The 54,531-nt window shown below is 54.8% G+C and carries 59 protein-coding genes and 1 riboswitch (2 of these 60 cut by a window edge); of the genes, 27 read left to right on the top strand and 32 right to left on the bottom strand.

Features of this window, described 5'->3' with window-relative positions:
- Nucleotides 1–3,354, top strand: partial view of an SbcC/MukB-like Walker B domain-containing protein gene (locus ACFL9S_RS18995; protein WP_405263413.1) — the 3' portion only. The gene continues 6 nt to the left of window position 1, outside the view; the window shows 3,354 of its 3,360 coding nt (coding positions 7–3,360); the start codon falls outside the window, past its left edge; the stop codon is at nt 3,352–3,354.
- Between the two features lie 39 nt (nt 3,355–3,393).
- Here the strand turns inward: ACFL9S_RS18995 and ACFL9S_RS18990 are convergent, their stop codons facing one another.
- The 5 genes from ACFL9S_RS18990 to ACFL9S_RS18970 form a co-directional block, all read right to left on the bottom strand.
- Nucleotides 3,394–4,041 carry a DUF799 domain-containing protein gene (locus ACFL9S_RS18990; RefSeq protein WP_405263412.1) on the bottom strand — a complete coding sequence of 216 codons (648 nt, stop codon included), beginning with the start codon at nt 4,039–4,041 and terminating at the stop codon, nt 3,394–3,396.
- Nucleotides 4,041–4,385 (bottom strand): DUF4810 domain-containing protein, encoded by a 345-nt coding sequence (locus ACFL9S_RS18985; protein ID WP_405263452.1) that lies wholly within the window; start codon nt 4,383–4,385, stop codon nt 4,041–4,043. Before ACFL9S_RS18985 ends, ACFL9S_RS18990 begins: the two co-directional genes overlap by 1 nt.
- A gap of 25 nt (nt 4,386–4,410) precedes the next feature.
- On the bottom strand, nt 4,411–5,085 hold the full coding sequence (locus ACFL9S_RS18980) for a CsgG/HfaB family protein (protein ID WP_405263411.1): 675 nt from the start codon (nt 5,083–5,085) through the stop codon (nt 4,411–4,413).
- A 300-nt stretch (nt 5,086–5,385) separates the two neighbouring features.
- Nucleotides 5,386–6,453 carry an AraC family transcriptional regulator gene (locus ACFL9S_RS18975; protein ID WP_405263410.1) on the bottom strand — a complete coding sequence of 356 codons (1,068 nt, stop codon included), beginning with the start codon at nt 6,451–6,453 and terminating at the stop codon, nt 5,386–5,388.
- A gap of 164 nt (nt 6,454–6,617) precedes the next feature.
- Nucleotides 6,618–7,622, bottom strand: coding sequence for a phosphotransferase enzyme family protein (locus ACFL9S_RS18970; protein ID WP_405263409.1), 1,005 nt, complete (start codon nt 7,620–7,622; stop codon nt 6,618–6,620).
- 281 nt (nt 7,623–7,903) lie between these two features.
- Here ACFL9S_RS18970 and eat point away from each other — a divergent pair, with 281 nt between their 5' ends.
- On the top strand, nt 7,904–9,268 hold the full coding sequence (gene eat, locus ACFL9S_RS18965; protein ID WP_405263408.1) for an ethanolamine permease: 1,365 nt from the start codon (nt 7,904–7,906) through the stop codon (nt 9,266–9,268).
- Nucleotides 9,269–9,318: 50 nt separating this feature from the next.
- Here the strand turns inward: eat and mak are convergent, their stop codons facing one another.
- Nucleotides 9,319–10,224: a fructokinase gene (mak, locus tag ACFL9S_RS18960; RefSeq protein ID WP_405263407.1), complete on the bottom strand. Its 906-nt coding sequence runs from the start codon at nt 10,222–10,224 to the stop codon at nt 9,319–9,321.
- Nucleotides 10,225–10,369: 145 nt separating this feature from the next.
- On the opposite strand from mak, the gene rdgC reads away from it, so the two are divergent.
- A complete protein-coding gene (gene rdgC, locus ACFL9S_RS18955; protein ID WP_405263406.1) occupies nt 10,370–11,281 on the top strand; it encodes a recombination-associated protein RdgC in 912 nt (303 codons plus the stop codon).
- Between the two features lie 105 nt (nt 11,282–11,386).
- On the opposite strand, the gene ppnP is transcribed toward rdgC, so the two are convergent.
- The 5 genes from ppnP to aroL form a co-directional block, all read right to left on the bottom strand.
- Nucleotides 11,387–11,677, bottom strand: coding sequence for a pyrimidine/purine nucleoside phosphorylase (ppnP, locus tag ACFL9S_RS18950; protein ID WP_133846267.1), 291 nt, complete (start codon nt 11,675–11,677; stop codon nt 11,387–11,389).
- Nucleotides 11,678–11,777: 100 nt separating this feature from the next.
- The gene (locus tag ACFL9S_RS18945; RefSeq protein WP_405263405.1) at nt 11,778–12,455 is read right to left on the bottom strand and encodes an AroM family protein; all 678 of its coding nucleotides are present in this window, start codon (nt 12,453–12,455) and stop codon (nt 11,778–11,780) included.
- 403 nt (nt 12,456–12,858) lie between these two features.
- A complete protein-coding gene (locus ACFL9S_RS18940) occupies nt 12,859–13,620 on the bottom strand; it encodes an IclR family transcriptional regulator (protein WP_405263404.1) in 762 nt (253 codons plus the stop codon).
- A 309-nt stretch (nt 13,621–13,929) separates the two neighbouring features.
- Nucleotides 13,930–14,121 carry a YaiA family protein gene (locus ACFL9S_RS18935; protein ID WP_405263403.1) on the bottom strand — a complete coding sequence of 64 codons (192 nt, stop codon included), beginning with the start codon at nt 14,119–14,121 and terminating at the stop codon, nt 13,930–13,932.
- Between the two features lie 143 nt (nt 14,122–14,264).
- A complete protein-coding gene (aroL, locus tag ACFL9S_RS18930; RefSeq protein ID WP_405263402.1) occupies nt 14,265–14,789 on the bottom strand; it encodes a shikimate kinase AroL in 525 nt (174 codons plus the stop codon).
- Nucleotides 14,790–15,095: 306 nt separating this feature from the next.
- Between aroL and ACFL9S_RS18925 the strand changes: the two genes are divergently transcribed.
- Nucleotides 15,096–15,782, top strand: a complete 687-nt coding sequence (locus ACFL9S_RS18925; protein WP_405263401.1) for a DUF2076 domain-containing protein — start codon at nt 15,096–15,098, stop codon at nt 15,780–15,782.
- A 42-nt stretch (nt 15,783–15,824) separates the two neighbouring features.
- Here the strand turns inward: ACFL9S_RS18925 and ACFL9S_RS18920 are convergent, their stop codons facing one another.
- Nucleotides 15,825–16,274: a YaiI/YqxD family protein gene (locus tag ACFL9S_RS18920; protein ID WP_405263400.1), complete on the bottom strand. Its 450-nt coding sequence runs from the start codon at nt 16,272–16,274 to the stop codon at nt 15,825–15,827.
- Between the two features lie 173 nt (nt 16,275–16,447).
- Here ACFL9S_RS18920 and proC point away from each other — a divergent pair, with 173 nt between their 5' ends.
- The gene (gene proC / locus ACFL9S_RS18915) at nt 16,448–17,257 is read left to right on the top strand and encodes a pyrroline-5-carboxylate reductase (protein WP_405263399.1); all 810 of its coding nucleotides are present in this window, start codon (nt 16,448–16,450) and stop codon (nt 17,255–17,257) included.
- Nucleotides 17,258–17,298: 41 nt separating this feature from the next.
- On the opposite strand, the gene lpxO is transcribed toward proC, so the two are convergent.
- From lpxO to ACFL9S_RS18895, 4 genes are all read right to left on the bottom strand, one after another.
- Complete coding sequence (gene lpxO, locus ACFL9S_RS18910; protein WP_405263398.1) at nt 17,299–18,210, bottom strand: lipid A hydroxylase LpxO; 912 nt, start codon at nt 18,208–18,210, stop codon at nt 17,299–17,301.
- 190 nt (nt 18,211–18,400) lie between these two features.
- A complete protein-coding gene (locus ACFL9S_RS18905; protein ID WP_405263397.1) occupies nt 18,401–18,706 on the bottom strand; it encodes a PsiF family protein in 306 nt (101 codons plus the stop codon).
- Nucleotides 18,707–18,864: 158 nt separating this feature from the next.
- Complete coding sequence (gene iraP / locus ACFL9S_RS18900; protein WP_405263396.1) at nt 18,865–19,128, bottom strand: anti-adapter protein IraP; 264 nt, start codon at nt 19,126–19,128, stop codon at nt 18,865–18,867.
- A gap of 206 nt (nt 19,129–19,334) precedes the next feature.
- Complete coding sequence (locus ACFL9S_RS18895) at nt 19,335–19,490, bottom strand: hypothetical protein (protein ID WP_405263395.1); 156 nt, start codon at nt 19,488–19,490, stop codon at nt 19,335–19,337.
- A 284-nt stretch (nt 19,491–19,774) separates the two neighbouring features.
- Here ACFL9S_RS18895 and ACFL9S_RS18890 point away from each other — a divergent pair, with 284 nt between their 5' ends.
- Entirely contained in the window at nt 19,775–22,858 is a 3,084-nt protein-coding gene (locus ACFL9S_RS18890) for a beta-galactosidase (RefSeq protein ID WP_405263394.1), read from the top strand.
- Here ACFL9S_RS18890 and ACFL9S_RS18885 read toward each other — a convergent pair.
- A complete protein-coding gene (locus ACFL9S_RS18885) occupies nt 22,855–24,075 on the bottom strand; it encodes a multidrug efflux MFS transporter (protein WP_405263451.1) in 1,221 nt (406 codons plus the stop codon). The two genes, ACFL9S_RS18890 and ACFL9S_RS18885, sit on opposite strands and share 4 nt — an antisense overlap.
- 217 nt (nt 24,076–24,292) lie before the next feature.
- On the bottom strand, nt 24,293–24,499 hold the full coding sequence (cspA, locus tag ACFL9S_RS18880) for an RNA chaperone/antiterminator CspA (RefSeq protein ID WP_133846254.1): 207 nt from the start codon (nt 24,497–24,499) through the stop codon (nt 24,293–24,295).
- 439 nt (nt 24,500–24,938) lie between these two features.
- On the opposite strand from cspA, the gene ACFL9S_RS18875 reads away from it, so the two are divergent.
- The 3 genes from ACFL9S_RS18875 (at nt 24,939) to ACFL9S_RS18865 (ending at nt 26,860) form a co-directional block, all read left to right on the top strand.
- Nucleotides 24,939–25,619, top strand: coding sequence for a MarC family NAAT transporter (locus tag ACFL9S_RS18875; RefSeq protein ID WP_405263393.1), 681 nt, complete (start codon nt 24,939–24,941; stop codon nt 25,617–25,619).
- Between the two features lie 195 nt (nt 25,620–25,814).
- Entirely contained in the window at nt 25,815–26,060 is a 246-nt protein-coding gene (locus tag ACFL9S_RS18870) for a biofilm development regulator YmgB/AriR family protein (protein ID WP_405263392.1), read from the top strand.
- Between the two features lie 266 nt (nt 26,061–26,326).
- Nucleotides 26,327–26,860 (top strand): redoxin family protein, encoded by a 534-nt coding sequence (locus ACFL9S_RS18865; RefSeq protein ID WP_405263391.1) that lies wholly within the window; start codon nt 26,327–26,329, stop codon nt 26,858–26,860.
- Between the two features lie 59 nt (nt 26,861–26,919).
- Here the strand turns inward: ACFL9S_RS18865 and ACFL9S_RS18860 are convergent, their stop codons facing one another.
- Together ACFL9S_RS18860 and ACFL9S_RS18855 are read right to left on the bottom strand one after the other, a co-directional pair.
- The gene (locus ACFL9S_RS18860) at nt 26,920–27,216 is read right to left on the bottom strand and encodes an I78 family peptidase inhibitor (RefSeq protein ID WP_405263390.1); all 297 of its coding nucleotides are present in this window, start codon (nt 27,214–27,216) and stop codon (nt 26,920–26,922) included.
- Between the two features lie 298 nt (nt 27,217–27,514).
- Nucleotides 27,515–30,124, bottom strand: a complete 2,610-nt coding sequence (locus ACFL9S_RS18855; RefSeq protein ID WP_405263389.1) for an EAL domain-containing protein — start codon at nt 30,122–30,124, stop codon at nt 27,515–27,517.
- A 238-nt stretch (nt 30,125–30,362) separates the two neighbouring features.
- Between ACFL9S_RS18855 and ACFL9S_RS18850 the strand changes: the two genes are divergently transcribed.
- The 7 genes from ACFL9S_RS18850 (at nt 30,363) to ACFL9S_RS18820 (ending at nt 37,813) form a co-directional block, all read left to right on the top strand.
- Complete coding sequence (locus ACFL9S_RS18850) at nt 30,363–31,022, top strand: CPBP family intramembrane glutamic endopeptidase (protein WP_405263388.1); 660 nt, start codon at nt 30,363–30,365, stop codon at nt 31,020–31,022.
- 134 nt (nt 31,023–31,156) lie between these two features.
- The gene (locus tag ACFL9S_RS18845; RefSeq protein ID WP_405263387.1) at nt 31,157–32,725 is read left to right on the top strand and encodes an ABC transporter substrate-binding protein; all 1,569 of its coding nucleotides are present in this window, start codon (nt 31,157–31,159) and stop codon (nt 32,723–32,725) included.
- On the top strand, nt 32,725–33,780 hold the full coding sequence (locus ACFL9S_RS18840) for an ABC transporter permease (protein WP_405263386.1): 1,056 nt from the start codon (nt 32,725–32,727) through the stop codon (nt 33,778–33,780). The genes ACFL9S_RS18845 and ACFL9S_RS18840 overlap by 1 nt, the downstream gene beginning before the upstream one ends.
- The gene (locus tag ACFL9S_RS18835; protein ID WP_405263385.1) at nt 33,777–34,637 is read left to right on the top strand and encodes an ABC transporter permease; all 861 of its coding nucleotides are present in this window, start codon (nt 33,777–33,779) and stop codon (nt 34,635–34,637) included. The genes ACFL9S_RS18840 and ACFL9S_RS18835 overlap by 4 nt, the downstream gene beginning before the upstream one ends.
- Entirely contained in the window at nt 34,627–35,475 is an 849-nt protein-coding gene (locus ACFL9S_RS18830) for an ABC transporter ATP-binding protein (protein WP_405263384.1), read from the top strand. Before ACFL9S_RS18835 ends, ACFL9S_RS18830 begins: the two co-directional genes overlap by 11 nt.
- Complete coding sequence (locus ACFL9S_RS18825; protein ID WP_405263383.1) at nt 35,468–36,133, top strand: ABC transporter ATP-binding protein; 666 nt, start codon at nt 35,468–35,470, stop codon at nt 36,131–36,133. The genes ACFL9S_RS18830 and ACFL9S_RS18825 overlap by 8 nt, the downstream gene beginning before the upstream one ends.
- Nucleotides 36,134–36,235: 102 nt before the next feature.
- Entirely contained in the window at nt 36,236–37,813 is a 1,578-nt protein-coding gene (locus ACFL9S_RS18820; protein WP_405263382.1) for an ABC transporter substrate-binding protein, read from the top strand.
- Between the two features lie 56 nt (nt 37,814–37,869).
- Here the strand turns inward: ACFL9S_RS18820 and ACFL9S_RS18815 are convergent, their stop codons facing one another.
- Complete coding sequence (locus tag ACFL9S_RS18815) at nt 37,870–38,064, bottom strand: hypothetical protein (protein WP_133846243.1); 195 nt, start codon at nt 38,062–38,064, stop codon at nt 37,870–37,872.
- 207 nt (nt 38,065–38,271) lie between these two features.
- On the opposite strand from ACFL9S_RS18815, the gene ACFL9S_RS18810 reads away from it, so the two are divergent.
- The 3 genes from ACFL9S_RS18810 (at nt 38,272) to ACFL9S_RS18800 (ending at nt 40,057) form a co-directional block, all read left to right on the top strand.
- On the top strand, nt 38,272–38,475 hold the full coding sequence (locus ACFL9S_RS18810; RefSeq protein WP_405263381.1) for a KTSC domain-containing protein: 204 nt from the start codon (nt 38,272–38,274) through the stop codon (nt 38,473–38,475).
- 202 nt (nt 38,476–38,677) lie between these two features.
- Complete coding sequence (locus ACFL9S_RS18805; RefSeq protein ID WP_405263380.1) at nt 38,678–38,926, top strand: hypothetical protein; 249 nt, start codon at nt 38,678–38,680, stop codon at nt 38,924–38,926.
- Between the two features lie 117 nt (nt 38,927–39,043).
- Nucleotides 39,044–40,057 carry an acyltransferase gene (locus tag ACFL9S_RS18800; RefSeq protein ID WP_405263379.1) on the top strand — a complete coding sequence of 338 codons (1,014 nt, stop codon included), beginning with the start codon at nt 39,044–39,046 and terminating at the stop codon, nt 40,055–40,057.
- A 74-nt stretch (nt 40,058–40,131) separates the two neighbouring features.
- Here the strand turns inward: ACFL9S_RS18800 and ACFL9S_RS18795 are convergent, their stop codons facing one another.
- Together ACFL9S_RS18795 and ACFL9S_RS18790 are read right to left on the bottom strand one after the other, a co-directional pair.
- Nucleotides 40,132–40,362: a hypothetical protein gene (locus ACFL9S_RS18795; RefSeq protein ID WP_405263378.1), complete on the bottom strand. Its 231-nt coding sequence runs from the start codon at nt 40,360–40,362 to the stop codon at nt 40,132–40,134.
- Nucleotides 40,363–40,438: 76 nt separating this feature from the next.
- Nucleotides 40,439–41,023 (bottom strand): class I SAM-dependent methyltransferase, encoded by a 585-nt coding sequence (locus ACFL9S_RS18790; protein ID WP_405263377.1) that lies wholly within the window; start codon nt 41,021–41,023, stop codon nt 40,439–40,441.
- Nucleotides 41,024–41,449: 426 nt separating this feature from the next.
- Between ACFL9S_RS18790 and yjbE the strand changes: the two genes are divergently transcribed.
- The gene (gene yjbE / locus ACFL9S_RS18785) at nt 41,450–41,692 is read left to right on the top strand and encodes an exopolysaccharide production protein YjbE (RefSeq protein ID WP_405263376.1); all 243 of its coding nucleotides are present in this window, start codon (nt 41,450–41,452) and stop codon (nt 41,690–41,692) included.
- 78 nt (nt 41,693–41,770) lie between these two features.
- On the opposite strand, the gene ACFL9S_RS18780 is transcribed toward yjbE, so the two are convergent.
- A complete protein-coding gene (locus ACFL9S_RS18780; RefSeq protein WP_405263375.1) occupies nt 41,771–42,661 on the bottom strand; it encodes a dihydrodipicolinate synthase family protein in 891 nt (296 codons plus the stop codon).
- A 143-nt stretch (nt 42,662–42,804) separates the two neighbouring features.
- Here ACFL9S_RS18780 and ACFL9S_RS18775 point away from each other — a divergent pair, with 143 nt between their 5' ends.
- Nucleotides 42,805–42,975, top strand: coding sequence for a hypothetical protein (locus ACFL9S_RS18775; protein WP_200641307.1), 171 nt, complete (start codon nt 42,805–42,807; stop codon nt 42,973–42,975).
- Here ACFL9S_RS18775 and iraP (ACFL9S_RS18770) read toward each other — a convergent pair.
- A complete protein-coding gene (gene iraP / locus ACFL9S_RS18770) occupies nt 42,972–43,265 on the bottom strand; it encodes an anti-adapter protein IraP (protein WP_405263374.1) in 294 nt (97 codons plus the stop codon). The genes ACFL9S_RS18775 and iraP (ACFL9S_RS18770) overlap by 4 nt on opposite strands.
- A gap of 193 nt (nt 43,266–43,458) precedes the next feature.
- Between iraP (ACFL9S_RS18770) and ACFL9S_RS18765 the strand changes: the two genes are divergently transcribed.
- Both ACFL9S_RS18765 and ACFL9S_RS18760 read left to right on the top strand, forming a co-directional pair.
- A complete protein-coding gene (locus tag ACFL9S_RS18765) occupies nt 43,459–43,656 on the top strand; it encodes a hypothetical protein (protein ID WP_405263373.1) in 198 nt (65 codons plus the stop codon).
- A gap of 1 nt (nt 43,657) precedes the next feature.
- On the top strand, nt 43,658–44,407 hold the full coding sequence (locus tag ACFL9S_RS18760) for a hypothetical protein (protein WP_405263372.1): 750 nt from the start codon (nt 43,658–43,660) through the stop codon (nt 44,405–44,407).
- A gap of 1 nt (nt 44,408) precedes the next feature.
- On the opposite strand, the gene crcB is transcribed toward ACFL9S_RS18760, so the two are convergent.
- Complete coding sequence (crcB, locus tag ACFL9S_RS18755; protein WP_339455901.1) at nt 44,409–44,786, bottom strand: fluoride efflux transporter CrcB; 378 nt, start codon at nt 44,784–44,786, stop codon at nt 44,409–44,411.
- An 83-nt stretch (nt 44,787–44,869) separates the two neighbouring features.
- Nucleotides 44,870–44,942: riboswitch (Fluoride riboswitch) on the bottom strand.
- A 137-nt stretch (nt 44,943–45,079) separates the two neighbouring features.
- On the opposite strand from crcB, the gene ACFL9S_RS18750 reads away from it, so the two are divergent.
- The 3 genes from ACFL9S_RS18750 (at nt 45,080) to ACFL9S_RS18740 (ending at nt 47,688) form a co-directional block, all read left to right on the top strand.
- Complete coding sequence (locus ACFL9S_RS18750) at nt 45,080–45,787, top strand: transcriptional regulator (RefSeq protein WP_405263371.1); 708 nt, start codon at nt 45,080–45,082, stop codon at nt 45,785–45,787.
- Complete coding sequence (locus ACFL9S_RS18745) at nt 45,784–46,707, top strand: pyridoxal-phosphate dependent enzyme (protein ID WP_405263370.1); 924 nt, start codon at nt 45,784–45,786, stop codon at nt 46,705–46,707. Before ACFL9S_RS18750 ends, ACFL9S_RS18745 begins: the two co-directional genes overlap by 4 nt.
- A gap of 159 nt (nt 46,708–46,866) precedes the next feature.
- On the top strand, nt 46,867–47,688 hold the full coding sequence (locus ACFL9S_RS18740) for a shikimate 5-dehydrogenase (protein ID WP_405263369.1): 822 nt from the start codon (nt 46,867–46,869) through the stop codon (nt 47,686–47,688).
- Between the two features lie 21 nt (nt 47,689–47,709).
- On the opposite strand, the gene ACFL9S_RS18735 is transcribed toward ACFL9S_RS18740, so the two are convergent.
- The 3 genes from ACFL9S_RS18735 to proB are packed head-to-tail and all read right to left on the bottom strand — an operon-like array spanning nt 47,710 to nt 50,725.
- The gene (locus tag ACFL9S_RS18735; RefSeq protein WP_405263368.1) at nt 47,710–48,336 is read right to left on the bottom strand and encodes a LysE family translocator; all 627 of its coding nucleotides are present in this window, start codon (nt 48,334–48,336) and stop codon (nt 47,710–47,712) included.
- A 22-nt stretch (nt 48,337–48,358) separates the two neighbouring features.
- Entirely contained in the window at nt 48,359–49,612 is a 1,254-nt protein-coding gene (proA, locus tag ACFL9S_RS18730; RefSeq protein WP_405263367.1) for a glutamate-5-semialdehyde dehydrogenase, read from the bottom strand.
- 9 nt (nt 49,613–49,621) lie between these two features.
- Complete coding sequence (proB, locus tag ACFL9S_RS18725; RefSeq protein ID WP_405263366.1) at nt 49,622–50,725, bottom strand: glutamate 5-kinase; 1,104 nt, start codon at nt 50,723–50,725, stop codon at nt 49,622–49,624.
- Between the two features lie 246 nt (nt 50,726–50,971).
- On the opposite strand from proB, the gene ACFL9S_RS18720 reads away from it, so the two are divergent.
- A complete protein-coding gene (locus ACFL9S_RS18720) occupies nt 50,972–52,105 on the top strand; it encodes a porin (RefSeq protein WP_405263365.1) in 1,134 nt (377 codons plus the stop codon).
- Between the two features lie 124 nt (nt 52,106–52,229).
- Here ACFL9S_RS18720 and crl read toward each other — a convergent pair whose 3' ends face one another.
- The 3 genes from crl to gpt form a co-directional block, all read right to left on the bottom strand.
- A complete protein-coding gene (gene crl, locus ACFL9S_RS18715) occupies nt 52,230–52,631 on the bottom strand; it encodes a sigma factor-binding protein Crl (RefSeq protein ID WP_405263364.1) in 402 nt (133 codons plus the stop codon).
- Between the two features lie 57 nt (nt 52,632–52,688).
- Complete coding sequence (frsA, locus tag ACFL9S_RS18710; protein ID WP_405263363.1) at nt 52,689–53,939, bottom strand: esterase FrsA; 1,251 nt, start codon at nt 53,937–53,939, stop codon at nt 52,689–52,691.
- A 146-nt stretch (nt 53,940–54,085) separates the two neighbouring features.
- Nucleotides 54,086–54,531 carry the 3' portion of a xanthine phosphoribosyltransferase gene (gene gpt / locus ACFL9S_RS18705; RefSeq protein WP_405263362.1) on the bottom strand. Its footprint extends 13 nt past the window's final position, so the window shows 446 of its 459 coding nt (coding positions 14–459); its start codon lies beyond the right edge, outside the window; its stop codon occupies nt 54,086–54,088.

Below are 54,531 nucleotides of genomic sequence, written 5' to 3'. Positions count from 1 at the left end.
ATCCTGACCTTGCGCTTTAAAAACCTCAACTCGCTGAAGGGTGAGTGGAAAATCGACTTCACCGCAGAACCTTTTGCCAGCAACGGCCTGTTCGCCATTACTGGCCCGACGGGCGCAGGCAAAACCACCCTGCTGGATGCCATCTGCCTTGCGCTGTATCACGAAACACCGCGCCTGAAAGGCATTACTCAGTCACAAAATGACCTGATGACGCGCGACACTGCCGAATGTCTGGCAGAAGTGGAATTTGAGGTGAAAGGCGTCGCCTGGCGCGCCTTCTGGAGCCAGAACCGCGCACGCGGTGCCGCCGATGGCAACTTGCAGGCACCGCGCGTTGAACTGGCGCGCTGTGACGATAACCAAATCGTCGCCGATAAAGTCAAAGATAAGCTGGAAATGATCGCCAGCCTGACCGGGCTGGACTTCGAACGCTTTACCAAATCGATGATGCTGTCACAGGGGCAGTTTGCTGCCTTCCTCAACGCCGATGCCAATAAACGTGCCGAGCTGCTGGAAGAACTGACCGGTACCGAAATATACGGCCGACTGTCGGCGGCGGTGTTTGATCGCCATAAACAGGCGAAGGTGACGCTGGATACCCTGCGCGCCCAGTCCAGCGGCATGAGTTTGCTGAGCGAAGAGCAGAAAACTGACCTGAACAGCCAGCTGGCACAAAGCGTAGAGCAGGAGCAGGCGCTCACTTCACAACAGCAAATCCAGCAGAAAAAAAGTCAGGAACTGCAACAGATTGAACGCCTGCAACGGGAGCAGCAACAGCTGACCACCAGCGCACAGCAGCTGGATCAACAGCGAGAGCAGGCACAGCAGGCGCTCATCGTCGCCACGCAGCAGCAGGAGCAGGTGGTACAGGCACAGGCGCAACATCAGGCGCTGCGCCTGCAGCAGGAAACCCTGATTGCCGAACAGGTTCTGCCGCTTGATTTACAGCTGAGCACTTTGCGCGAACAGCAACAGCAGCTGGAGCGTGAGCGCAGTGAACACCAACTCGCACTGAGCGCACGCCAGCAGGAAAGCGCAAAAAACCAGCAGGCTCAACAGGATAAGCAGGCACAGCAGCAGCAGTTGAACGCCTGGCGCGAGGCGCATCCGCAGTTTGCCCATTACGGTGAACATCTGCCGCTGTGGCGCGAACGCTTTAGCCAGCAGCAGGAAAGTGAGCAGTCACTAACCGCACAGCGCCTGCGATGTCAGGCCCAGCATCGGCAGGTGCAGGAATATGAGCAGGCCAGCCAGCAGCGACAGCAGCAGCAGGCACCGTTACAGCAGCAGCTGACCGCCGCACAGACCCACCTCGATCAGGCCCAGCAACAGCTGGCCCCGCTGCAACAGCAGCACCCGGAGGAGACGCTGCGCGCCACGCTGGAACAGTTCGCACGCCAGCGCCCGCAGCGGCTATTACTGGCTACCCTGCTCCCGCAGTGGCAGCAGTTGCATACGCGCCGCACGCGCTTACAGCAGGAACGCCAGGCGCTGACGCAACAGATCCAGCAAAACAGTGAGCAGTTACTTACCCTGCGAGCGAGTTGGAAAGAGAAGTATCAACATCAGCAGGACCTGGAAAAGCGCTGTGAACTGGAGCGACGTATTGCCGATCTGGAACAGCACCGCTCACAGCTGGAGCCGGGCCAGCCCTGCCCGCTGTGCGGTTCGGAAACTCATCCGGCCGTGCAGCAGTATCAGGCATTACAGCTGTCGGAAAATCAGCAGCGGCTGGATGCCTTAAAGCGCGATGTTGAACAACTGAAGGATCAGGGAAGCGCCTGTGCTGCACAGCTTAAACAGGCGCAACAGCAGGATGAACGGCAGTTGCAGGAAGAAACGGAGCTGAACCGTCAGTTGCAGCAGCTGGAGCAGCAATGGCAGACCGCCGCCGCCGGACTGGCGCTACCACTCAGCCCGGAACAACATCAGCAGGCCAGCGACTGGCTGGCACAGCAGGATGAGCAGGAAGCGGCACAGCAGCAGCAGTTGCATCAGCTGGAGCAGGCGCTGCGCCACTGCCAGCAGCAAAAAGAGGCGCTGTATCAGCAACAGCAGGCCTGGCAAACCCTGCAACAGCAGATCCAGCTGCAACAGCAGCAGCTAACCGCCGCCGCCCAGACGCTGAGCGAGCAGCAGCAACAGCTCACCCAGGATGAGCAACGCGCGCAGCAGTTACGCAGCAAGCTGGCAGAAGGCGTGGCACCGCTGGGGCTGACGCTGCCGCAGGATGGCGATTATCACAGCTGGTTGCAGCTGCGTGAAACGCAGTGGCAACAGTGGCGCAGCAACAGCGAGGCGCTGACGGCACTGGTCCCTGAGCTGGCGACACTCGCCAGCCGCCAGCAGGCGCTGGAAGAAGAGTTACAGCAACAGCAGGCACGCCTGGCGCAACTTGACCAGCGTCTGCAACAGCGGCAGGAAACGCTGAAACAGTATCAGCAGCAGCGCCAGTCACTGTTTGGCGATCGTGACGTTACCGCTGCACAGCAACAGTTGCGTGCAGAGACGGAACAGCATGCACTGGCCGTTCGCCAGGCGCAGACAGCGTGGCAACAGCAGCAGGACAGAATAAATACCCTGACCGGGCAGCATAAATCACTAAATGAGCAGTTGATTAATCTACAGTCACAATTAGATGAAACGGTGACCCAGTCTGGCTCATTTGATGACCTGCCCGCACAACGGGCGCAGGTGGAAAGCCAGCTTAGTCAGTTGACTCAGCAACTGCGCGAGCTGGCCAGCCAGCAGGGACAGCTACGCCAGCAGCTGCGCGATGACAGCGAACGACGCACTCAGCAGCAGGCATTGCTGGCGGAGATCGCCGCTAACGAACAGCAGCTGGAAGACTGGAGCTACCTCAATCAGCTTATCGGCTCCAAAGAAGGGGATAAATTCCGCCGCTTTGCCCAGGGGCTGACGTTGGATCATCTGGTGTGGCTGGCCAACAATCAGCTTAACCGTCTGCACGGTCGCTATCTGTTGCAGCGCAAATCGCAGGAAGCACTGGAGCTACAGGTGGTTGATACCTGGCAGGCTGATGCACAGCGCGATACCCGCACGTTGTCCGGCGGCGAAAGCTTCCTCGTCAGTCTGGCGCTGGCGCTGGCGCTTTCCGATCTGGTCAGCCATAAAACCCGTATTGAGTCGCTATTTCTGGATGAAGGCTTTGGCACGCTGGATGCGGAGACGCTCGACAGTGCGCTGGATGCGCTGGATGCGCTCAACGCCAGTGGAAAAACCATTGGGGTGATCAGCCACGTTGAGGCGATGAAGGAACGCATACCGGTGCAGATAAAGGTGAAGAAGATTAACGGACTGGGTTACAGCAGGCTGGAGACGCCGGGGCAGTAAGGGCGATCCTCTGCGATCGCCCTCATTTCTGCATCAGCGTTAGAACGCCGTTTTTCCTTTGGCGCGTGGCCCCGGCAGGATACTGCCGTTGCGGCCATCGGCAGAAAGCATCGAGGTTCCGGCGATAATCGCTATATCATGACCTTTGTCGGTCATATTGTTGGCAATCTGCTTCACCGCTGCCGTAATCAACATGCCCACCAGGCCATTGTTACTGTTGTCCTGGGCATCAGACGCATAACCTTTACCTTCCCAGATTTGTTTGCCGGTGCGCAGGTCAACCAGACGAGCGACGGCGCTGACTTCCGTCACACTGTCTACAACCCTGTATTTCGTGCCGTAGCTGATCACATCAACATACAGCGCCGCATCGGCATGGAAAATCTCGTGCAGTTTAGCGGTGCTGACGCCTTGCGCATCATTTGCACTGGCCAGTCCGTTCTGCTCAAAGGTTTTATCCACCACCGCCACCGGGAACACATAATAACCGGACTCAGCCAGCGGCGCGGTCATCACCGACACCAGGCTGTGGGCCGCCTGAATATCCGGGCTGCTGTTCTTCGCAGGCAATACCACAATCGAGGCGGGTTTGCTGGCACGAAAAGCCGTGTAATCATAAGGCGTTTGTTTAACACAACCACTCAGTACCAGCGCCGCCGCTGCGGCAATAAAGATCCGTAATTTCATTATTTCTTATCCTTATTGCGCATCAGAAAGTCCATATAAGCGGCTGATTCCGGGAACTGTGCTTTTTCGGTATTGAACTGCTGGAAAGCCAGGTCGGGGCGGCTGGTTTCCACATATAACAAGCCAATCTGGGCATGCAGGCCAGGAGGAACGGGTTTATTTTTTGCTTTCGCCTGTTCAACGACCGCATTCAGCGATTCAATCTGCTGCTCAGGCGATTTGTCATGTTTGTAATAGCTATAAAGCGAGGACTGATAATCCCCCCAGTAATAGGTCGTTTCTTTTTTAGGGGCGCAGGCCGTCATTAGCAGCGCGGCGGCAGCCACGCTGACAACATTCATCATCTTCACTGTTAATTTCCTTGTTATTTTATTTAACCGGACGCCATGCGCCAGATTCGATTCCATTCACCAGATGATTAACGGCTTCACGTACCGCTAAATCCATCACCTTACCATTGAGCGTAGAGTCATAGCTGGCGGTGCCGCCAAAGCCAATCACTTCGCGATTAGACAGGCTGTATTCACCTGCCCCCTGAACGGAATACACCACTTCGGAAGTGGCCACATCAACCACATTCAGGTTCACTTTGGCATAAGCCACCTGAGACTTACCGCGGCCAAGAATGCCCCACAGCTGCTGGTCACCGACTTCTTTACGACCAAACTCAGTGATATCGCCGGTGATAACATAGTTGGCACCTTTGATAGACTGCTGACTGCCTTTGTACTGTGCTTCGGCTTTCAGTTCATCAAGGTTGGCGCGGTCCAGCACATTAAAACGGCCAGTCTGCTGCAAATGGGTAATCAGAATCGTTTTCGACTGGTTGCCTAACCGATCGACGCCGTCAGAGAATACGCCATTCATATACGCGGAGCGGTTATCAAACTTGCCAACCGCAATGGGACTTTTTACGCCCTGATATTGTGGCTGAGTCGCCGCCGCAACCTGAGGAGCTTCAATAGATCGCGAGGATTCCGTCGCACAACCGGTGAGTACCGACGCACTTAATAAGGATAAAGCAACAAGGCATTTTGATTTCATTTCATATCCCTGAATGAATGAACAACTTAAATAAAAACCCTGATTCGGAGTGAACATCCAGAATATAGTCAGCACGGGTTATTATAAAATAAAGGCAGGACGCCTTTGGCACGGAAGACTACCACAGTAAAATTATAAAAATAAACTGAATAATACAATTATTTTAATTTATCACGGTAATGAATTACTTGAGTCATGCGAATCATATTAACTTAACTAAAATAACCCCTCTCGCCTTAATCCAAATGAAGAAATCCTCCGTCCGTCGGTGAAGCCTTATTGGCGACCTCACCCGACGGGTTATCCTGCCAGCTCATCCTGTCGCCACTGACGTGGACTAATGCCGAACCAGCGACGGAAGGCTCGGGAGAACGCACTGACCTCCGAATAGCCCAGTAACAGCGCCATTTCGGAAATCGGCAGCTGACGCTGCTGCAAATAGTGTTTCGCCATTTCGCAGCGCACGTTATCTACCAGCGTGGTAAAACTCAGCCCTTCCTCACGCAGACGTCGCTGTAACGACCAGCTCGACAGCCCCATTTTTTCCGCCACATCATCCAGTACGGGTTCACCTTGCAGGATCACCAGATGAACCTGTGCCCGTGCCTGATCGACGATATTCTGCTGCGGCGTACTGCTGTTCAGACGCTGGATAGCATCCTGCATCACGCACAGTAATACGGGATCGCTGTCCGGCATTGCCCGCAGCAGATCGCGTTTGGGGATCAGCATAGAGTTAAAGGGTTGATCGAAATAGACGGGAGCATCGAACACTTTACAGTGCTCATGCCATTGTGAAGGTCGTGGATGTTCGAAATGAACCTCACGCGGTGACCAGTTTTTTCCCGCCACATGGCGGATCAAATTGAGAAACATGCCCAGCGTCAGTTCCGCATCCTGGCGACGGCAGAGGATCGCGCCGTGGCGCACCTGATAATCCAGCCGCCAGCAGTCGCCCTTATCCACCAGCCGCGTCAGCGTATCATGCTGGTGCCAGGGAAACGCGCTCGCCACATTGTGCAGTGCCTGCTCCAGCGTGGCGCTGCACAGACCGATATAGCCAATCAGACCTAATGACTGCGGTTTAAACTGCCTGCCGTAGTGTAAACCGAAGTTATCACAACCTGAGTAACGTGCTGCTTCTTCCATCACCCGGCAATAGTTGATTAAGCCCAGACTGAGGGTAGGCTGTGCCAGCAGCTCCGGATCGATACCGCTGACGCCAAAAATGCGGTCAACGTCACCGCCGCTGTGGCAGATAAACTCGCTCAGTCCACTGGCGGCAGCGGCCAGTACCCCACGATTGCAGGCGCTGGCGCTGTGCAGAACGTGGCTGATTTCTGGACGGGCCAATGGGATTGTTAACATGATTAATGCCTCCTGCTGCAGTGTGTGCTCTTTACTCCCCTTTACACAGCAAATTGCGTACCAACCGCAGCATCAGACAGAATCAACGTTTTAACCTGGCGATAAGTGCGAATAAGCACTGTGGAAGCGCAGCGTTGCCCGTCCACGGTGCAGTAACCTGATGATTATGCGCCAACAGGCAGATCGCGCGTCTCCAGGTAACGGCGGCACAAACGCACAGAATGATCAGCCCACTGCGGGCCGAGACTTTGCGCCATCTCCGTTTCCGCGTGCGATCCCGCCCAGGCCAACAGCTGAATGCGGCGCTGGATCAGCAACGTGGGTACCCTGTCCATCTCAGCATCGGTGATATGCGCCACCTGCTCGTAGCCACGGATCCAGTGATCGACCCACTCTGCGGCGCGCGGATGGTGCTCAACGAAACTGATCGCCGCCGCCAGATCGTGCAGATACCAGCCGAAGCCGCAGTCATCAAAATCGATCACCCGCGTTTCGCCTTTGTACAACAGCAGATTCGTCAGTCGCAGATCGGCGTGGATCAGCCCGTAGTTGCGTGGTTCTTTGCCGAATTCTGCCAGCGTTGATCCCACCCGCGCGATCGTCTGCTCCACAATGCCGTGATCCTGGACGCGCAAATTCGGCGCATCGCGCCAGTCGCCCCAGTGGCTCTGCGGGCTGACCATCGAATGATGATCCCAGGTGATACGCTGGAAACCCGCCGGACGCTGCCAGCTGCGGCTGTGCTGATGCAGGCGAGCGGTAATATTCCCCAACTGCTGGAAGGCTCGTGGATCAACATCGGTCCCTGGCATCTCCCCCTCGATCCAGTGGAACAGCACGGCATGGCGCACCGACCCATCCTCCAGCGTCAGGGTTTGTACACTTTGCCCTTCGCGATCGACGACCGCCTGCGGCACATCAATGCCGGTTTCACGCAGGGCATCCAGCCAGTGCAGTTCACTTTCAATATCGGCACGCTGGTGATAATCCGCCCGGTGCAGACGCAGGGCATAACGTTTGCCACCGGCTTCAAGTAAAAAGGTCGCGTTTTCTGATCGGCACAGCAGGCTAAGTTTGCCCTGTAGCGCCGCCGGATAGCGTAACAATGTCATTTCGGCGAGGTGCAACAGTGCTGCGTTGTTCAGGGTGTCATATTGTTTTGCGGTCATAGTCTGGCTCCGGAGTCTGTTTGCAGTGCTTCTTTGCCTGACAGCATCCTATCGCTTGCCCCCTTACCGCTTGACCGCAGACGACCCTGTTTTGACCGCAGCGTACACCTGGCCCTTTTTTTGCGAGTGAGTTGACCTGCGAGCACAAAAATCATCATGCCCGCGTCAAGTTTCCCCTGGCGGGCAACGGCATTATCGAATAACGCTCTCCAACCGCTTTTACGCCACAGACATTTGCGGCGCAGGAGATGAAGGGGAAACTCACTCACGGGGATAACGGCATGACAAATACATTAAAGCCCACGCTGGGCACCATACATTTGTGGGGCATTGCAGTAGGTTTGGTCATTTCAGGGGAGTATTTTGGCTGGAGCTATGGCTGGGGCGTAGCGGGAACACTCGGTTTTTTGCTGACAACGCTCATGGTCGCCACCATGTATACCTGCTTTATCTTCAGCTTTACCGAGCTGACCACCGCGATTCCACATGCCGGTGGCCCGTTTGCCTACAGCCGCCGCGCATTTGGTGAGACCGGTGGCCTGATTGCCGGTATGGCCACGCTGATTGAATTCGTCTTTGCTCCCCCAGCGATTGCGATGGCCATTGGTGCCTATCTCAACGTTCAGTACCCGGAACTCAACCCGAAGTACGCGGCGGTGGGGGCCTATATTGTCTTTATGACGTTGAATATTCTGGGAGTGAAACTGGCTGCAACGTTTGAGCTGGTGGTCACCGTGCTGGCGGTGCTCGAACTGCTGGTGTTTATGGGCGTGGTGGCGCCGGGCTTCAGCATCGCAAACTTTGCGGCTAACGGCTGGGCGGGTGGCGAACACTTCGGTATGCCGGCGCTTTCAGGTATTTTTGCCGCGATCCCGTTTGCTATCTGGTTCTTCCTCGCGATTGAAGGTGCAGCGATGGCGGCTGAAGAAGCGAAAGATCCGAAACGCACGATCCCGCGTGCCTATATTGCGGGGATCCTGACGCTGGTGGTGCTGGCTATCGGGGTGATGCTGATGGCTGGGGGTGCCGGAGACTGGCGCGTGCTGTCTAACATTAACGATCCCCTGCCGCAGGCAATGAAAATGATCGTCGGTGAACACTCAAACTGGATGCATATGCTGGTGTGGATCGGCCTGTTCGGTCTGATTGCCAGTTTCCACGGCATTATCCTCGGCTACTCACGCCAGTTCTTTGCCCTGTCTCGCGCAGGCTATCTGCCTGCGGGCCTGGCGAAACTGTCACGTTTCCAGACTCCTCACCGCGCTATTATCGCTGGTGGCGTGATCGGTATCGCCGCTATCTTTAGCGACAGCTGGATCAACCTGCAAGGTATGTCACTGACCGCGGCGATGATCACCATGGCGGTATTTGGTGCCATCGTGATGTATATCATGAGTATGCTGAGCCTGTTCCGCCTGCGCCGCACGGCCCCGGAGCTGGATCGCACCTTCCTCGCACCGGGCTACCCGATTGTCCCCGCCATTGCGCTGGCACTGGCGGTGGTCTGTCTGATTGCGATGCTGTGGTTTAACGCCCTTATCGGTGCGCTGTTTGCGGCGCTAATGCTGGCGGGTTATCTGTGGTTCCTGATGACCAAAAGTCAGCGTGACAATGCGCCACATGATGTGATGCTGCACGGCGAATAGCCGTTGCATGGGCAACGTCCAGGTCAAGGACGTTGCCCTGACCATCGCCGTTACAACGGCCACAACCATGCCGCACCCCGAACACCGCTGGAATCACCGTGCATTGCCCGACGGATGGGCGTTTCAAACTCCCCGCCAAACACCCAGTTTTTCACCAGCAGCGGCACCGTCTGATACAACCGATCGACGTTACTCATTCCCCCACCCAGCACAATCATATCCGGGTCGAGAATATTCACCACATGGGCCAGCGACTTCGCCAGGCGCAGTTCGTAACGGCTCATCGCCAGCTCGGCCAGCGGATCCTGCAGCGCCACCTGCTGCATAATCTCCGCGCCTTTTAATGACACGCCGCTCAGGCGCTGATAATCGGTGGCGAAGCCGGTCCCGGAGATAAAGGTTTCAATACACCCGGCTTTGCCGCAGTAGCAGGGAACCTCTTCCCGGTAGCGCAGTTCATCTTCATCCATCCACGGCAGCGGGTTATGGCCCCACTCCCCTGCGTTGCCGTTACCGCCGCTGTGTGCCTGACCATTCAGCGCCACTCCGGCACCGCACCCGGTGCCGATAATCACCGCGAACACCGTTTGTTTACCGGCCGCCGCACCGTCTACGGCTTCTGACACCGCCAGGCAGTTAGCATCATTGGCGATACGCACCTCACGGCCCAGTCGCTGCTGTAAATCTTTATCCAGCGGCTGACCGTTGAGCCAGGTGGAGTTGGCATTTTTTACCCGCCGGGTGTAGGGCGATAACGTCCCGGGGATCCCCAGCCCAATCGTACCCTGCTGGCCCGTCACCTCTTCTGCGCGCCGTACCAGCCCGATGATGTTTTCCAGGGTTTTTTCATAGTCGTCACGCGGCGTGGGGACGCGATAACGGAACAGTTCTTCCCCCTGGTCGGATAAGGCAATCACTTCTGTTTTCGTGCCACCTAAATCGATACCGATACGCACTTGTTATTCCTCATGATTTGACGGTGAGATTATTACCTTAGAAGGAGCGGTGCGGAAAGGCAATGAAACCCCGCCGCCGATTCGCTATCATGCGCGCTGACTTTGAACTCGCGCGCCTTTAGCGCGTCCGGAGAGGGAATGCAGCATGCTGTGGTTTAAAAATTTGATGGTTTATCGTCTTAATCGCGACATTCCGCTGGTAGCAGATGAGATGGAAAAACAGCTCGATGCCTTCTCTTTCACCCCCTGCGGTAGCCAGGATATGGCCAAGACCGGCTGGGTTTCTCCCATTGGTCCCCGTAGCGACGATCTGACGCACGTCACCAACGGTCAGATTCTGATTTGTGCGCGTAAAGAAGAGAAAATGCTGCCATCGCCAGTGATTAAGCAAGCACTGGAAGCGAAAATCAGCAAACTTGAAGCTGAGCAATCGCGCAAGCTGAAGAAAACCGAAAAAGACTCTCTGAAAGATGAAGTGCTGCACAGCCTTCTGCCGCGCGCCTTCAGCCGTTTCAGCCAGACCTATGTGTGGATCGACACCGTTAACAACCTGATTATGGTCGACTGCGCCAGCGCGAAAAAAGCGGAAGATACACTCGCCCTGCTGCGTAAAAGCCTGGGTTCACTGCCTGTGGTTCCGCTGACGCTGGAAAGCCCGATTGAGCTGACCATGACTGAATGGGTCCGTTCCGGTGAACTGCCTGCGGGATTTGCACTGATGGATGAAGCTGAACTGAAAGCGATTCTGGAAGATGGCGGCGTGATCCGCTGCAAGAAACAGGATCTGGTGTGCGACGAGATCGCCAACCATATCGAAGCCGGAAAGCTGGTGACGAAACTGGCTCTCGACTGGCAGGAACGTATTCAGATGATCCTGTCTGACGATGGTTCGATCAAACGCCTCAAGTTTTCCGACATCCTGCGCGAGCAGAACGACGATATTGACCGCGAAGATGTGACAGGGCGTTTTGATGCTGACTTTATTCTGATGACGGGTGAACTGGCAGCGTTAATCAGCAATACCGTGGAAGCGTTAGGCGGCGAAGCCGAGCGTTAATGCCGTTGCGGGCGAGGCGTGCCTCGCCCCTACGCAGGCCGGTGATACATGCCTGGCCCTGACACAAATTCTTGTAGGGGTCGGGCATGCCCGACCCTTCTTAAATCAGTCTTTCAGGTAACGGCACAGATACGCAGACGGCTCAGCCACCTGCAAATGGAATTCGCTGTGACCCGGAACGTTAAAGATTTGGCCTGGCTGATAGAGTTTCCACTCCACTTCCCCTGGCAGTAACACTTTCAGTGAACCACTGACCACGGTCATCTCTTCTGCCTGAGCAGTACCAAAAGTGTACTCACCTTCAGCCATCACACCCACGCTGGCACGACCTGTGCTGGCGCTCTCATAACCAATCGATTTCACTTTACCATCGAAATACTCACTAACATTGAGCATATAAATTCCTTAAAATCAGAGACAAAGGTAAGTTTGCAGTGTAGAGCCATAATTAACAGGCTGTCACGCACTATTGCGTACCACATACTGCAATCGTGACTTATACCAACAGTTCTGCCGCCAGCCGGGCAATCAGCACGTTCGACAACAATACAGGGATCCCCAGCAGTGCCTGCAAAAAATCGCGATGACGCGGGTGATAACCCATGCAGTCCAGCACCACCACATCGGCGCCCTGCTCCTGCAATGATAACGCGGCCTCAATAAGCGGATCATCGTTGGTTTGATACGGGCTGGCAACGGCAAAACAGGGGGGATGCTTCAGGTTTTTCCATTTGTTCGCCTGAGCGTGAATTTGCCCGGCAGCCGATACCACGATCCCGACCTGATGCCCGCCAACAATCGCTTTCACCAGCGGAGGAACCAGACGGTCAGGCTCCAGCAGTACGGCGATACTGGCGTATAAAGGGCCGCAATCACCCGAGCACAACAGCAGGATGGTGTCGTAGCCACACTCTTCTAACAGTAGAATGCGCCGCTGCAATCCCGCTGTGATTTTCTCCGCTGATACGGAGACCAGGCTCCCCTCATTCAGCCGAATGACCTGCACTTTGCTCCCCTTCTCGGGAGTATATTGCTGCTCAATTTGCGCATGAGTCAGGCCATCAAGCAGCCCGACATGAACGATTTGCTCTTCAGGAAGGTGCTCCAGCAGCAGCGGCAGTATGTCGGTGCGTGGAGACTGCCCACAGGAGAGAGTGACCAGAGATGTCTTCATAGTGCCTATTTCCACTAACGACAGGCTATCATCCTGCTTAAATCATTGGCGGCTGCATAACCTCTCCCCCTGGGGCGAGGACACAATGGCCTTTGGTGTTCTTTACTGAAGAATAGCAGTAACGCCAGATGCCCTTTGATTATCCTTGATCCTGATCTCATCAATGTGCGAGTCCACACAGAAATCAGGTGTCAGTAACATTGAACAAAGGCCATTGAATGCAAAAAAGAGAGATCCCCTGAGTTATCAGGGGACCCTTCTAAGGATGATCATCCTGCCTCTGACGGGCTGTTTCAGATAATCATGTTACTACGTGGTACTGCAGGTGCCCTGGTGGAGGCGTACTTCATCTCCAAAAAAGGAGGTGAGGTAATTACTGCGCGGCAGAGGTCATATCGCCTCCCTACCCTGCGCGGTCACCGTATTTACCCGCCAGCTCACGCGTCACCATCTGTAATGCGTCCAGCGTGGAGGAAGAATAGGGTGAAGCATGATGCTGGGAAGGAAACGACAGGCAGAGTGCGATCGTTTCTCCCCGATGTTTATTGGTAATGGTGGTGGATAGCGCACTGATCCCCTGTAAGGTTTCATTGCGTGCCAGCGCCCACCCCTGTTGACGAATACTGGCCAGTTCAGCGAGCAGTTCATCCAGCGTTTGCGGTGAATTCGGCGAGTTCACCTGCCAGCTTCCGGCATAGAGTTTTCGCACATAGTCATCGCTGTAACGGGAGAGGATAGCCCGCCCTACCGAGGTTCCGGCGGCTGGCAGACGGCTTCCCGGCGGCGTGACCACCTGGATGAACATTCGGCCCTGGAACATGCGCATCACCATAATCTCGCGCCCTTCCAGCACGGAGATATAGCCCGTACAGCTAGATTCCGCCGCCAGCCTCGCCATCATTGATGATGCGCCATCCACCAGCGGCGTGGAAAGATAGTGACTGGCCAGCGTCAGCAGCATACGGCCAACATGGAAGCAGCGGGTATCCGGGTCGCGTTCCAGCAGCCCCTCGCTTTCCATGCTAGATAACAGCCGTGAGACGGTACTTTTCGGCAGCCCCAATGCCTGGGCGATCTCGGTAAACGTCAGGCCTGGCTGGCCCTGGCTCACACCACTTCGATTAAAAAGTTTCAGTACCGCCGTTGCATTCTCTAAGGTGGTCATACCTTATGTTCCACTATTAGGAACTCCTGTTCCTGTTTTCCCGTTTTGTTCAACCTACGGCGAGGCCGATACAGGGTCAAGCATTAATTTGGGCGCAGGGGAACAGTCACGTACGTGATCATTTTGTCTGGAAAGAACGTGATACTTCAATATGCCAGAGAGGGCGAAATGGTGAATATTTATGGCGATTTATCCCTGAGTCACAGGAAATTATGCTGTTAAGGCGAGGGCGTTGAAATCAGATTATTCGTAAGTGGTGGCGACGATTGCGCACGAAAAAACAGGTGTCGGCATCCTTGCCTGCACAGACTATTCTTTCGACTGGTCTTCATAGCGTTTTTTAGCATCCAGCGCTTCCTGCTCGGTTTTATGCTCGCTGATCAAGGAATCAGGTTTCGGATGGTCGGCACGTAATTCATACCAGATCACCGATTTTCCGGGTGCACCTTTCTCGACCGGTACGATGTTCGCTTCACGTGGATATGGCGCTCTGCCTGGCATAGTGCCCCCTTGTTGATGTCTGTAAAAGTACCCGGCCAGTGTGATGGCCTTAGCTGAGTATAGACAATCGAAGCGGTTTATCTGCGGGGACAAAAGAGAAAGCAGGCAAGACGGGTGCAGACAGCGCTGCACCGACAGGAAATTTAGCTGGCGCGGGCGAGAGACAGCACGCTAAGGATCTGGCTGACAACACCGTCAGGGGATTGCATAGCATTAATAATATGGTGCGCAGTCTGGCGATATAACGCATCACGCGCCGCCAGCACTTCGACCATCTCTTCCGCAATAGGCCGCCCGGTCAATGTCGGGCGCTGTTCGGCTTCCGGGTAAGCTTCAAGACGGGCTGCCAGCACAGCGGCATCGGCATTCAGGTAAATAACCTGGCCATGCTCACGCATAAACTGGCGATTCTCTTCGGATAAGACCATGCCGCCACCGGTAGCGATCACCGTTGAAGGGGCAGTGACGGCTTTCAGCGAGGCGGTTTCACGCAGGCGGAAACCCGGCCATCCTTCACGCGCCACGATATCCGCAACGGTTTGCCCACTGGACTGCTGTAATGCGTGGTCGGTGTCACAGAAGGCGTACCCTAATGCCAGCGCCAGGGCATGACCAACGGTTGTTTTGCCGCAGCCACGTGCGCCGACCAGGTAGATGGGTAATGACATAACAGGCACTTCCTTAAGCAAACGCCGACGCCGATAATTGCGCGCAGCAGGCCAACCAATGATTAATGTTGCAGCGCATGATACCCGACATTTCCCTGGGGGACCAGCAGTAACGTTTTATTTACAGCAACACACCCACGCCCAACCATTAAGATAATGTTTAATATGATATTAATGGTGTAATTATTTATTTACACACTGAAAATTCACGCCTTTCCTGCCGCAACATTTCCTTACGCCAGCGTGATTTACTTTCCCAGCGGTCTTGCCACTATAAACGCTGTCGCCCTCTTTCGGAGAATCCCTATGCAGAATGAAGAACAGCAGTTAATTGACAGCCTGTTTACCCGGTTGAAACAGGCGGAGTCACAGTCCGGCCCCCGTGACAGTGCGGCAGAGAAATTGATCCAACAGCAGGTGCAGCAACAACCCGGCGCCCCCTACTACATGGCCCAAGCCCTGCTGATTCAGGAAGCGGCAATGAAGCAGCTCAACGCGCGCGTTACTCAGCTGGAAAGTGAGCTGACGCAGGCCCGGCAACAACCGCAGCAAAGCAGCGGAGGCTTCCTCTCCGGGCTGTTTGGCGGTGGTAACCGTACTCAACCCGTCCAGCAGCCCCCGGCGGCGCAGCCCTGGGGCAGTGCTCCGGCCCAGCCACAGCAACCGGCTTATGCTCCACCAGCGCCCGCGGCAGGTCGTGGTTTCCTTGGCGGTGCATTACAGACCGCCGTTGGCGTTGCCGGCGGGGTTGTTATGGCCGAGATGCTGACCAGTATGTTCCACCATCAACAGCCGGAAGAGATCGTCAATATTATTAACGAACCGGCGCTACCGGATCCTGATCTCAGCAATAATCTCGACACGTTTAATAACGGCAGCGACAATACATCGTTCCTGGGGCAGGACAACAATCTGCAACAGGATTATGCCCGTGACGATTTCAGTAATGACGGTTTTGATGACAACGATTTTGATGATGACAGTTTTGTCTGAATACTGATCACGCCTCTCCTGCCAGGCGGGAGAGGCGGTGTGTTATTTGCGCTGTTGTTGTAACCATTTATCCAGTTCATTAGCGAACTGCTGACGATCACGCTGGTTTAGCGTGGGCGGCCCGCCGGTCTGCACGCCACTGGCGCGCATCGTATCCATAAAGTCACGCATCGTAAGACGCTCACGGATAGTCGCGTCGCTGTAGCGTTCACCACGTGGATTCAGCGCTATCGCACCTTTCTCCATCACTTCCGCTGCCAGCGGGATATCCGCCGTGATCACCAGATCGCCGGCTTCCACACGCTGCACAATTTCATTATCTGCCACGTCAAACCCTGCCGGAACTCGCAGGGTTCGCAGAAAACGCGACGGCGGCACGCTAAGTGACTGATTAGCGACCAGCGTCACCATCATCTGCTCGCGCTCTGCTGCACGGTACAGCACTTCTTTGATCACTTTCGGGCACGCATCGGCATCCACCCAGATTGGCATCGCCATTTCCTTTTACTGAGAGTCGGGAATAATCACGATCTTCAACATTGTTGCCCACAATGGCAACCAAAAATTCAGACATCCTTTAAGGTTTAAGCCTGACCGAAGCTGAGTTAAGGTGGGGGGATGGCAACAGCCAAACTCTGGCAGACTGAATAAGCAGGGAGATCGTCATGGATAAGAAAGTAGGCTTTATTGGCTGCGGTAATATGTCTAAAGCCATTATTGCGGGCCTGGTCGCAGCGGGTCAGGTCAAACCTGAAAATATTCTGGTTTTTGACCGTAAACCCGCCACCAATCAGGCGATGCAACAGCAGTACGGTATCACCCCGGCAGAGAGTGCAGAAGAGGTCGCCCGCCAGTCCGACATCCTGTTTGGCGCGGTCAAACCCAATGTGATCCTCTCTGTATTGAAGGATATCGCAGGCAGCCTGCACAAAGAGACAGTCATCGTCTCTATCGCCGCAGGCGTCACTTTGGACTCGCTGGCTACCGTGCTGGGGCATGACCGTAAAATCATACGCGTGATGCCAAACACCCCGGCGCTGGTCAACGAAGGCATGACTTCAGTAACGCCTAACGTGCTGGTTACCGCTGAAGAAGCCGATGAAGTGGTGCAGATTTTCAACGGCTTCGGTAAAGCTGCGCTGGTGCCGGAATATCTGATTCATGCGGTGGTCGGCGTCAGTGGTTCAGCGCCAGCCTACGTATTTATGTTTATTGAAGCGATGGCAGATGCTGCCGTGCTGGGTGGGATGCCGCGTGCGCAGGCCTACCAATTTGCCGCGCAGGCGGTGAAAGGCGCGGCGCAGATGGTACTGGAAACCGGTAAACATCCTGGCGAGCTGAAGGATATGGTGTGCTCACCGGGTGGCACCACCATCGAAGCCGTAAAAGTGCTGGAACAGAAAGGGTTCCGTTCTGCAGTGATCGAAGCGATACAGCAGTGTATGGCGAAATCTGAGCAGATGAGTAAACAGTAATCCGCCCGGTGCCGCGGATCCGGCGGCACCGTTCCCTTTTTTTACCTCATCACGCTCGGCAAAATAATCAGCAGAAAAATCACCACAATCAGCGTGTGCTTCACCGCGTAATACAGCGTGCGATTGCGTTTTTTCAGGTTCTGCCCTGCATCTCTGGCACGGTTAGCGTATTTAAAGATACGATTGATGCCACCGACGCGATCACCCGCATCATTGGGTGAACTGGCTGCAGACATGATCTTCGCCCCAACCCAACGATTCACGGCCTGCGCCCAGCGCCATTTCATTGGTCGTTCTACGTCGCAGAACAGAATAATGCGTGTCTCCTCACTCTCATTTTGCGCCCAGTGTACGTAGGTTTCATCAAAAAAAACCGCTTCGCCATCGCGCCAGCTGTGCCGTATTCCATCCACCTCAATAAAACAGCGGTCATCATTTGGCGTCATCAGCCCAAGGTGATATCGCACCGATCCCGCGTAAGGATCGCGGTGTTTGCCCAAATGGCTACCCGCAGGAAGCTCAGCAAACATGGCCGCTTTGACACCAGGGATCTCACTCAGTAACGCGCTCGTTAGCGGGCAAAGCTGTTGAGCCGAAGGATGTGCATCGCCGTACCATTTGAGATAGAAGCGTTTCCAGCCACGCTTAAAGAAGGTGTTGAAACCGGCGTCATTATGCGACTGCGCAGCTTTAATATGATCCTGTAAACGCAGCGCCTCCTCCCGAATAGCCTGCCAGTTATCGGTCAGCTTTTTTAATTCAGGAAAAACATCATGATCAAAATAAGGTTGTTTGCGTGGCAACACGCACAGCCCGGTCATAAACATATTGATCGGCGCCATAAAGGTTGAGTGATCAAATAACTGTCGTGAGAATTTCAGCTTTATCCGGCCACGTGAGTGAGCATAGATCACGCTGATAATAAAAATACCGATAATGATGAAAGCCACCATACAACACATCCTGTAGTTGTCAGTGAATAACGCACAATAATGATCTGGCGGATCGTTGAGGCGTCAGTGAAGAGAGGTGTCATATTCTAAGGAGGAGAGTGGCACTGACATTAACGATCAGTGCCAATGATAATTTGAGGCGCTAAAGACGGCTCAGGATGCCCATCCGTAGGGCGGCACCCACAGGGAATTAGCTTTTTTTCAGGCAATTACTCATAAAGGTTTTGCGCTCGTCGCCTTTGAGGGTTTTTTCACCCGCCTCGGCATTACAGGTCTTCATCTTCATCTGCTGCGGCGTCATGCCATCCATCTTGCTGTCTTTCTTCAGACAGCTGCTCATAAAGGTTTTGCGTTCATCCCCTTTCAGAGCCTTATCCCCTGCCTGCTGATTACAGACGGTCATTTTTTGCTGCTGTGCGGTTTTCTCTGCGGCGCCAGCATAACCAGCTGCCGTCAGTGACAGCAAGGCAGCCGCTATCAGTAACTGAACTTTCATTCGCATCCCATCCCATTATTGTTATAAGCACGATTATCAGTGTGGCACGGCTTTTGTTTTCAGCGAGTGAGTCAGCAGGAAAATTTTAAAAAGGTGATATGAAAGCGCCCATCGCCACCTACATGTGAGTACGATGTGCGTTTAATTAAACCGTGGGATTACTGTCGGGGATGGTGTAACAGCCGCTGAATATAACTTTCCAGCAGAGAAGCGTCTTTCGTATAGTCTGGCGCCATTGTGGTTGACGCCGTCTGCATCGCTTCAGAAATACTGGTATTAATCTGCTGAAGTTGTTCACCATCCAACTTGTGCAGCAGCGCCGTCACAACGATTTCCAGTGCCTCAACCTGAGCCACCAGCTCTTTCGACTCTTCTTCTTTTTCCGCCAGCCTTACCAGTAATTCAGCAATGAGGTTTTTCATGCGACTGTCTCAGCGAGTTAAAGCAAGACGTTATCATCCACATCAAAAAAAGAAAACTGATATTCGCGTTATAATTTCGTGACTTATGCCTCAAAACAGAGCAATTAAATCAATGTTATTTTTCGAAACGTTTCGCTGGTCTGGTACCTGTTTATACACTGGTACTAACTGCCGGGGGGTGAGCAATCCCCCCGAACGGTCTAACTTTAGCGACCCTGCTCCATAAAGCCACCGCGAGGCCCGCCACCGCCGTGTCCGCCACCATGTCCTCCCCCCCAGCCACCACCCGGAGGTGGGAACAGGCATCCGCTTAATGCTGCGACCAGCGCAATGATACTTACCGCTTTAATAACACGAATCATGTGAATCCCTCGTACAACGATGAATGACAACTGGCGCTGATAGTAAGCGTCGTGTAGACCCCTCACAATGCAGAATGCTCTGGTTCCTGGGCCTTTTTACCCGGCGTAACGACGCTTAACGTTTTCCTGTTATTTTCCCGTGACAACCCTGTACCAGGTGGGCTATTTGCAGATTTTCTTTATCCGGAAATGTTGCGACCAACCTCGCATCCCGCACTCTTTTTTCTTTACTTCATCCCGTTTCAGCATCAATGTGAGCGCATAACATTTATAAGGAATCTGGCATGACCGACTCTGCACAACTCACCCTGCAACAGCGACTTTCTCAGCGTCACTGGGAAAACCCGGCGGTCACGCAGCTCAACCGCCTGCCTGCACATCCGCCTTTTTCCAGCTGGCGTCACCGCGATGCCGCACGGGACGATCATGCCAGTCAGAGTATTCAGTCGCTGAATGGGGAGTGGCACTTTAGCTACTTCACCCAACCAGAGGCGGTGCCGGACGAGTGGATCATTGCCGATCTGCCTCTGGCAGAGCGCTTAACTGTTCCTTCGAACTGGCAGCTGGCGGGGTATGATGCCCCGATCTATACCAACGTGCAGTACCCTATTCCGGTGGATCCTCCTCGCGTTCCTGCCGATAACCCCACCGGATGTTATTCGCTCACATTCACCTGTCAGCCTGATTGGCTGGCGGCGGGACAGACGCGAATCATTTTTGACGGGGTGAACTCGGCCTTTTATCTGTGGTGTAACGGCGAGTTTATCGGTTACTCGCAGGATAGCCGCCTGCCGGCAGAGTTTGACCTCAGTGACAGCCTGCAAGCGGGTGAAAACCGCATTGCGGTGCTGGTGCTGCGCTGGTGTGACGGCAGCTATCTGGAAGATCAGGATATGTGGCGCATGAGCGGGATTTTCCGTGATGTCAGCCTGCTGCATAAACCGGCAGTCCAGCTGTGTGATGTGCAGATTGAGACCGTTCTCAGCCCGGAATACCGTTCCGCGCAGTTAAACGTTCTGGCACTCACCTCGCTGACAGATGCCAGCGATTATCAGCTTCAGGTGGCGCTGTGGCGCGAAGGCCGCGAGATCGCCCATCAGCAGCAGCCCTTTGGCACGCCAGTTATCGATGAGCGCGGACGTTATCTCGACCGAACCCGCCTGTCATTACATGTTGATCAGCCGCTACTGTGGAGCGCCGAAACGCCCCATCTTTATCGCGTCGTCGTTTCCCTGCTGGATGCCAGCGGTACGCTGATTGAAGCAGAAGCTTATGACGTCGGCTTCCGTAAAGTCGAGGTGAGCGGCGGCCTGCTGAAACTCAACGGTAAGGCGCTGCTGATCCGGGGGACTAACCGTCATGAACATCACCCGGACTTCGGCCAGGTGGTCGATGAAGCCACCATGATCAAAGATATCCTGCTGATGAAGCAGCATAACTTTAACGCGGTGCGCTGCTCGCATTATCCCAACCATCCATTGTGGTATCGCCTTTGCGACCGACTGGGCCTGTATGTGGTGGATGAGGCGAATATCGAAACCCACGGCATGCAACCGATGAACCGACTGTCGGACGATCCGGTGTGGTTTAACGCCTTCAGCGAACGCGTCACCCGCATGGTCCAGCGCGATCGTAACCACGCCTGCATTATCATCTGGTCACTGGGCAACGAATCCGGTCATGGCAGCACCCATGATGCCCTCTATCGCTGGATCAAAAGCCAGGATCCGAGCCGACCGGTGCAGTACGAAGGCGGAGGGGCGGATACCGCCGCGACCGATATTATCTGCCCGATGTATGCCCGCGTCGATCAGGATCAACCCTTTGAGGCCGTGCCAAAATGGTCGATCAAAAAGTGGATCGGCCTGCCGGAAGAAAATCGCCCGCTTATCCTGTGTGAATATGCGCATGCGATGGGCAACAGCTTTGGCGGTTTTGATCGTTACTGGCAGGCTTTCCGCCAGTTCCCTCGCCTGCAAGGTGGCTTTGTCTGGGACTGGGTAGACCAGAGCCTGACGCGCCTGGACGAAAACGGTGAGCGCTTCCAGGCTTATGGCGGTGACTTTGGCGACACGCCGAACGATCGCCAGTTCTGTATGAATGGTCTGGTGTTTGCCGACCGCACGCCACATCCGGCACTGTTTGAAGCTCAGCGCGCTCAGCAGTTCTTCCAGTTTGAACTGACCTGCACCGCGCCATTAACTGTACGTGTCACCAGCGAATACCTGTTCCGCAGCAGCGATAACGAACACCTGCACTGGCGTATTGAGCATCAGGGAAAACCGGTAGCAGAAGGGCAGCATACGCTGGATATCGCCCCGGAAGGCAGCATCGAGCTAACGCTGGGCGCCCTGCCCTCGCTCACCGGCGAGCTGTGGCTACGGGTTGAGGTGATTCAACCTCTCGCTACCGACTGGTCCTCCGCCGGTCAGCGCGTGGCATGGGATGGCTGGCGCTTGCCTGCGGCCCTTGCTCTCCCCGAGCCGCAGACAGCGGGCGAAGTGCCGCAACTGAGCCAGGAGCCGCAGTGGATTGAGGTTCGTCATGGCGAACAGCGCTGGCACTTCTGCCGTCAAAGCGGTGAGCTGGTACAGTGGCTGAACGGCAGTGAACCTCAGTTGCTCTCCCCGCTACGCGATCTGTTTGCCCGCGCCCCGGTTGATAATGATATCGGCATCAGCGAAGTGACGCGTATCGATCCGCACGCCTGGGTAGAACGTTGGAAACGGGCAGGCCATTACCAGCTGGAGAGCCAGTTGCTGCGCTTGCAGGCCGATGCGCTGAGTGATGGCGTGCAGATCAGAACTGAGCACGCCTGGCTGGCCGCAGGAGAACTACGCTTCCTCAGCCGTAAAGTCTACCGGATTGACGCGCAGGGAGAGATGCATGTTGACGTCGAAGTGGACATTGCCGCCGGGCAACCGGAGCCTGCACGTATTGGTCTGCGCTGCCAGCTGGCCGAAGTGGCCGGGAGTGCAAGCTGGCTGGGCCTTGGCCCACATGAAAACTATCCTGACCGTCAACTGGCGGCCGAGTTTTCCCGCTGGCAGCTGCCGCTCGATAAATTGAGCACACCGTATGTTTTCCCCGGCGAGAATGGCCTGCGCGGCGGCACTCAGCAGCTGGCCTACGGTCACTGGCGGGTCAACGGTGAGTTCCACTTCTCACTCAGCCGTCACAGCCTGGAGCAGCTGCGTGACACGTCACACCGTCATCTGCTTTGTGACGAACCGGGATGCTGGCTGATTGTCGATGGCTATCATATGGGCGTGGGGGGCGATGACTCCTGGAGCCCGAGCGTCAGCCCGGACTTCCTGCTGTCTGCGCGTCAGTATCGTTACCAGCTCAGTTTCTCGCTGACCCGCTAACCCTTGCCATCCCGGCGCAGCACTGCGGTGCGCCGGGACTGGCGATAGACCCAAATCAACTGCACGCTGTTCACCAGCACCACCGCCGCCGTCGCGGCAAATACCCAGCGGAAACCGCCGACAGCCGAAATAGCGGAGCCCATCAGTGGCCCGACAACGTTACCGAGGTACATGAAAGACTGGTTATAGCCAAAAATACGTCCGGTCACCTGGTCACTGGAATAACGCAGCAACAGCGTTTGTACCGCTGGCATCATCGCGCCATCAGCGAAGCCAAGCAGGAAACGAAATATTCCCAACTCCACGGCACTGTCTGCCCACGACATCCCCACAAACAGCACGACGGAAAAAATCAGCGCAGCAAACAAAATGCGTTCGGCACCGATGCGGTCACCAAGCTTACCTAACGCCGGCGCAGAGAGCAGCGCTGACACACCGGGGATAGCCGCAACCATTCCACTGACAAAAGCAATATTCTGTACGTTCGGCTCCAGTTCGCGCACAAACAACGTCAGGATCGGACTGATCGAACCATTACTCAACTGGATCACCAGCGTGGTAACAAACAGGCTGATCACTAATCCCGGGCGACTGAGGGTGTGAAATACCATGCTACCGCTGAGCTTGTCCTCTTTCTTCACTCGTGGCTGGCCGCCCTCTTTAATCAGAAACAGGGTAATGAGGAAACTGATCAGTAGCAGTCCGGAGGTGATCACAAACACCGCCTGTAACCCCACCCAGTCAGCCAGCAGGCCCCCCATCAACGGTCCCATAATCACGCCGCAGATCTGCGCGGTGCTGACCATACTCAGCGCCCAGCCACTGCGTTCACGTGGTACCTGCGCCGCAACCAGCGCCATCGCATTGGGAATATAGCCGGAAGTCAGCCCCATCAGCGCCCGCAGAGCCAGAAGCTGCCACACGTTGGTGACGAAAGCCTGCAACAGGATCACCACCCCCATTCCCAGAGAGGCCCGCAGCAGCATCAGCTTGCGCCCTTTACGGTCGGCAAGACTTCCCCACATGGGTGAGACAATGGCGGAAACGAGGAAGGTAATGCTGAAGATCAGACCTGACCATAATGTCAGTGCGCTGGGATCGGTAATGCCCAGTTGTTCAACATACAAAGGGAGAAACGGGATAATCTGGCTGATAGCCAGCCCGGTAAATAAACAACCGAACCAGACGGAGATGAGGTTAACTTTCCAGGATTCCATCGTGCTGTGCGTACAACCTATCGCGGGGAGCTGAGAGGCGAGTTTAACAACACTCACCTGAGCCGTCAGGTTATTCTCGGTATCGGTCTGATAAAAAGTGTGAGTAAACGGATCGGCCACATCCAAACGCAAAAAACCCGCCATAAGGCGGGTTTTTTGGTTTCGATTCGTATGAATCAGGTTTAACGCTGCATCATACTCACGAACATTCGCTATCTTACAGAGCAGTTACGTTAGCAGCTGCTGGGCCTTTCTGGCCATTTTCGATAGTGAAAGATACTTTCTGACCTTCTTCCAGCGTCTTGAAGCCGCCGTTCTGGATTGCAGAGAAATGTACGAATACATCTTTGCTGCCGTCAGTTGGGGAAATGAAGCCGAAACCTTTCTCAGCGTTGAACCATTTTACTAAACCAGTCATTGACATGGGTCTTTCCTTCAAAATTGTAGTAAGCCACAGTGGGCACAGGGTTTGTCAACAGGGGTTACTATGAGGCACTCAGAAGGAAGTCAGGAAGAAGCTTAGGCTAACGCTTGAACTGAAGACTGCTTTACTAAAATTGCTCGCATACGTGGGTCTGTATCAAAACCGACAGGTGCATTTACTCATAACCCAGGCTTCAGTACAAGTGCTGCCACAATAAAAATGAGATAAAAAATACAACACACTGATTTTAAATAAAAAATAATCTTAACTTTTTGTTTACCTCTGCAAAGATCGTGCATTTACCTATTATTGCCATCCTGTATTTTTACCACTCAGGGTTAATTCATTCTGTTAGAGATTCGGTTAGGCTTCGCATCACTATGGGTATGATGCATCATGGCCTCCTCCCCTTATTTAATCGCACGTAAGGATCCCAGCAATGTTAGAACTGATGAAAGCCATAAGCCTTGGCCTGGTGGTACTGCTGCCTCTGGCAAACCCGCTCACTACCGTGGCGCTTTTCCTGGGGCTGGCAGGCGACATGAATTATCAGGAACGCAACAGCCAAGCCGCGCAGGCCTCATTCTATGTATTTCTGATTATGGCTGTCGCCTATTACGCCGGGAATGTGGTGATGGATACCTTTGGTATTTCTATTCCAGGTTTGCGCATCGCCGGTGGCCTGATTGTGGCGTTTCTGGGTTTCCGCATGCTATTCCCGCAGCAGCAGATCGGGAAATCGGTGGAAGCTGAACATAAAATGGATGAGATAAGCGAAAATAAAGCGGTCAATATCGCATTTGTGCCGTTGGCGATGCCCAGTACTGCAGGTCCCGGCACCATTGCCATGATCATCAGTAGCGCGTCAACATTCCACAACGGCTCCACATTTTCCCCCTGGGTTATTACCCTGGCACCACCTCTGGTCTTTGCCGCGGTTAGTCTTATCCTTTGGGGATGCCTGCGCAGTTCCGGCGCGATCATGCGCCTGGTGGGTAAAGGCGGCATTGAAGCCATCTCGCGTCTGATGGGCTTTTTGCTGGTGTGTATGGGAGTGCAATTTATGATTAATGGCATACTGGAAGTCATCAACACTTACCATAATTTGCCGATTTCGTGATAACCGCTGTAAAAAACGGGTTTATGACTGGCGTTCCGGTCCGTGCCATCTAGAGTAATTAAACAACCTTACCTGTTTGTTTTCCAGGCAACTGGTGGGCTGCCGTTCTGACAGCCCCGTTCAATATCGACAACGTCAATATCTCACCCTTCAGTGGCCACATGGCCACCGATGGCGCGTTTGTGGAGGTTAGTCATGAGCCAGCAACTACCCGGCGCCGGACGCGCTATCACCGATTATTTTAACAGTCTGTCATTTCATGCACCAAACGAGGGCAAATTGATGGAAGCCACCCTGCAGGAGCTGATGCAGTCCGGCAGGCCCCTCAGTAATAAAGCCATTATTGGCATTGTGATTGAACGTCTGGAACAGGAAGTCGACGAATCTGTTCTGGAAGGTTATCGCAACCTGCTGGCACAAATTCTGAAAGGCACGGGGTAGCATTGCTCATGTATGGCATCACTGCACGACAGGCAAAAAAAATCCCGCACATGGGCGGGAGAAGACGAGCATTGCATATTTTTCAGCGTGACGAGGAAATCACTTTTCGAGCAGCCTCATCCTATTCAACCGAAGTTGCAACAAGATGACAGCGCGCCATCTCGTCCAGCGATTCGTTATTCCCTATACGAATGTTTACACGCCAGGCGATTGCCATTCGTCATGACCTCGTTAAGATAAGCGCCGTACGCAGGCGGAGACGGGCAATGCGCAACTGGCACAATACACTGACAAACCAATTTAAGAAGGTCAGCTTTTATCTGCTGCTTCCCCTGTTATCACTGATTTTATTTATTCGTCTGATTGATGGTATTCGTGCCCCGGATCTTCCCGCTGATATTGCCGGGCAAATGCTGCATACCATTGACGGTCAAAACCTGACGCTGGCACAACTCAGTGAAAAAACCCCTTTGCTGGTATGGTTTTGGGACCGCTGGTGCGGCACCTGCCATGACACCGTTCCACTGCTGATGCGTCTGAATGACAAACGGACCCGTGTACTGACCATTGCGAACCGCTCGGGTGGCGACATCAACATTGTGCGTTACCTGAATGGACAGCACCTGACGCTGCCGGTCGTCAATGACCGAAACGGCGAACTGGCCAAGAGTTGGGGAGTAACGACAACGCCAACGTTGTTGATCGTGGCAAAAGGGGAAGTAGTGAGTACCACCAGCGGCTGGACCAGCTCAACGGGCATTGGTTTACGGCTCTGGTGGGTGAGAAAGTGGCATTACTGACAAAGGCGACCGAAAAATCAGGCCGCCTGCGTTGAACGGAATAGAGATTTCAACCAGGGTTACCCGCAGTAAACCTTGCTGATCGCGCCCTGTTTATCGCCCATAAAGTTGATGCGATTAAGATTAAAATCCATCGTCACAGCCGAGTTGTGAGGGATCGCGCGCACTGCGTGATCAAAACGGAGAGACTCAATGACTGACAGCGGTTTACCCACATACTGCTGATACTGTGATGCACCACATTGGTCCATCGCGGGGTCGACCGGCGTTGCTGACACCGTTTTTTCACTGGCCGACTGACAACCCGATAACGCCATCAGCGCGGCAATCACGGCAACTTTTCCATAAAACTTCACGGTTATTTCTCCTGTCTAAGCATAGATAAAACGGTAATACCTTAGAAAGGTTAACAGATTATAACGCTATTGCGCAGTCAGATTTCCCCTGGCACACTTGGTGCTTTGCACCTTTTGGGCGCACTCGCTGTTCATAATAAAAATCGCTATTCATTATGATTTAAGGACAAATCCCTACAGAGGATCGTCCTGTGGAACTCATCATCTTTGTCACCTTTGCTGCCATCATGACCCTGGTAGCGGTAAGCGTCCGTTAACCCTCTACCCGCGCTTCTGTATCACTCAGGAGCGCGTCAAATCATCCCGTCCTGCGATCATCACCTCCCGTCATTGGCTTATCCAGCAGCAGATTAAATGCGTCCAACGGAACGGGGCGCCCCAGCAAATACCCTTGCCCGGCATAGCAGGCGCTGCGTTTTAGCTCCTCCAACTGCTCCTGAGTTTCAATGCCTTCGGCGGTGACCTCCAGCGAGAACGCCCTGCCCAGCCCAATAATCCCTTCCACAATAGAGTGCGCCTGCGCATCCTGCGGATACCCTTCCATATAGGATCGATCCATTTTCATGCTGTCGAAAGGAAAACACTTTAGGTAGCTCAGTGACGCAAAACCCGCACCAAAATCATCCACGGCAATTTTCACCCCCATCGCTTTCAGCTCACGCATCACCGCCAGCGCGCTTTCCGGGTGCTCCATCGTAATATTTTCGGTAATTTCCAGCTCCAGCCTGGAAGCCTCAAGCCCACTCTTTTCCAGCGCGGCGGCAACCCTCAACGCCAGATTGCCATTGCGGAATTCGATCGGTGAAATATTCACAGAAACCGAGATCGCATGCGGCCAGGATGCCGCATCCTGACAGGCGCGATGCAGCACCCAGTCGCTGATATCGACAATGAGTCCGGTTTGCTCTGCCAGCGGAATAAAACTGTCCGGCATCACCAAAGCGGGCGGCTGCTGTGCCCAGCGAATCAAGGCTTCAGCCCCGGCCAGTTGGCCACTTTCCAGATGGTAGCGTGGCTGGTAGTGCAGTCGTAACTCACCGGCAGTAATGCCCCGGCGCAGCTTACGCTCCAGATCGCTGCGATGTGCCAGCAGTTGCGACATATCCCCGGTATAAAACACCCAGCGGTCACGTCCCTGGCGTTTCGATTTATACAAGGCGATATCAGCCAAACGCAGCAGCTCATCCGCCTCCATGGCATCCTGCGGTGCCAGCGCAATACCGAGGCTGGCGCCGATATACAGCTCCTGATTACCGATAAAGAAGGCCCGGTGAAGATCGTCCAGCAGCCGCTGGCAGCAGGCTTCAATATCCGCTGTCGTCTTGAGATCGGTCGCTATCAGAATAAACTCATCGCCACCGAGGCGAGCCACCAGATCGCCGACATTAAGACAACTGCGCAAACGACGTGCGACTTCAATCAGCACGCTGTCACCCGCCGCATGTCCCCATGTGTCATTGATCGGTTTAAAACGGTCAAGATCGAGGCTGATCATCACCAGCGGATGGGCAAGTGTCGGCTGTGAACGTAATTTTTCCTGCAGAAACTCCTGCATAAACAGGCGATTTGGTAACCCGGTAAGGACGTCATGTTGAGAAAGATAGTGAACCCGTGACTGTGCCTCCACTTCATGCGTGATATCCGACACCGTGCCGCGATAGCCCAACAGCTTGCCCCGCAGCATGATCGGCTTCGCAACCAGACTACAGGTACGCAGCCCGTGATGTTCAGATTGCAGGTAACATCGTAGCTGGCTGCGTGGCCCTCCGCTGTGCTGCTGCGCCACCCACTCACTGACCGCCAGCTCGTCATGACACAAAATTTCGTCAAGCAAGCGGCTCGTCGACATATTCAGACCAAAACCGGTCACCACGGAAAAGCGCCGCGAGAGATAAGTAATACGGCACGAGGCATCCGTTTCCCAAATCCAGTCGGACGTCGCCTCAGCCACATCACGAAAACGCGCTTCACTGGCCGCCAGCTCACGCTGGCTGTGCATCAGTTGCAGGAAACGTGCATCCGACAGCATCGCCGTATTCATGGCATGATTGATCACTCTTCGGGTAACCACACCAAGTACCAGCGCCGCCAGTGCCAGCAACGGCAGCAGGAACAACAGCAGATTCCGCCCCGGCTGGCTTGGGTCCCAGCGCAGCACCAGCGGCTCACCCTGACTGACGATTTCCTCGATAAAAGGCGAGGTAAAGCGATCGTGTGCATCGTGCGGTACGCGCGTATTTTCCACACCGACCGTATTACCGAAGGCACGCAGTTTGTCGGGGGTAAAACGGTACGCAAAGATCATGACGGAAGGCGTTGCAGACAAAGTCACTTCATTCGGCATTTTGCCACGCGTAATAGGAGCCGCAGCCACCAGTACCGGGGTTTCACCCATCATGATATTTTCACTGATGGCTTTATGCCCACGCGTCTGCTGGCGCGCCTGTTCGACCAGCGACAAGGCCCGGTCGCCCAGCCACGCCTCCAGCGTAAGGGACGACAGCTTGCCGTCGATCATGGCATAGCGCGTGCGGTTGTCGACATCAACGACAAACACCCCATCGTAGTGATGCTCACTAAACAAGCCGGGTCCGAGGTTTTGCTGATGCCATGCCCAGTCAGGATCAATGGTCAGGTACATATGCAGCCAGGCTTCCTGCCAAAACGCATAGTCACGCAGTTCCGTCACCATCTCACGTTGCTGTTCCTGCCAGGCATTGTGCAGTAGCTGGCTTTCCTGCCTGACGGACTCCTGATTCTGTTTCCAGGCCACGCCCACCACCATCAGCATGGAAAGAAACAGGGCACTGATTAACAACAATGCCAGCGTCATCAACGTTCTGCGGACCACTAGCGTCGCTTTTTGCCCATCCGCTAATTCATACGCCAGCACAGGAGGATGATTCATAATGAAGGCCCCTTTTATGAAACCACTCACGAACCCTTCCTTGTCCGTTTGACGCGCTTATGGCGCTGTACGTTGAACGTCAGTGCCTGTCCCCAGAAAAAAGCTATACATTAATATCGACAATAACAGGGAACTATTTAGACATTTTTATATAAACACCGGTATTGGTACTCTCTCGACAGCTTCCGTAGTGCTTGTTAACATCGCCCCCCTCCAACCGCTAGCGAGCCTGACGACCATGACACCATCGACCGACCGGGTCAGCCACACCCTGCTTTGTGCAGGCGTATTTATGGTCTGGTATGCCATTACGGTGATGGTCAGCAGTTTTCCTCATTTTGAGATGCTGAAAAGTCGCGGCCTGCTGATGCCGCTCCTCTGTCTGCTGGAATTCGCCGCCCTCGTGCCGCTTTACCGCTGGTATCAGCAACATCATACGGACATTCCGCTGGGCCAGCTGAAACCGCGCCAGATACTATTATTTACGGGTCTGCTGCTGGCGGTGATTGCCAGCCAGTCACTCTATCTGCGCCAGGAGAGCTGGATCGGCGAGCAACTCAGTCATAGCGATCTGACCCTGATAGGGTTTGCCCTGGCGGTGGTGATACTCGCTCCAGTATTTGAAGAGATCCTGTTTCGCGGTTTTATCCTTCAGGCGTTCCTGCTGTGGGCGCCACGCCAGCGCATCGCCTGCGCCCTGCTGGCGTCGGGTATTTTTGCCGCCATGCACACCCAGTACGCCCACCTGCAAACCGTGATTGCCCTGATGGTGCTTTCACTACTGTTGTGCGCCGCGCGAATAGTGTCCGGTGGTCTGAAATTGCCCATTTTTCTGCATATGCTCAACAATCTGCTGAGTATCGCCCCGCTGCTATGGCAAACGATCGGCCAGCCATGATGCCGGACAATCATCAGTTCTATAACCGTTTCCTTCAACTTATAACTTTCAAGCATAACGATAGCGAATAATCTACTATTGTTCTTATCCCCTGTTCCCTTACACTCGCGAAAAACGTCACTTCAGGAAACGTCATGAAAATTGCAGTCCCTTCTGTTATCGCCCTGGCACTGGCAGCATCCTTTGCTGCGTCGGCTGCGACCCCTGCTGACACGCTGGTGATCGCCCAGTCTATTGATGATGCGAAAAGCTTCGATCCGGCAGACGGCTTCGAACTGACCTCAGTGCAGGCCTTTACTAACCTTTATCAGCGCCTGGTCCAGTCTGACCCGCAAAATCCGATTGACCTGAAACCGACGCTGGCCACCCGCTGGACACCGGGCAGCGATAACCGCAGCATGACCTTTACCCTGCGCGAAGGGGCCAAATTTGCCTCCGGCAACCCGCTGCGCCCTGAAGATGTGATCTTCTCACTGTCACGCGTCGTGAAGCTGAACCTCGATCCTTCCTTTATTCTGACTCAGCTTGGCTGGACCAAAGAGAACGTTGACGCCCAGTTTAAGAAAATCGACGATAACCATGTGCAGATCAGCTGGAGCGCAGACGTCAGCCCGACCTACGTGCTGAGCCTGCTGGCAGCGCCAGTGTCTTCTATCGTTGACGAAAAAACCGTGATGGCGCACGAACAAAAAGGCGATCTCGGCAACAAATGGCTGGCACTGAATTCCGCAGGTAGCGGCCCGTATCAGATCCGTAAATATATCCCGCATGAAGTGGTGCTGTTCAGCGCCAATCCGACCTCCCCGGCCGGCGCACCGAAGCTGAAAAATGTCTTAATCAAAAACGTACCGGAGCCAGCGGCGCGCCGTCTGCTGCTGGAACAGGGTGATGCCGATATCGCGCGTAACCTGGGTGCCGATCAAATGGCCTCGCTGAAAGATAAACCGGGTGTGAAAACCCTCGCGGTGCCAATGGCTTCCCTCTATTACATCCAGTTCAACATTGATGCCAACCCGGTGCTGAAAAACCCGGCGCTGTGGGAAGCATCGCGTTACCTGTTCGACTATAAAGGCATTGCCAACGATCTGCTGAAAGGCCAGTTCCAGGTGCATCAGTCGTTCCTGCCGGAAGGTTTCCTCGGTGCGCTGAACGAAAACCCGTACAGCTACGACCCGGAAAAAGCGAAAGCCATTCTGAAGAAAGCAGGCCTGAGCAACGTCAGCTTTAAGCTGGCCGTCAGCAACCAGCCGCCGTACCTGGACATTGCCCAGGCATTGCAGGCCAGCTTCGCCAAGGGCGGTGTGAAAGTTGAAGTCCAGCCGGGCATCAGTTCTGAAGTGGCCACCCGCGTGAAGTCACACCAGTACGAATCCACCCTGAACGCCTGGGGCGCTGACTATTTCGACCCGAACACTAACGCCGCCGCCTTTGCTTACAACCCGGAAGATGGCAGCAAGACGCTGGCATGGCGCTCTAACTGGCACATTCCAGAGCTGAGCAAGCAGACGCTGGCCGCCACGGCAGAAACCGACAAAGCGAAGCGCGTTGAACTGTATGAAAAAATGCAGCGCGAAGTGCAGAAAAACTCGCCGTACGTCATCGGTATGCAGGCCCGTAACCTGGTGGCACTGCGCGATAACCTGAAAGGCTACGTGCAGGGGATTAACCCGGATATGGTTTACTACAGCCAGGTCACCAAGTAATGGCAGCAGCCGAAAACAACGCCGGGCCTTCTGCCCGGCTTTTCTGGCGTCGCAGCGGTGGGGCACTCGGTGCCCTGCTTTCGCTGGTGGTGACGCTACTCGGACTGCTGGTTTTCACCTTTGCCTTGTCCCATCTTTCTCCGGTTGATCCGGTCCTGCAAATTGCTGGCGACCACGCCAGCGAATCGACCTATGCCCAGGTGCGGGCCAGCCTGGGTCTGGACCAGCCAGTACCATTGCAATTCTGGCACTATCTGGAACATTTAGTGCGCGGTGACCTCGGTATTTCCAGCATCACCAATCAGCCGGTGGCCAGCGATCTGCTGCGCACCTTCCCGGCCACCATTGAACTGGCCACCTGCGCGATGATCTTTGGTGCGGTGTTTGGCATCCTGCTGGCCCTGCTGGCCGCGTGGAAACCCGGCAGCGTGCTGGATAATGTGGCGCGGATGATCTCCCTGCTCGGCTATTCGGTGCCGGTGTTCTGGCTCGGCCTGCTGGGTCTGCTGCTGTTTTACGCGGTGCTGCACTGGTCTGCCGGGCCAGGGCGTCTGGATGATATCTGGATTTATACCCTTGAACCGAAAACCGGGCTGGTGCTGATTGACAGCTGGCTATCCGGGGATATGGAGATGTTCCGCAACGCCATTGCCCACCTGTGGCTGCCGGTGGTGGTGCTGGGTCTGCTCTCGATGGCGACCATTACCCGCCTGCTGCGCGCTGCGTTGCTGGAAGAGAGCAGTAAAGAGTATGTCACTCTGGCCCGCGCTAAAGGTGCCAGCCGTGGGCGCATTCTGCTGCTGCATATTTTTCCTAACGTCCGTGGCACGCTTATCACCGTGCTGGCGCTCTCTTACGCCACCCTGCTGGAAGGCTCAGTGCTGACGGAAACCGTCTTCGCCTGGCCTGGCGTCGGGCGCTATATGACCACCGCGCTGTTCGCTTCCGATACTCCGGCGATCCTCGGCTCCACCCTGCTGATTGGCGGCTGCTTTATTGCCATCAATGCGCTGGCCGATGCGTTAACCTATCTGACCGATCCGAGAACCCGATGACGCAATCTCTCTCTGATGCTGAAAGCGTCAAGCCGCGCACGCGGCGAGCACGTCGTAATATCACATTGACCATCGGGCTGAGCCTGGTGGGTCTGCTCATTTTTGCTGCCCTGTTTGCCCCGCTGCTGGCCCCGTTTGATCCTAACGCCCAGGAAATGAGCATACGCCTGATGCCGCCGTCCGCCAGCCACTGGCTGGGCACTGACGGTTTTGGCCGCGACCTGCTTTCACGGGTGATTTACGGTGCCCGCCCCACGCTGCTGCTGGTCTCGCTGATTCTGGTGCTGACCATTCCCGTCGGCATGTTGATCGGTATCAGTGCCGGTTATCTTGGCGGCTGGAGTGAGCGCGTGCTGATGCGCATCACCGATATTTTCCTGTCACTGCCTAATCTGGTGATTGCGCTGGCGCTGGTCGCCATGATGGGACCAGGGCTGATGAACGGCGCACTGGCGCTGGCACTCACCAGCTGGCCGCCATTTGCCCGCCAGGCGCGCGCGGAAACGCTGGCACTGCGCCGTAGCGACTACCTTGCCGCTGCGCGTATGCAGGGGATTAACGGTCTGCGTCTGATGTTTGGTCATATTTTACCGCTTTGTCTGCCCACCGCCGTGGTACGTGCAGCCCTGAGCCTCGGCGGGATTATTCTCTCGGCGGCGGGCCTCGGTTTCCTTGGCATGGGCATTCAGCCACCGACCGCCGAATGGGGTTCGATGGTGGCCGAAGGCAGTAAAGTGATTTTTGATCAGTGGTGGGTAGCCGCCGTTCCAGGTGGTGCGATTTTGTTCGCCAGCCTGGCATTTAACCTGACAGGCGATGGCCTGCGTGACCGACTGGATACCCGAAATGGCAACTGATTCTTCTGCACCCATCGTGGCAGACGGTTTGACGATCCGTAGCGCTGACGGTACGGCGCTGGTGAAAAATATCAGCTTTACACTCGGCCGCGAGCGCGTGGCGCTGGTCGGGGAATCCGGCTCCGGCAAATCCCTGACCGCACGTGCGCTGATGGGGCTGCTGGCACCGTCTCTCCAGGTTCAGGCGAATACCCTGAGCATCGCCGGAGAAAATGCTCTGACGCTGAACGAACGGCGCTGGAGCCAGCTGCGCGGTAGCCAGCTTGGCATGGTGATGCAGGACCCGAAATACGCCCTGAATCCACTGCGCACCATCGGCTGGCAGGTGGCAGAACCCCTTAAGCTGCACGGCCGTTTCAGCCGGGCTGAAATCAAAGAGAAAGTCTGCGAGATGCTGGATGCCGTGGGCCTGCCGCAGCCCGCAGAGCAGATGAAGCGCTATCCGCACCAGCTCTCGGGTGGGATGGGTCAGCGCGTGATGCTGGCAATGGCATTGATCGCAGAACCGCGTTTTTTGATTGCTGATGAACCCACTTCCGCGCTCGATCACGCCATGCGCGATCAGGTGCTCGGGCTGATCCGCAATCTGGTGGAACAGCGTAATATGGGGCTTCTGCTGATCAGCCACGATCTGCAGCAGGTTTCCGAACACTGTGAACGTGTGATGGTGATGTATCAGGGCGAAGTGCTCGACCAGCTGGCGGCTGCTGAATTACCGCATGCTACACATCCTTACACCCGTACGCTGTGGTCATGCCGTCCCAATAAATCGACCCGGGGTAAACCCCTGCCGGTGCTGGATCGCGCGGCGCTGACACAGGGGCAACAGCATGATTGAGTTATCCCAACTGAGCGTGGCTCACAAGCAGGGCTACGACCTGCGTACCGTGGTACATGATGTTACGTTGTCGATCAATCCGGGCGAATGCTTTGGCCTGGTCGGCCCCTCCGGCTGTGGCAAATCATCACTGCTCTGGGTGATGGCCGGCCTGAACCCACACTGGCAGGGTGAGATGCAGCTGGCAGGCCATCAGGCGTTGCCGGGTAAGCCGTTTACCGGGCAACTCCGGCGCGACGTGCAGATGGTGTTTCAGGACCCTTACGCCTCTCTGCACCCGCGTCATCGCCTGCGCCGCACGCTGGCGGAGCCATTGAAACTGATCAAAGCGGATAATATTAATGACCGTATTGATCAGGGTTTCCGTCACGTTGGGCTGGACCCGGCAATGGCCGATCGCTACCCGCATCAGCTTTCGGGTGGCCAGCGTCAGCGCGTTGCCATTGTGCGTGCCCTGCTGCTTGAGCCGAAAATTCTGCTGCTGGATGAACCCACCTCAGCGCTGGATATGTCGGTACAGGCAGAGATCCTCAATCTGCTGAATCAGCTTAAACAGCAGGACAACCTGACGATGGTGCTGGTCAGCCACGATCCTGACGTGATCGACCATATGTGTGACCGTGCCGTGCAGATGGCACAGGGCCGCATCGTTGGTTAGTGAGGTTGTGTTTTTAACAGCTAACCATAGTCAGATCCGGCATTTCTGATCCTCACATATACGCCTATAGTCCTGATATCTCTCCCGATTCAGGACTCCATCATGCACAAGATCCTTCCTTTGTTAGTCGCCAGTACCCTGGCGTTGACCCACGGCGCTCAGGCCGCCACCCCGGCCGATACGCTGGTGGTGGCCATCTCACTCGACGGGATTATCAGCTTTGACCCGGCGGAAAGTTTTGAAACCGTCAGTAACAGCAGCCTGCGCAACGTCTACCAAACGCTGGTCTCTCCGGAGATCCGCCATGAGCGCAATCTGGTCCCTGAACTCGCCAGCAAATGGGAAGCAGGCAGCACCGAACACAGCCTGCTGTTTACGCTTAATGCCGGGAAAAAATTTGCCAGCGGCAACCCGATCACCAGCGACGATGTGATTTACTCGCTGACACGCGCAGTGAAACTGAACAAAACGCCGGTCTTTATTCTGGGTGAGTTTGGCTGGACGCCGGAAAATATTGATGCGCAGTTCACCAGGAAGAGCGATACGCAGTTTGAGCTGCGCTGGCAGTCAGCCATTGGCCGCGACCTGGCGCTACGTCTGCTGACCTCTGCCGTCGCCTCAACGGTTGACAGCAAACTGGTGAAACAGCACGTCAGCCAGCAGGATTACGGTAATAACTGGCTGCGGACCCACTCGGCAGGCAGCGGCCCTTATGCCATCAGTAAGTACGTGCCGCAGCAGGCGCTGGTGCTGGAACAGAACCCTAACGCACAGCCTGCCCCGCATCTGAAACGCGTGCTGCTGAAAAGCGTCGCCGATGCCGGCTCACGCCGACTGTTGCTGGAAAAAGGCGATGCCGATGTGGCGTACGATCTGGGTGCTGACCAGTTCGCCACACTGAAAAAACAAACCAACGTGCGCGTTGCCAGCTATCCCTCTGCGCTGATTTATTACCTCGGTTTTAACACCCAGGATAAACAACAACCGGCACTAGGTAATCCGGCACTGTGGCAGGCCGCACGCTGGCTGGTCGATTACAACAGCCTGTCCACGCAGCTGTTGAAGGGCCAGTATCAAACGCACCAGGCCTTCCTGCCAGCCGGTTTTGACGGCGCGCTGACTCATCAACCTTTCCATTACGATGTGGCGAAAGCGAAAGCGATTCTGGCAAAGGGCGGGATCAAGCCCGGCACCCGCTTCTCTCTGACCATTATCAATCAGCCGCCGTACAGCGACGTGGCGCAGGCGTTGCAGGCCAGCTTTGCCAAAGCGGATATCCAGATTGATATCCAGCCCGTGGCAGAGTCTGAACTCTGGGGAAAAATGCGTGGACGTAACTTCCAGTCCATCTTTATCTACTGGGGTGCGGATTACGTTGATGCCAACAGCAACGCCAGTACCTTCGCCTACAACGTTGAGGGAGGGCCGAAAACACTGGCCTGGCGCGTCGGCTGGAATATCCCTGAGCTGAGTGCCAAAACGCGTGCGGCAGCCGCAGAAAGTGATGTGAAAAAACGCACCGCGCTTTATCAGGAGCTGCAAACCGACATCCAGCAAAACTCGCCGTATGTGGTGTCATTGCAGGGACAGAAACAGGTGGGGTTGGGCAACAATATTCAGGGCGACTATCAGGGCGTGGGCAACAGCCTGCTCTATTTCGATCTGGTCAGTAAAAAGTAGTTGAGATCAGCGACGGGCCTTGCCCGTCGCTGAACGTCTGGTGACCTGAAACATTCTCAGGAAATCGCGGAGTCAGACGCGTGCTTATGTTTTTCAGCTTCAAAATGCGTCTTAAACTGCTCATAAATCGAGATCATATTGGCCGCATCGCCCTGCAACGGGCTCAGTTTTCCCGCGCGAACCAGTTCAATCACCAATTGTAAGGCAGCCTGCTTCGGGCTGTTGGACGGGTGTGCAATTTCATTCGACATATCAATTTCCGCTAAACCAGTGAAAAAACGCACTTTAGCAAGTTTGATCGCCCTGCGTCACCCTTTTTGCCCACCGCCAGCGCCACTCCCTGCCCCCTGCTCCGCTTGTCTTAATGTGCCTTAAGCGAGATTAATTTGATTCAGGACAAGGTAATTTCGTGCTTATAGATTAAATTTTAAGCACATCTATTGCGTTCAGGAGGGGATATGAAACGACAATTTGTTGCCTCATCTGCAGTTCGCTCTGTCGGCTACGACGCTGACAAACGGATACTGGAAGTGGAATTACTTGGTCATGGGACGTCGACTTACTGCGATGTCCCGCTGACGACCTGGCATTTTTTTATGGCAGCGCCTTCTAAAGGTTCCTTCTTCTATAATCACATCAAGCATCAGTTTTTACAGCATTAATCGCTGCGTCTTAATGCGGAAACGCGATTGTTTCCGCCTTTACTTTAGATCCAGATAAATTAAGAGTATTCTCATAGAGAAGCGCCCCCATTAACACCGATATTGCCTCCGGTTTATGACAGGTTACGGTCGTCATGCGAGAAGGTCATTGTGACCTGCGCTTATTGGCTACGATATAAAACAGGCGAATGGAGGGCACACTATGTCGCAATTTAGCGACAAAATAAAATTCACTGAACGCTACCCACTATTTCTCTTGTTTGCGGGTCTTAGCCTTTTTACGCCTTTTTCCACGGCAGAAAAAATCGTTATTTCTTTATCGCAGGAGCAGGACGGCGGCGATGCAGGGCGAGCCTGTATCTATGTTCATCAGGGTAAAGCGGAGTTTCGCATCGTCAAACCTGGTGAATCCTGCGCCCCGGAAATTACTATCAATAATCAACGCAGTTAAAACCACGGGGATTTTTGCAGGTAAACCATCAGACTTTACCCGAGATATGTTACCTTTAAGACAGTGAATACCTGCAGATGCTATGCAGTGTAGCCCTCTGGCAAAGGAATCTGTTGTTTGAAAACCCTCAATATTAAACTGTTAACGCTCATCGCCACTTATCTGGTCATTCTGTTGCATACGGCAGCGCTGCCGTTCAGCACATTTCATAGCGCCTGGTCAGTCGCGGTGATGTACGAGGCGCTGGGGAGAATTTCGTTCCCCTTATTTTTGCTGATCGCCGGTTATATCTCACTGAATAAAAAGGAATCATTGTTAAGCACGCTGAAAACCCGTGTGTTGGATCTGCTGTTACCACTGATTGCCTGGACGGTGATTTATTTTATTTACGACCGCACTATCAATGAGAGCAACACCGCCTTCAGCCTGCTGGATCTGCTCAGCACCCCGGCCTACGGGCACCTTTGGTTTATCTATACTCTGATCCTGCTGTACCTGGTGACGCCGCTGCTGAACACATTTATTCAGAACGGTAGCCAGAAGAGAATCAACTACATTATTGCCGTGTGGTTTGCACTGGCCTCCGTATATATGTTGTTTGATAACTTCAAAGTGACTGTACTGGAAAATCAGGTCGCACCGACACCCAGCAATATCGATATGGTGGTTTATCTTTCCGGATTTTATATTATTGGCGGAGTGGTTCGTCGTTATAAATTGTCACCGAAAGTCACTATTGCGTCGATTATATTTATACTCAGCGCGGTATTAACAGCAGTGATGGGGTATTCACTGTCGAAAAGCATTGGTCAGCCTAATGATATCTTCCTGTTCTACTCAGCCCCCACCATTGTCACGCTCGCGCTGGCCTGCTTCTTTATGCTGCTGAATGCCCCTTTGCAGTTTTCACGGCGCGTTAATCTGGCTATCCGCAATCTGGCAAAGCTGAGTGTCGGGGTTTACTTTGTGCATATGCTGGTACTGGAAACATTGATGCGGCTGTATCCCATCAGCTTTGATAACTACTCTGCGATTGTGACGATCCCAGCCGTGGCGCTGGTGAGTTATCTGCTGTCAGTCCTGCTGATCTCATTAATAAACTGCGTTCCGGGGCTGAAACGTCTTATCTGATACAATGACCGTTCAGGGATTGCCTGAACGGTCGCTGATGCCCGGTAGCAAACGTACCGGTTACAAGGCGAGTATCAGAACCTTGCCTCCGCAAATTTGTGCGGTTGATTGATCGCCCTGCGGGCAATCCAGTAGAGTAAAATACGTTCGTCATCCTGATCCTGATCGGCCATCGCCAGCAGCTTTAAGCCCAGCGTGGATTTGTTAACCGGCTGCCCCGTAATACTCAGGTCAACCACGGCTTTACCGATGATAGTGCACACTTCTTCTTCACTCGAAACTGATACTGCTTCTTCAGTGCTCATCTTGTCCTCCTCTTGGGTTAAAGAATAAGCATAGCAAAGTTGCACCAATAGCATGCCAGAGTCAGATCAATCTCATTTAGCGCTCACGGCTGACCCAGGGTAACTGCGCCAGCGAATGGCCACGATAGACCCATGCCGGGGGCAGATTTGCCAGTACGCGCGTGCGATTCCAGGCGAAGTAGCCGGAGAGTAACGGCTCACAAAGTGAGGTGTACTGGAACTGAACAAAGACACCATTGGCACTCAGCTGTGAGGCCGCCTGCTGCAAAATACGATGACGCACCTCATGAGGCAGCGACAGCAGCGGCAGGCCGGAAAAAATCGCATCAAACTCCCCGCTCAGCGTCTCCGCTGATTCACCACTCACCTGCAAACGCGCATCGTCAAGTGCCGCCAGCAGCGGATGAAAACGCGGGTTCGTCTCAAACGACAGCAGGCTGGCATCCGGGCGCATCCGGGTTAACAGGTGACGGGTTAACACACCATCCCCTGCTCCCAGTTCCGCAATATGCAGGCAATGCTGCCAGTCCACGGCATCTGACATGGTTTTGCACAATGCCTTAGATGAAGGAGCAATCGTGCCCGTCTTACGGGGATCGGCAATAAACTCCTGGAGATACCCGGTTTTATTTTTGATATATGACAGTGCGGATAGCAACATAAACCCTCGCTTCAATACGGCAACCTTCAGTAAGCCATAACTGGCTTAACAAGTTCTTAAAAGCTGGGCTGTTTGGCCAAAACCAGGATTAATCGCAAACTGCACGAGCATCCAGAGCAGGGATGAGTAAGCTAAGAGGATATTCTGAAAATACGTGTGGTTTTCCAGCCACACGCGGCAACGTTTCACAACCAGAGTTAATCGCATACCGCGCGGGAAAGTTCTTACTGCGTTTTCGCCACTGCACTGACATCAACTATGACAGTATTGTGACGGCAAAACAGCTCAGTTTTCACTGGATCTTTTTTCCGGCCACCGCGACTGGAGTCCCGCTGAAACCGCTGTGAGATGCCCATATCACAACACAATAAATCTCATTATCCTTCTCTGGCAGCACCTGCTGTCTCCAGACCTTAGGATAATAAAATGAAATATGTTAAATCAGTTTTTCTGCTGGTATTGCTGGCAGGCAGCGCCAACACCTGGGCCGTCACTGGGGCTGGTGAAGCAGCAGGTAGTAGCGCATCCTCCATGTCAGATGGCACTTCAGATGCCGTCGGCGTGGGCGCAGTCGCTGCGCTGTTGGGCATTGCTCTCGCCACTTCTGGCGGCGGTGATGGCTCCAACACAGGCACTACGACTACCACAACCTCTACTGTTTCTCGTTAATTTTTCTGTCACACAGCACGTAGTGAGCCGATGACTTCAGGCTCAATGGCCCTGCGAACGCAGGGCCATTTCTGCTCATCACTCTACGCCCGGCAACGCATGCAACACCTGCTCAACCTGCCGACGCTCTGCACTCTCCAGCCCCAATAGCGGGCGCGGCAATACCGGCTGGCAAATCCCCAGAATATCCGCGGCAGCATACATCACACGCAGGCTACTCAGACTCTGGAACAACTGCCATAACGGCGCCAGCTGCTGGTTAAGTTCTGCCACCCGATCGTGCTCTTCCGCCTGCGCAGCACGGGTTAATGCCAGAGCCTGCTGCGGCAATAATCCCCCCAGCACGCTAAACCACAGATCGCCTCCGGCCAGCAACGCCCCAGCCGCATGCCAGTCGCCGCTGTAGCCGACGGCAAAATCTGCGGGAAACAGCGCTCTCAGCTCCGCCACATCGTTCTGACACATATCAGCCTGTCCGGGCTGCTTCAGCGCCTGTATCTGCGGCAACGTTGCCAGCCGCTGTAGCAGCCCCTGAGTGAAGGTAAAGTGGGTGGTGCCGGGATTGTTATAGATGCATATCGGCAGACTGCTGGACTGCGCCACGGCAGAATAGTGCTGGAAGGCTTCTTCTTCACGCAGCGGCGTATAGGAGACCGGTGCCAGTAAAATACCCTGGGCTCCGGCACGTTCCGCATCTTCAGCCAGCAGGCAGGCCTCATCGGTTCGCAGCGCCCCAGCGCTGGCGACCACCGGAATGTCGGGACCAAGACAGGCCACGGCGGCCTCAATAGAGCGCTGCTTCTGTTCACGACTGAGATAAGCATACAGCCCGGTACTGCCGAGCAACCCCACTGAGTCGACCCCCGCCCGTTTCAGTCTCAACAATAGTTTTTCCAGAGCCGGGATATCAACCACGCCAGCCGCGTTCACAGGCGTGATGGGGAAAGCAGAAAGTCCGTGAAACAGCATGGAAAATGCTCCTGAGGTTGCAGAGAAAATGCGCATAACAGTGTGTAATAAAAAAACCTAAACAGCTCAGCACCGCGCATTACATGCCCTGAACTTGTCGCCTATACTGAATATCAGTCCCTGAAGGGTCAAAGGAGTGAGTGATGTTAATCGGCTTCGTATTACTCGTCAGTGCCTGTGGATATGATGCTTGCGATGCACTTCCGGTTTCCGAGCATATTTATCCCACCCGATACGCCTGTGAAGAGATGGCCGAGCGCATCCTGAAGCGTCGCCCTAATGTGGTGCTGCTGTGTGGGGAGGTTTATCGTTAACTGTTTTCTGTTGATGCGGCATCGTCCACATAACGGGTCACCGCCAGCAGGCGGTTGACATGGGTCAACAACAAATCCACATCGGTTTGTAGAAAGCCGTCGCCGCTGCTTGACGCGGTAAGTACCGCATTCTGAATATTTTCTGAGATCGAGGACGATCCCTCTTTGCCTGCGGTCAACAACAGCGCAGCAATGAGCAGGGATTGCGCTTCAACCTGAGCTGTCAGCTCTTTGGTATCCACATCCATTTTGGCGAGCTTCATTAAAATATCAATGACCAGTTGCTTCATGTCGCTATTATCCTCATCAGATTATCCGTATGAAACTACCATTCTCCCCAATCCGGGTAAACAGGACAGGCCGCAAGATAAGACAAATAACGACGATTTCCAGATAATGACTCAGCGACTGTTTTCGCCTTTATCCGATAGCGAAAACCCCACTCTGCGACCAGGCTTCTCCGATAACCGTTAAGGAGAAACTATGTTCCGCTTTATTTGCTCGCTGTTTTCAAGCCCGGAATCTCTGTTACAAGTCATGAGCCAGCGCGATATTGCTGAGTCAATTGAAGAGGGTGAACGCATCCTGATTGATGAAGATGGCTGCGCGATGGTCAATTTTTCCAGCCCGGAAGTGCATAAAGACTTTGCCCGCCACGTTAATGCACTGAAGGGGAGCTGAGATGGGAACGGCGATCTTCATGGTGTTAATGGTCTGCGGCTACTGGTACACCAGCCGCGATCTCTCCACCCGTTTCAAAATCAAACGTTCCTTTGGCTGGGATGTCTACTTCCTGGTGGCGCTGTATGGCTGCATCTTTGTCCTGCAAGGCGTGCTGGCTACCGGGCTGATCTGGTTACTGCTGCTGGCCGCATCGGCAACATTTAACGCCATTCCGTCACTGGCAGATGGCCTGCATCATCAGTGGCAAATCGAATTTATGACCTGGAGCTTTTTAGGCATTCAGGCTCCTGTGGTCATTATGCTGACCTTTGCTGTGGCCTTCTGCATTTACCGTTCAAGCTGGTCAGGCAGCGCCCGACTGGATAGCTCTGGCCGCAAAAAATTGTACAAGAAGCTCTCCCGCGCCAATGGCGTTGAGGGATTGCTGTTTCAGTGCATGGAAGAAGGAGAGCTGGCCTGGATCACGCTGAAATCACGGCGTATTTATATTGGCATGATCCATGCTGCCTCTTATGACAATGTCGCGACCGCCAACGTGGTGCTGATCCCGATGCTGAGCGGTTACCGCGAGGGCAAAAGCCTGAACTTATGCATTGAGCATAACTACAGCCGCTGGTACGCCGAACATGACATCACGCTGGATTCAGAACCGAAATCGGCGATGGCATTTCGTAAAGTGATCATGCTTGAGCAGATAGAAAGTCTGTCACTGTTTGATGCAGCCAGCGCCAGTGCGCTGGCACGCTAAATCAGAACAAAAGAGACATCAGCCAGAAACCGGCGAAGGTCATCAGCAGCGATCCGATGACATGCACCAGAATCGAAGTCATCGCCCACAGATAATTTCCTGCCTGTAGCAGTGTGACGACCTCCAGCGAGAAGGTGGAAAATGTCGTCATCCCGCCGCACAGTCCGGTGGTGATCAGCAGCTTCCAGGCCGGATCAATCCCCGGATGGCGCACAAACCAGGCCACCGTTGCACCGATAATAAAACCGCCCACCAGATTCACCAGCAGCGTGCCCGGTGGCAGATTGGGAAACAGAGAGTTCAGGCGCACGGCCAGTAACCAGCGGATCACACAGCCCGCGCAGCCGCCAATCATGACAGCCAGTAATGGTTTCAACATAAAATCCTCAGGAATGGAGAGGAAGGTGCCAACAGGCAAATGATACACGACCTGATACACCGACCTCTGGTTAAACAGAGTCAGGGTTATCAGGCGTCATCAGCCCCTTACAGGCAGGGCGGTTGGGAAAGGTGGAACACCATCACCTTGTGGCGATTAAGATAATCAGCGCACACGGGTTTTGCAAGTCGCCTGTTATGCCGCCTCCGCCGATAAAATCAACAAACTGTTGATTACTAAACATCGCGTTGATAACTTACCCCACTCTGTTCTCTGATTCTTGTTGAGCCATTATGCCAGCCCACTCCCCGGATATTGCCCGCGAACGCGCCCTGATCCTGCAAACCCTGCACGCCGCCATCACGGCGCTGGGCAACGTCGTGGGGCGCAATACTGAAATCGTTCTGCACGACCTGGAGCACCCGGAAAAATCGGTGCTGGCCATCGCTAACGGTCATATTACCGGTCGTGTGCCAGGCAGCCCGGTACTGGCCGTGCCTTTAGAGGATCAGGGGCTGCGCGCGCTGCTTAACGATAACGCACAGGCGGGCAATAATACGCCGACGGTGATCCCCGACTATCCAACCCGGGGTAAAAATGGCCAGACACTGCGCAGCGCGACTGCACTGTACCGTGACAGCAACGGCAAGCCGTTTGCCGCACTCTGTATCAATACCGATAACAGCGAGCTGCTGGCGGCGAAACGCTGCCTTGATAACCTGCTCAACGCAGACACGTCGCCACCTCAACCAGAGGAGAGCGTGGATATGGGGCAGCTGATGGCGGATATCATTGCCGACTCGCTGACGGAGCTGAATGGCAACCTGCGCGTGTCGCGTAAGCAGGCCAAACTGGCGGCGGTGCGAAAAATGCAGGATCGCGGCATGTTTATCGTCAAAGGTGGGATCGAGAAAGCCGCAGCGGCGCTCGGCGTCACCCGCTATACCATTTACAACTACCTGGATGAAATCCGCGACGAACAGTCAGGGAGCACCTCATGAGTCTGCATATCACCACCCCACTGATCACTTCACGCCCGTTAAGCCTGCTGGCAGGCCGCGAAGTGATGTTGAAAATGGAAGCGTTACAGCCACCCGGTTCCTTTAAAATCCGCGGTATTGGCCTCGCCTGTGAAAGCTATCAGCGCCAGGGGGCGCGGCGCTTTGTCTCTTCATCTGGCGGCAATGCCGGGCTGGCCGTAGCCTGGGCCGGGCGCCATCTTGGCGTGCCCGTCACCGTGGTGGTGCCGGAAACCACCCCGTTGCGGGCGCAGGAACTGCTGCGGCAGGAGCAGGCGGAGGTGATCGTACACGGCAGCTCCTGGCAGGAAGCGAATCAGTATGCGCAGTCACTGACAGGCGCACAGGATGCGTTTTTGCACCCGTTCGACGATCCGCTGCTGTGGCAGGGGCACGCCACCATGATTGATGAAGTCGCGCAGAGCGGCATGAAACCCGATGCGGTGGTGCTGTCGGTCGGCGGCGGCGGTCTGCTGGCTGGCGTGGTGGCCGGGCTACAACGTCATGGCTGGCAGGACGTTCCGGTGCTGGCCGTTGAAACAACAGGTGCCGCCTCGTTCCATGCCGCACAGGCCGCCGGGCAGAGCGTCGAACTGGCGGAGATCCGCAGCATTGCCTCTTCACTGGGCGCAAAGCGGGTGTGCGACCAGGCGCTGCGCTGCGCCAGTGAACACCCGATACACAGCCTGCTGGTGTCAGATCTGGCGGCCGTCAACGCCTGCGAGCGCTTCCTTGACGATCACCGGGTGCTGGTCGAACCGGCCTGCGGGGCCAGCCTGGCCGTGGTTTATGACCAGCATCCGCAGATCGCCGCTTATCAAAACCTGCTGGTGATTGTCTGCGGCGGTGCCACCAGCAGCCTTGAACACCTGCAAAAGATGGCCGCCACACTGCGCGGCTGAGCCTCAGTCCAGCTGGTACTGAACGGAGAGCTGGTCTTTCCCTTTTGGTGCGGATGAGTCATTTGCGCTAAAAGGGGAAATTTGTCAGCCAATTCAGCAGTTTTTTATCTCGCGCTTTTAGTCCATGCTGGATGCTACTTCCTTCTCAGAGACAACCCGATGACCAAAAATCTGAATAAAGACACCCAGGTCTGTATGTCACTGGCGGCACGGCCGGGCAATTTTGGCACCCGTTTCCATAACTATCTCTATGACGCTCTCGATCTCGATTATCTCTACAAAGCCTTTACCACCACCGATTTGAAGGCGGCGATTGGCGGCGTGCGGGCGCTGGGTATTCGCGGCTGTGCTATTTCTATGCCGTTTAAAGAGGCCTGCATTCCCCTGCTGGATGAGCTGGATGCCTCCGCGAAGGCGATCAATTCTGTCAATACCATCGTCAACACCGATGGCTACCTGAAAGCCTATAACACCGACTACATTGCCATCTTTAACCTGTTGAAACAGTATCAGGTGCCCACCGGGCTGACCTTCGCCCTGCGCGGCAGTGGCGGCATGGCAAAAGCGGTGGCCTGTGCCTTAAAAGACAGCGGTTTTCATCAGGGCTATATCATTGCGCGTAACGAAACCAGCGGCCGCGAACTGGCGGATTTGTACGGTTTTGAATGGCGCGCTGAGCTTGACGGTTTACAGCCAGGATTGCTGATCAATGCCACGCCGACCGGAATGGCGGGCGGTGCGGATGCCGATGCATTGTCATTTGATCGTGCAGCGATTGATGCCGCCAGCGTGATTTTTGAAGTGGTGGCGCTGCCAGAACTGACACCGCTGGTGCAGTACGCGCGCAGCCAGAAGAAAACAGTGATTACGGGTTCTGAAGTGTTTGCTATTCAGGCGGTGGAACAATTTGCACTGTATACCGGAGTACGCCCGGATGATGCGCTGTTTCGCAAAGCGGCGGCACATGCACGACAGGGATAAGGTGACGTGCGGGCGGCCTGTTCAGCGCTTATCCATCACCATTTTGACTGCCAGCCCGGCCAGTACCGTTCCCATCAGCCAGCGCTGGGCTTTCTGCCAGCCAGGACGGCCAGCAAGGAAGGCCGCGATGCTGCCAGCGGCAAAAACAATCAGGCTGTTCACCAGCATACTGGTCAAAATTTGCGTGAAGCCCAGCGTCAGCGATTGTGCCAGCACATTGCCCTGCTCCGGGTGGATAAACTGCGGCAACAGAGTGAGATAGATCACTGCCGTTTTGGGGTTCAGCAGATTGGTCAGCAGCCCCATTGTAAATAGCTTACGCGGGCTGTCCGGCGGCAGGTCGCGCAGTTGAAACGGCGATTTCCCGCCGAACAGCGCCTGCCAGGCCATCCACAGTAAATAGGCCGCACCGGCTAAACGCAATGCGTCATAAGCCATCGGCACCGCCATCACTAACGCGGTGATCCCCAGCGCAGCGCAGACCATGTAAAACATAAAGCCCAGCGCCACGCCGCACAGAGAGATATACCCGGCCCTGCGCCCCTGGCAAAGGGAGCGCGAGATCAGGTAAATCATATTGGGTCCGGGCGTCAACACCATCCCGAGGGCGATGGCGGCAAAGGGTAAAAGCTGGGAAGGCGTCACCATTTCAACCGCCTCTTTTTATCGGTTAAGCGCGAACGGTGTCGTCACCGTAAGCCACCCACTTGTAAGTGGTCAGTGCTTCCAGGCCCATCGGGCCACGTGCATGCAGCTTCTGGGTGCTGACAGCCACCTCAGCGCCAAGACCAAACTGGCCGCCATCAGTAAAGCGGGTACTGGCGTTGACGTAGACTGCCGACGAATCCACTTCGTTAACAAAGCGATCGGCATGCTGGATGGTGCGCGTCAGAATCGCATCAGAGTGCTGCGTGCCGTACTCACGAATATGGGCAATGCCCTCGTCCAGCGAGTCCACCAGCTTAACGTTCAGATCCAGCGCCAGCCACTCATCGCGGTACTGCGCTTCGGTGACCGCACTGACGCTGGCCGGGCCGTTGCTTAACAGCGGCAGCGAACGCGGATCGGCATGCAGTGTGATGCCTTCCTGCGCCATACGCGCACTCAGAGCAGGCAGGAATGTGTCGGCTATCGCCGCATCTATCAGCAGGGTTTCCACCGAGTTACAGGCGCTTGGGCGCTGCTTCTTGGCGTTAACGATCACGCTCAGCGCCGCATCCTGTTCAATGCTGCGATCAACATAGATATGGCAAACACCGATACCGCCAGTGATCACCGGAATGGTGGACTGCTCGCGGCACAGCTTGTGCAGCCCGGCACCGCCGCGCGGGATCAGCATATCGACGTAGCGATCGAGCTTCAGCAGTTGATTCACCAGTTCACGATCCGGGCTTTCAATCGCCTGCACCGCACCCGCTGGCAGGCCGTGCTGCTTCAGGGCATCCTGAATCACCCGCACGGTGGCACCGTTGGTGCGATACGTCTCTTTGCCACCGCGCAGGATCACCGCATTGCCGGTTTTCAGGCACAGGCTGGCAACGTCCACGGTCACGTTCGGACGCGCTTCATAAATCACACCGACGACACCCAGCGGCACGCGGCGGCGCTCAATACGCAGCCCGCTATCCAGCTTGCCGCCGTCGATGACGACGCCAACCGGATCGGCCAGACGGCACACCTGACGCACATCATCAGCAATCCCTTTCAGGCGCGTTTGATCCAGCATCAGGCGATCCAGCAGCGCGGCACTCATGCCGTTCTGGCGTGCATCCGCCAGGTCGAGTTCATTGGCGGCCAGAATGGAAGCGCTCTGCGCTTCCAGATGGTCAGCAATCGTCATCAGCACCTGATTTTTCTGCGCGGTCGACAGCACCGACAGCTGATACGAAGCGGCCTTAGCGGCCTTACCCATTTGTACAAGCATGCGTATTCCTTAAGAAACAATCATATCGTCGCGGTGGATCGCCACCGGACCATATTCATAACCTAAAATTTCGCTGATCTGCTGGGAGTGATGCCCGGCAATCATCCGCATGGCATCGCTGTTATAGCGCGATACGCCGTGGGCAACATCGCGCCCCTGCAGGCTGCGAATGCGGATCACTTCACCACGCGAGAAGTTGCCGCTGATTTCACGAATACCTTTAGGTAACAATGAGCTGCCGCGTTCCAGAATCGCCGACAGCGCGCCATCATCCACCACCAGCTCACCGGCCGGAGGCGCACCGAAGATCCAGCGTTTGCGGTTCTCCAGCGGGGTTTCAAAAGCGTGGAAGCGGGTGCCAACCGGGTTGGAGGCAATCACATCAGCAATCACGCCAGGGCGGTTCCCTGCGGCAATGATGGTGTCGATGCCGGCACGACAGGCGACATCCGCCGCCTGCAGTTTGGTCGCCATACCGCCCGTTCCCAGGCCTGAAACACTGTCGCCCGCCAGCGCTCGCAGCGCATCATCGATGCCGTGAACATCGCGGATCAGCTCGGCTTCCGGGTTATTACGCGGATCGGCAGTAAACAGCCCCTGCTGATCGGTAAGCAGCAGCAGTTTATCGGCACCGGCCAGAATGGCCGCCAGCGCAGAGAGATTATCGTTATCACCCACTTTAATTTCAGCAGTAGCAACCGCGTCATTTTCGTTGATAACGGGAACGATATGGTTATCGAGCAGCGCGCGCATGGTGTCTCGGGCGTTAAGGAAACGCTCACGATCTTCAAGGTCCGCGCGGGTCAGCAGCATCTGGCCGATATGAATACCGTAGATCGAGAACAGCTGTTCCCACAGCTGGATCAGACGGCTCTGCCCCACCGCAGCCAGCAGCTGCTTTGAGGCGATGGTCGGGGGCAGTTCCGGGTAGCCAAGGTGCTCACGCCCCGCCGCCATCGCGCCAGAGGTCACAATCACAATCCGATGGCCCGCGGCATGTTGCTGTGCGCACTGACGCACCAGCTCCACGATATGTGCCCGATTCAACCGACGCGATCCGCCGGTCAGTACGCTGGTCCCCAGTTTCACCACCAGGGTCTGGCTGCTGCTCATTATTTCCTGCCATTTCGTAAAAAAGAGTACAAAGAAACGTTTTAGCAGGTGTGGTGCCCGAAGCCAACAGCCAGCGCGGGAAAAGGACGAAAAAGCCCTGACCACTTGCTAGTCTAAAAGTTCGCAATTAACAATAAATGTTTAAAACTGTAATAAAACTTTAATGGAGAAAGGGTAAAAAGTCCGTGCTTCGAACAGAGCCTTCGGGCCGTTTATTAATTTTACTCTTTCGGGATTGATAGCAAAATGATGAAGAAAAGCGCACTGGCAATCTTAACCGCAGCTCTGGCCCTGTCCACCGCTGCACAAGCCGCAGAAGTCTATAACAAAGACGGCAACAAACTGGATTTCTACGGCAAAGTTAAAGCAATGCGTTATATGAGTGATGCGGAAACTAACGCCGGCAACAACGCTGACAAATCTTATGTTCGCATCGGCTTCAAGGGCCAGACCCAGATTAACGACCAGCTGACCGGTTACGGCCAGTGGGAATATAACTTCAACGCCAGCAACTCCGAAGGCGGTGCTGATGCGCAAACCGGTAACAAAACCCGTCTGGGCTTTGCCGGTCTGAAACTGAAAGATTTCGGTTCAATCGACTACGGTCGTAACTACGGTGTGATCTACGACGTGGAAGCCTGGACCGATATGATGCCTGAGTTTGGCGGCACCGGTTACACCCGCGCTGACACCTACATGCTGACCCGCGGTAACAGCATGCTGACCTACCGTAACAATGATTTCTTCGGTCTGGTGGATGGCCTGAAATTTGCCCTGCAATACCAGGGTAAGAACGATGCATCAACCTCTTCCGGTCGTAGCGGCAACGTATCTAACGGTGATGGCTACGGTGCTTCCGTTGCTTACACCATCGTTGATGGTCTGAGCGTAAATGGTGCAGTTTCTTCTTCGAACCGTCTGATTGGTACTTCTCAGAAAGAGAACCAGTACGGTTCAGGTGACAAAGCTGAGGCCTGGGCAACCGGTCTGAAATATGACAACAACGGTGTTTACCTGGCAACCACCTACGCTGAAACACGCAACATGAACCCGATCAGCGTCCCGGGCAGCTTTAGCAATAATGTTGTGAACCAGAACGGTTACGCCAATAAAGTTCAGAACTTCGAAGTGGTTGCGCAGTATCAGTTCGATTTCGGCCTGCGTCCGTCCCTGGCTTACGTTCAGACCAAAGCCAAAGATGTTGAAAACGGTGTGGGTGATGCAGATATGGTGAAGTTTGTTGATGTGGGCGCGACTTACTACTTCAACAAAAACATGTCGACCTTCGTCGATTATAAAATCAACTTGCTGAACGATGATAACAAACTGGGTATGAATACCGACGATATCGTTGCTGTGGGTGTGATGTACCAGTTCTAATCCCTTTAACGCTGTGACACGCCACTGCCGCAGCGCTGAATGATTTACCCCTCGTTATGTGTCTAAAACAAAGGCTGGAGCAATCCAGCCTTTTCTTATTGGGGTCAGAAATAAACAGGCAGGACTAGGCGGTCAGTTTAACCGGCTGGTCAGCAAAACCCTCGGCCGGGATCAATCCCAGCTCTATCTCTGCTAACAGCGCCTTTAAACGCTCATGAAAGTTACGTAACGTCTCTTCAAGACGGGCATTATTATCCTTACCCTTTACCGTGCTCGGCTTCCAGTTGCCTTCTTTATCAAACAGACCAAAGTGGTACTCATAGGTGAAATGGTCAGTTTTGGCTTCCAGCTCCATCCACCAGCCCCAGAACTCACGCAGTTCCGGTTCAGGTTTCACATTGACGCAAACGGCCAGGCAATCAAAGAAAAAGCGCTCGCCTTCGCACTTGCCTTCACGGATGTAAGGACCTAAAGAGTGAAAGCGCTTGATCAGCCGACTCTTAGGATGTCCACTCGGTAACGTCATCGTTCAAACCTCCATAATTGAGTCTATAGTTGTAGCAAACTATTGAATATTCGCAACTCATACGTCTAAGTGCTGTGCCAGCCAGTCACAAATGTCACGCAGGCCTTTATCAAAATTCGCCATTGCCGGGGAGGTATTGATCTTTAACAAACGGCCAGAGCTGGAGGAGTTGGTGATCAGCCGGGATTCTTCTTCCGGGCTAAACGGATCGTGAGCCCAGTAACCGGAAAGCATCGGGGTCGGGCAACGGCGGCCCAGAAGCCCCTGAATTTTCAGTGAGAAACGGCTCAGTTCAGTGCGTAATGCGCTGTCGGATGTCCCTGACATGCCAAGGCGACTCGCCAGCATATCCATATACATCTCAGGGACGCGATCCTGCAAGTTGGTATCGCTGAGCAGGCTGTGTACCACGGGGCCAAGGCAGGCGACGCCGCGCAGACGCTGACTTTCCAGATAGGCCAACCTGACCGCAACGTTGGCACCAAAGCGGAAACCAAAGGCGGCCACGCGCGTGTGGTCTATCCAGGCCACATTTTCCATCTGACGCAGCACCTGCTGATGCAGGAAGCTGGAGTCCTGGGTCAGTTTCCATTTAGAGGAAAAGCCCACCGACGGCATATCGAGCGTCAGCATCGCAATGCCACGCGGGGCAAGGTAGTCATGGAACAGACGATAATGGTCGCTTTGCAGCGCATCAAGGCTGCCACACAGCAGCACGGTCGGATAAGGGGCTTTCGCGTCCGGCGGCATATGCAGGAAACCGGTCACCGGGCTGCCACCAGGAATAGCAAACTCCAGAGCTTTCAGTTCGCCAGGCAGACGGTGAGTGGCTTCTTCATAAGCCCGGCTCGCCAGCACTTGCGCCTGCTCTGCCAGTTCATCCTCTTTCAGATGCGGATAGCCCGCCACGCTGTAAAGGTGCGCCGCATGCAGCCAGTACTGGCCGGCTTGCTCATCATCATCACATTCGCTGGCCTTCTGCTGCCAGAGCGCTGCCTGTTTTGACCACTCATAGATCCAGTTACCGCCGCGATACCCCATCACCGTGTCCAGCAGCTGATCGTCGGTATGCTCAACGGTGCTGACAGCGATACGTGCCAACACTTCACTCACTTCCTGCGGCGTCAGCCCGCGCCAGGTCCACAGCAGGCGATTAATCATGCGATACCAACCCGCATGGGTTACACCATCCAGCGTAGACTGAATGCTTAACGGACGATGATGATGCAGACGTCGCACCAGCGATGAGGTTTCCGGGTGTTTAAAGCGCGGTTTGAAGAGTTCTTCGCTGAGGTTTTTCGGCGACATAGCAGGGCGATCCTCTGGCGTACGGGTAAGATTCGAGTCTACCGTAGCAGGGGAGTTCACGCGAAGGGTAAAAACAGACGTGCCCGACAGAATCGGGCACGCGTTGATCTAACACACTAAATCTTGCCGATTATAAAGCGAAGTGATCAGCTTTTAACCAGCGGGGGAATATAGGCAATGCCCATATCCCACGGCTGTTCAATCCAGGTGTTTTGCGGGATGTCGATAACATAATCATCCACCAGCGGGCGTCCGGCTGGTTTAGCGAAAATCGTCACGAAATGCGCTTTCGGGTACATCTCACGGATAGCCTGTGCGGTGCCACCGGTGTCCACCAGGTCATCGATCACGATGAAACCTTCACCATCCCCTTCTGCACGCTTCAGCACGGTCATTGCGCGCTGGTTGTCGTGATCGTAGCTGGAGATGCAAACGGTGTCGACGTGGCGGATACACAACTCACGCGCCAGTAAGGCGGCAGGTACCAGACCACCACGGCTGACGGCAATAATGCCTTTCCACTGTTCAGCAGGCAGAAGGCGCTCGGCCAGTTTACGGGCATGGATTTGCAGCATGTCCCAGGTGACGATGT

The sequence above is a fragment of the Erwinia sp. AnSW2-5 genome (assembly GCF_045107195.1).
Classification (GTDB): domain Bacteria; phylum Pseudomonadota; class Gammaproteobacteria; order Enterobacterales; family Enterobacteriaceae; genus Erwinia.
This window is presented reverse-complemented; position numbering and strand designations above follow the sequence as displayed.

Excerpts from the sequence above, each read along its gene's own strand:
- ACFL9S_RS18990 (WP_405263412.1), bottom strand. The coding sequence starts at position 4,041 with ATGAAATTACGGATCTTTATTGCCGCAGCGGCGGCGCTGGTACTGAGT.
- ACFL9S_RS18985 (WP_405263452.1), bottom strand. The coding sequence starts at position 4,385 with ATGATGAATGTTGTCAGCGTGGCTGCCGCCGCGCTGCTAATGACGGCC.
- ACFL9S_RS18980 (WP_405263411.1), bottom strand. The coding sequence starts at position 5,085 with ATGAAATCAAAATGCCTTGTTGCTTTATCCTTATTAAGTGCGTCGGTA.
- ACFL9S_RS18975 (WP_405263410.1), bottom strand. The coding sequence starts at position 6,453 with ATGTTAACAATCCCATTGGCCCGTCCAGAAATCAGCCACGTTCTGCAC.
- ACFL9S_RS18970 (WP_405263409.1), bottom strand. The coding sequence starts at position 7,622 with ATGACCGCAAAACAATATGACACCCTGAACAACGCAGCACTGTTGCAC.
- eat (WP_405263408.1), top strand. The coding sequence starts at position 7,904 with ATGACAAATACATTAAAGCCCACGCTGGGCACCATACATTTGTGGGGC.
- rdgC (WP_405263406.1), top strand. The coding sequence starts at position 10,370 with ATGCTGTGGTTTAAAAATTTGATGGTTTATCGTCTTAATCGCGACATT.
- ppnP (WP_133846267.1), bottom strand. The coding sequence starts at position 11,677 with ATGCTCAATGTTAGTGAGTATTTCGATGGTAAAGTGAAATCGATTGGT.
- ACFL9S_RS18945 (WP_405263405.1), bottom strand. The coding sequence starts at position 12,455 with ATGAAGACATCTCTGGTCACTCTCTCCTGTGGGCAGTCTCCACGCACC.
- ACFL9S_RS18940 (WP_405263404.1), bottom strand. The coding sequence starts at position 13,620 with ATGACCACCTTAGAGAATGCAACGGCGGTACTGAAACTTTTTAATCGA.
- ACFL9S_RS18935 (WP_405263403.1), bottom strand. The coding sequence starts at position 14,121 with ATGCCAGGCAGAGCGCCATATCCACGTGAAGCGAACATCGTACCGGTC.
- aroL (WP_405263402.1), bottom strand. The coding sequence starts at position 14,789 with ATGTCATTACCCATCTACCTGGTCGGCGCACGTGGCTGCGGCAAAACA.
- ACFL9S_RS18925 (WP_405263401.1), top strand. The coding sequence starts at position 15,096 with ATGCAGAATGAAGAACAGCAGTTAATTGACAGCCTGTTTACCCGGTTG.
- ACFL9S_RS18920 (WP_405263400.1), bottom strand. The coding sequence starts at position 16,274 with ATGCCAATCTGGGTGGATGCCGATGCGTGCCCGAAAGTGATCAAAGAA.
- proC (WP_405263399.1), top strand. The coding sequence starts at position 16,448 with ATGGATAAGAAAGTAGGCTTTATTGGCTGCGGTAATATGTCTAAAGCC.
- lpxO (WP_405263398.1), bottom strand. The coding sequence starts at position 18,210 with ATGGTGGCTTTCATCATTATCGGTATTTTTATTATCAGCGTGATCTAT.
- ACFL9S_RS18905 (WP_405263397.1), bottom strand. The coding sequence starts at position 18,706 with ATGAAAGTTCAGTTACTGATAGCGGCTGCCTTGCTGTCACTGACGGCA.
- iraP (WP_405263396.1), bottom strand. The coding sequence starts at position 19,128 with ATGAAAAACCTCATTGCTGAATTACTGGTAAGGCTGGCGGAAAAAGAA.
- ACFL9S_RS18895 (WP_405263395.1), bottom strand. The coding sequence starts at position 19,490 with ATGATTCGTGTTATTAAAGCGGTAAGTATCATTGCGCTGGTCGCAGCA.
- ACFL9S_RS18890 (WP_405263394.1), top strand. The coding sequence starts at position 19,775 with ATGACCGACTCTGCACAACTCACCCTGCAACAGCGACTTTCTCAGCGT.
- ACFL9S_RS18885 (WP_405263451.1), bottom strand. The coding sequence starts at position 24,075 with ATGGAATCCTGGAAAGTTAACCTCATCTCCGTCTGGTTCGGTTGTTTA.
- cspA (WP_133846254.1), bottom strand. The coding sequence starts at position 24,499 with ATGTCAATGACTGGTTTAGTAAAATGGTTCAACGCTGAGAAAGGTTTC.
- ACFL9S_RS18875 (WP_405263393.1), top strand. The coding sequence starts at position 24,939 with ATGTTAGAACTGATGAAAGCCATAAGCCTTGGCCTGGTGGTACTGCTG.
- ACFL9S_RS18870 (WP_405263392.1), top strand. The coding sequence starts at position 25,815 with ATGAGCCAGCAACTACCCGGCGCCGGACGCGCTATCACCGATTATTTT.
- ACFL9S_RS18865 (WP_405263391.1), top strand. The coding sequence starts at position 26,327 with ATGCGCAACTGGCACAATACACTGACAAACCAATTTAAGAAGGTCAGC.
- ACFL9S_RS18855 (WP_405263389.1), bottom strand. The coding sequence starts at position 30,124 with ATGAATCATCCTCCTGTGCTGGCGTATGAATTAGCGGATGGGCAAAAA.
- ACFL9S_RS18850 (WP_405263388.1), top strand. The coding sequence starts at position 30,363 with ATGACACCATCGACCGACCGGGTCAGCCACACCCTGCTTTGTGCAGGC.
- ACFL9S_RS18845 (WP_405263387.1), top strand. The coding sequence starts at position 31,157 with ATGAAAATTGCAGTCCCTTCTGTTATCGCCCTGGCACTGGCAGCATCC.
- ACFL9S_RS18840 (WP_405263386.1), top strand. The coding sequence starts at position 32,725 with ATGGCAGCAGCCGAAAACAACGCCGGGCCTTCTGCCCGGCTTTTCTGG.
- ACFL9S_RS18835 (WP_405263385.1), top strand. The coding sequence starts at position 33,777 with ATGACGCAATCTCTCTCTGATGCTGAAAGCGTCAAGCCGCGCACGCGG.
- ACFL9S_RS18830 (WP_405263384.1), top strand. The coding sequence starts at position 34,627 with ATGGCAACTGATTCTTCTGCACCCATCGTGGCAGACGGTTTGACGATC.
- ACFL9S_RS18825 (WP_405263383.1), top strand. The coding sequence starts at position 35,468 with ATGATTGAGTTATCCCAACTGAGCGTGGCTCACAAGCAGGGCTACGAC.
- ACFL9S_RS18820 (WP_405263382.1), top strand. The coding sequence starts at position 36,236 with ATGCACAAGATCCTTCCTTTGTTAGTCGCCAGTACCCTGGCGTTGACC.
- ACFL9S_RS18815 (WP_133846243.1), bottom strand. The coding sequence starts at position 38,064 with ATGTCGAATGAAATTGCACACCCGTCCAACAGCCCGAAGCAGGCTGCC.
- ACFL9S_RS18810 (WP_405263381.1), top strand. The coding sequence starts at position 38,272 with ATGAAACGACAATTTGTTGCCTCATCTGCAGTTCGCTCTGTCGGCTAC.
- ACFL9S_RS18805 (WP_405263380.1), top strand. The coding sequence starts at position 38,678 with ATGTCGCAATTTAGCGACAAAATAAAATTCACTGAACGCTACCCACTA.
- ACFL9S_RS18795 (WP_405263378.1), bottom strand. The coding sequence starts at position 40,362 with ATGAGCACTGAAGAAGCAGTATCAGTTTCGAGTGAAGAAGAAGTGTGC.
- ACFL9S_RS18790 (WP_405263377.1), bottom strand. The coding sequence starts at position 41,023 with ATGTTGCTATCCGCACTGTCATATATCAAAAATAAAACCGGGTATCTC.
- yjbE (WP_405263376.1), top strand. The coding sequence starts at position 41,450 with ATGAAATATGTTAAATCAGTTTTTCTGCTGGTATTGCTGGCAGGCAGC.
- ACFL9S_RS18780 (WP_405263375.1), bottom strand. The coding sequence starts at position 42,661 with ATGCTGTTTCACGGACTTTCTGCTTTCCCCATCACGCCTGTGAACGCG.
- ACFL9S_RS18775 (WP_200641307.1), top strand. The coding sequence starts at position 42,805 with ATGTTAATCGGCTTCGTATTACTCGTCAGTGCCTGTGGATATGATGCT.
- iraP (WP_405263374.1), bottom strand. The coding sequence starts at position 43,265 with ATGAAGCAACTGGTCATTGATATTTTAATGAAGCTCGCCAAAATGGAT.
- ACFL9S_RS18765 (WP_405263373.1), top strand. The coding sequence starts at position 43,459 with ATGTTCCGCTTTATTTGCTCGCTGTTTTCAAGCCCGGAATCTCTGTTA.
- ACFL9S_RS18760 (WP_405263372.1), top strand. The coding sequence starts at position 43,658 with ATGGGAACGGCGATCTTCATGGTGTTAATGGTCTGCGGCTACTGGTAC.
- crcB (WP_339455901.1), bottom strand. The coding sequence starts at position 44,786 with ATGTTGAAACCATTACTGGCTGTCATGATTGGCGGCTGCGCGGGCTGT.
- ACFL9S_RS18750 (WP_405263371.1), top strand. The coding sequence starts at position 45,080 with ATGCCAGCCCACTCCCCGGATATTGCCCGCGAACGCGCCCTGATCCTG.
- ACFL9S_RS18745 (WP_405263370.1), top strand. The coding sequence starts at position 45,784 with ATGAGTCTGCATATCACCACCCCACTGATCACTTCACGCCCGTTAAGC.
- ACFL9S_RS18740 (WP_405263369.1), top strand. The coding sequence starts at position 46,867 with ATGACCAAAAATCTGAATAAAGACACCCAGGTCTGTATGTCACTGGCG.
- ACFL9S_RS18735 (WP_405263368.1), bottom strand. The coding sequence starts at position 48,336 with ATGGTGACGCCTTCCCAGCTTTTACCCTTTGCCGCCATCGCCCTCGGG.
- proA (WP_405263367.1), bottom strand. The coding sequence starts at position 49,612 with ATGCTTGTACAAATGGGTAAGGCCGCTAAGGCCGCTTCGTATCAGCTG.
- proB (WP_405263366.1), bottom strand. The coding sequence starts at position 50,725 with ATGAGCAGCAGCCAGACCCTGGTGGTGAAACTGGGGACCAGCGTACTG.
- ACFL9S_RS18720 (WP_405263365.1), top strand. The coding sequence starts at position 50,972 with ATGATGAAGAAAAGCGCACTGGCAATCTTAACCGCAGCTCTGGCCCTG.
- crl (WP_405263364.1), bottom strand. The coding sequence starts at position 52,631 with ATGACGTTACCGAGTGGACATCCTAAGAGTCGGCTGATCAAGCGCTTT.
- frsA (WP_405263363.1), bottom strand. The coding sequence starts at position 53,939 with ATGTCGCCGAAAAACCTCAGCGAAGAACTCTTCAAACCGCGCTTTAAA.